The sequence below is a fragment of the Corynebacterium sp. HMSC064H12 genome, from assembly GCF_001809925.1.
Lineage (GTDB): Bacteria > Actinomycetota > Actinomycetes > Mycobacteriales > Mycobacteriaceae > Corynebacterium > Corynebacterium jeikeium_D.
Map to the genome: position 1 here is coordinate 1 of NZ_KV799346.1, position 43159 is coordinate 43159.

The following is a 43159-nucleotide window of genomic DNA, read 5'->3' on the forward strand; positions in this document are numbered from 1 at the left end:
GGCATGCGGACACACTTTTCTTTACTTAACCCTCTAGGGCGGGCTTACGCTTCACCAGAAGTAGTTTGCTGCACAGTAACCGGCTGCTGGCGAAGCGCAAGCCGTCCTAATGGCCCTAATGACTCTAATGCCCTGGTGGCCCTGTCGATTTTGGTGGCTCTGGCGGTCTTTACTGCCGTTGACAGCCTATCTTTCTGCCCATATGATTGGTGACATGACAACAAAGGACGAAGCCAAGCAGGTAGATAACGCTAACCAGGTAGAGGATTCCTCCCGCTCCACCGGTGGTGTGTACTCGCAGGAGGGTAAGGACTTTAACCGCGACACCCGCTATATCAACGACCGCATTGTTAAGAACGGTCGCGAGGTAGGCGACGGAATTAAGACGTGGCCCGTTGAAGCCGGTCACTACCGCCTCATCGCGGCTCGCGCGTGCCCATGGGCACACCGCACGCTTATTGTTCGCAGGTTGCTCGGCTTGGAAGATGCAATTTCAGTCGGAATTCCAGGGCCAGTGCACGATGCCCGCTCCTGGACATTCGACAAAGGCCCAGGTGGCCGCGATGAAGTACTCGGCTACGAGCGCCTGCAGGAGGCATTCCTCAAGCGTTTCCCGGACTACCAGCGTGGCATTACTGTTCCGGCCATCGTCGAGATCGAGTCGGGCGAGGTCGTGACCAATGACTTTCCCTGGATCACCTTGGACTTCATTACCGAGTGGACCGAGTTCCACCGCGAAGGCGCCCCGGATCTTTACCCGGTGGAGATGCGCGAGGAAATGGATGAGCTTATGCAGTTCATCTACACCGAGATCAACAACGGCGTCTACCGCTGTGGTTTCGCAGGCTCGCAGGACTCCTACGACAAGGCTTACGACCGGCTGTTCGATGCCCTAGACAAGGTTTCTGAGCGCTTAGAGACCCGCCGTTACCTCATGGGCGACCACATCACTGAGGCCGACATTCGCCTTTACACGACCCTGATCCGCTTCGATGCCGTCTACCACGGCCACTTCAAGTGCAACCGGAGCAAGATTTCCGAGATGCCGGTTCTATACAACTACCTGCGTGATCTCTTCCAGACTCCGGGCTTCGGCGACACCACTGACCTCGTCGATATCAAGCGCCATTACTACGAGGTCCACCGCGACCTCAATCCTTTAGGGATTGTCCCGAAGGGGCCGGAGCTCTCTGACCTGCTCCAGCCGCACGGCCGTGAGGCCCTTGGTGGCAGCCCATTCGGTAACGGCACCGCCCCGGCCCCAGTCAACCCAGATCCCGTTGAAGAGGGTCACCGCATCGAGGATCTCGTCGTAAAGCACTAACGTGCGGGGGCGTGTCCACGTACCCTTAGAGACATGCTCAAAGTAGGACTAACCGGCGGCATGGGCAGTGGGAAATCTACGGTCGCCCGTAGGTTTGCCGAGCTCGGTGCCGTCATCATCGACGCTGATCAGATCGCTCGCGACGTCGTCGAACCCGGGGAACCGACGCTTGCCGAACTCGCCGAAGCTTTCGGCGAGGGCATTTTGCTTGACGACGGCTCCCTCAACCGCGGCGAGCTTGCGAAGCGCGCCTTCGTATCCGCGGAGAAGACGGAGCTGCTGAACTCCATCACCCATCCGCGTATTGAGCAGCGCACCGAAGAGCAGTTCAACGCGGCAGGTGACGCCATCATTGTTTTTGACTCTCCGCTGTTGATTGAAATGGGGCAGTCGGAAGCACAGGACCTCGTCGTAGTTGTGCATACCCCGGTGGAGGTCCGTCTCGACCGTCTGGTGGAAAGCCGCGGTGTAGACCGAGAGGATGCGAAGCAGCGCATCGCTAAGCAAATCAGCGATGATAAGCGCCTGCAGTTCGCCGACGTAGTTCTGGAAAACTCAGGCACCGAGGAGGACCTCGTGCGCCAGGTCGACCGGATTTGGGAGCGGATTATTCAGCCGCTGAATCAGATTCGTCAGCTGCAGGCCGGGCAGCAAGATAATCCCGCAGCCGGATGATAGCCTCCTCAATCACCTCGGCGCGCTTGCAGAAAGCGAACCGCACCAGGTAGCGGTACTTTTCTGACTCTGGGTCATCCACAAAAGCGGTGACGGGGATGGCTGCGACGCGGCATTCCTTGACCAGGCGGGTGCAGGTCTCCAGGGCGTCGCCAAGCCCCCAGCTCGAGACATCGGCGACGACAAAATACCCTGCCTGCGGCGTGAAGACGTCGGCGCCAAGGCCCTCCAACCCATCGGCGAGGAGCCGCATGTTGCCCTCGAGCTGACCCGCCAGCTCGTCCACCCATGGGGCACATTCCTGCAGGCCACGGGCGACTGCGGGCTGAAGGGGAGTGGCGCCGACATAGCTCAAGAACTGCTTGGCCTTGACGACGCCATCGAGTAGTTCGGTCGGGGCCAGCGCCCAGCCGATCTTCCATCCGGTGACGTTGAAGGTTTTTGCGGCGCTGGACACGACAATGGTTCGCTCGCGCATGCCGGGCAGAGCGCTGATGGAAGAGTGTGACAATCCGTTGAAGTACAGGCGTTCGTAGACTTCGTCGGCAAGCACGAGTAGATTGTTTTGCGATGGCGACATCGGCGATGGCCTGCAAGTCCTCCTCCGTGAGGACGGTGCCGGTGGGGTTGTGCGGCGAATTGATGATAATCATGGCCGTTTTAGCGGTGACGGCATCGGCAAGCGCGCTGCGGTCGAGCGACCAGGAGCGTGCCGTGCCGGAAGCTGCGGGGATGAGCGGCACCGCGGTATATGTGCAGTTAGCCAGTGCGATGGCGGCTTTGTACGAGTCGTAGTACGGCTCGATGACGATGACGTGGCTGCCGGGTTCGAGATGCCCCAAGGCGGTGGCGGCAATCGCCTCCGTGGCGCCGACCGTGACGAGGCATTCGGTGTCGGCGTCGTAGACCTGCCCCGTGCGGCGGGCGCGATCGGCGACGATAGCCTCGCGGAGCACCTTCATGCCGCGGCCGGGGCCGTACTGGTTGTTTCCTCCAGCTATCTGATGTCGCGCCTCCGCGAGCACCTCCGCCGGCCCATCCCAATCGGGGAAGCCCTGCCCAAGATTGATTGCCTCGTGCTCGGTAGCGAGGCGGGACATGGTGGCGAAGATGGTCTCGCCGAAGGGGCGCAAGCGGGAAACTGTCATGGTTTCACTGTAGGCGGGAGTTTGCGGGCTTGTTGCGATTCCCCATCGGCGAATCGCGGCTGGCGGCCAGCAGTTGCACCGACTGCCGACCGCCACCTGGTGCGCTAGTACATGTAAATCTTCGCGTTGTTGCCGCCGGTGCACACGACAACGTCGTCTTGTGTGCTGCAGCTGAGGTCGTAGGTCTTCCCGGTCGCGGGGCTCTTGGCCTTGATGTTTGGCTGCAGGTGGTCGCGGATATTGTCCTCCGAGGCGTTAAGCCCCTCGGTCTGCTGGTTGAAAACGGCCTTCGCAAAGTCGCAGCTGGTATTCGGGCCCGCCGCGATGAGGTTGAGGCCGTACCCATCGCCGTAGATGCAGGTGGTTGCCTGTTCGCCGGCCGCCATGAAGGTAGATCCCGGCGAGGGGTTGTTGTAGATTTCAGCGGTCATGTCCTGACGAAGCCGGCTCCCGTCGCCGTTGTCGCCTCTTTCGCTTGACGACGTCGACGCGCCACCAGTCTCCGCCGTCGATGTATCGCCTCCCTGGTCCGGTGCAGAACCGGTTGGGTTTGGCGTGTTGCCCGAACTCTTGTCAGACACGCCATCCTCGGTCTGAGTAACGGTAGTGGTTTCAACCGGAGCAGCAGATTCGGGCGCTGCTTCAGTTTCCTGTGTTGAGCAGGCGGTGAAAGCCAATGCGGTGGTAGCGAGGATGCCGGCCACAAGGGCTCGGTGTGAGGTTGCTTTTCGAGTGGTGGAACCTGGGCGAGTCGTAGCGGGCGTGTGGACTGGTGTGCGGCGCGAAGTGTTCATAGGCGCCAGGCTAGTTGCTGTTCGGTCAGTTTTCATTACAAAATAAATAACAATTTGGCAAGTGGATGGCTGTTTATCTCGCGATATCGGCTGTTTATCGCTGCTTATTGGCGTAGCCAACCGTTGGATTCCATTCCCAAACTTTCTGACAGGCAGGCCATCCTGGTTTATAGTCCACGCGGGGACGGCGCTTTTGCACCCATCGAATTGCCTGCTCGATCTCGTCGAGGACGCTGTCGAGATTCCAATTGATGCATGAGTCTGTGAACCGCAGGACTATCCAGCCGTGCAGCGTGCCGGAGTTGGCCTTCCAGCGATCTGCGATGAACGAGTCCTCGTTAGCGTGGTACGTCTCTGAGTCGACTTCGATAGCTATTTTCCACTGGTCAAGCAGGATGTCGAAGCAGTAGGGGCCGATGTACTGGTTCATTCGGATGCGGTACCCGCGCTTGATTAGTGGACGGGCCAGCTTGCGCTCGAGTTCGCTGCATGAGCCGATTGGCGTGGTGGCGATGGTTTCACGCAGCCAGGCGGGAACTTTCCGCATCCGGCTGAGGTCGTGGTTGAGTCGCTTCTCGCCGTCCCGGCCGGCGTAGTGTGTTTCCAGGATTCTGCGTGCATAGTCTTTTGAAGCTCGTGCTGCCCAGAGTGCTTCGACAACTGGGAGGCCATTGATGCTGGTGTAGGACGGTAGGCGGCTGTGCCTAATGGAGAAGGTCTCGGCCTGAACTGATCCCGCGCCTTCTGCCTGGATAGGAAGTGTCAGGGGAAGTCTCAAGTGGATTTGAGCTGCGCTTTTACCGGTTAGCGCAATGCTTTTGTAATGCCCCGTGATTGCTCGGGCGACTGAGGCGGGAGAGTGGTCGTCAATGTAGAGGCCACGTACCAATTTAATTAGCCTGCCTTGTTGTAGGAGGGCTCTGGTCTTTTTCTCTCCGATGCCGAGTGCACGCAACTCGGCCGTGGTGAAACTTCCCATGGTCGGGACTCTAAGCTTTTTCGGCCCAGGGGATTTTCTGTGAGAGAGGCTCCACGTCCAATCTGTGGACAACTTTCAGGGTGTGGATAACCCAGGCCTCCCGCAGCCTTGCAGCCTTGCAGCCTCGCAGCCGCAGCCGCGGACCATCGATAAGACGGCTTGCGCTTCACCAGGAGTCAGTCCATGCGCACTAAGGGCCAGCTGGTGAAGCGGAACCCGCCTTTGCTGGCCTGGCAGCGACTTTATGCCAGCCTTGTCCAAATCTGTGCCGATTTTAATGTTGGTCCGGAACTCGACAGCCGCTCCTAAGCCCCTGGGCCCCAGCCCTGGACAGCCCAAAGCCCCAGGAAGTAACGTAACCAGCCGCTTTCAAGACAGCCTTCGCTACGCTGGGAACTATGGCATTTGCAGCAGAGCAACCCGTCCTCGCGCACTCGGAGTTCCGTCCCGTCGGTGAAGTCGAGCGCGCTGAGGGAAACTTCGAGGTCATCAGCGAGTTCGAGCCCTCGGGCGACCAGCCGCAGGCAATCGCGGAACTGTCGGAGCGCCTAGATAGAGGCGAGCGCGAGGTAGTCCTGATGGGTGCCACGGGCACCGGTAAGTCAGCCACCGCAGCGTGGTTGATCGAAAAGGTGCAGCGGCCAACCCTCGTCATGGCACCGAACAAGACGCTTGCGGCCCAGCTGGCCAATGAGCTCCGCAGCCTGCTGCCAAACAACGCGGTCGAGTACTTCGTTTCGTACTACGACTACTACCAACCCGAGGCCTACATCGCGCAGACCGATACCTATATTGAAAAGGATTCCTCCATCAACGAGGACGTGGAGCGCCTGCGCCACTCGGCTACTTCAGCGCTGCTGTCGCGTCGCGACGTAGTCGTCGTCAGCTCTGTTTCTTGCATCTATGGCCTGGGTACCCCGCAGTCATACCTCGACCGTTCGGTGTGGCTGAAGGAGGGCGAGGAAGTCGACCGCGACCAGTTCCTGCGCCTTTTGGTGGACATTCAGTACGCCCGCAATGACATTGCCTTTACCCGCGGCACCTTCCGAGTAAAAGGTGACGTGGTCGATATCATCCCGGCCTACGAAGAAAAGGCCGTGCGGGTGGAGTTCTTCGGCGACGAGATTGATTCGCTGTACTACCTCAATCCAGTCACAGGCGACGTCATCGACCAAGTCCCTGAGCTGCGCATCTTCCCAGCTACGCACTACGTCGCAGGCCCGGAGCGGATGGAACGGGCCGTCGCGGACATCAAGGCCGAACTCGCCGAACGCCTGGCGGATCTGGAAAACCGGGGCAAGTTGCTGGAAGCACAGCGTCTGCGCATGCGCACGGAGTACGACCTCGAAATGATTGAACAGGTCGGCTTCTGCTCCGGCATTGAGAACTACTCGCGCCACATCGATGGTCGCGCGCCGGGCTCGGCCCCCGCGACGCTCATTGACTATTTCCCGGAGGACTTCCTCACCATCATCGATGAGTCGCACGTCACCGTGCCGCAGATTGGCGGCATGTTCGAGGGCGATGCCTCCCGTAAGCGCAACCTCGTCGACTTCGGTTTCCGCCTCCCATCGGCGTTGGATAACCGCCCGCTGACGTTCGACGAATTCGATGCCCGCGTGGGCCAGGTCGTGTTCATGTCCGCAACGCCGGGTGACTATGAGCTCGAAAAGACCGGTGGCGAGTATGTGGAGCAGGTTATTCGTCCGACTGGGCTGGTGGACCCCAAGATCGTCGTTAAGCCTACTGAGGGGCAGATCGATGATTTGATCGGCGAGATCCGAAAGCGCACCGAGCGTGACGAGCGCGTTCTCGTCACAACCCTGACGAAGAAGATGGCGGAGGATCTGACCGACTACCTGCTCGAAAATGGCGTGCAGGTGCGGTACATGCATTCGGATGTGGATACGCTCAAACGCGTTGAGCTGCTGCGGCAGTTGCGTCTCGGCGAGTACGACGTGCTGGTCGGTATTAACCTGCTGCGCGAGGGGCTGGACTTGCCCGAGGTTTCGCTGGTGGCAATCCTCGACGCCGACAAGGAGGGGTTCCTGCGTTCGGAGCGCTCGTTGATTCAGACGATTGGTCGTGCCGCGCGAAACGTCTCCGGCGAGGTGCACATGTACGCCGACAAGATCACCGATTCCATGCGGTTCGCCATCGACGAGACGGAGCGCCGCCGCGAAAAGCAGATTGCTTACAACACTGAGCATGGCATCGATCCGCAGCCGCTGCGCAAGAAGATCGCGGACATTCTGGATCAGGTCTACGACAACGCTGACACCGATTACGAAGGCAAGACCGGTGCGGCCGCTGATGCGCTGCTCTCGCGTGCCGACGGCTCGGGCGCGGCCGATGGTGCTAGCGGTAAGCAGATGCCGAGGGCGGAGCTCGAGGCGCTTATCGCGGACCTGTCGGAGCAGATGGCCGCGGCTGCGCGAGAGTTGAAGTTCGAGCTCGCGGGGCGCTTGCGCGATGAGATTTTCGACCTCAAGAAGGAACTTAAGGGGATGATTGAGGCCGGTGTCGAGTAGTTTTTTGCTACTGTTGTGGGAAGTAAAACAGTGTATTCGCGAAAGTGGCTCTGGCCAGTGGGTTCGGGGCAACGACGGCGTTACGCACGATGAACTGTTTTAATGCAACTTCCACAGTGAGGGATAGTTTTCATGAGTGATTACAAGACCATTGTTGTCGGCACGGATGGTTCTAAGTCGTCGCTGCTCGCAGTAGAGCGCGCTGCCTCGATTGCCGCGGCTTTCGATGCCACCCTGGTTATCGGCTGCGCTTACTACGAGACTGCAGAGGATGCGTCCAAGACCCTGCGCCAGGATTCGGTTCAGGTCCTCGGTGATGACCCGGCTCAGAAGAACCTGGCTGCTGCTAAGGAGGCCGCAGAAGCCGTCGGCGCTACCAAGGTTGAGACCGAGGTTCGTTCCGGCTCCCCGGTTGAGGCTCTGATGTCTCTGGTCACTGACCGTCGCGCTGACCTGCTGGTGGTTGGCAACCGCGGTATTAACTCGCTGACTGGTCGTCTGCTGGGCTCCGTGCCGGCTGATGTTGCTCGTCAGTCGGACTGTGACGTCATGATTGTTCACACTGTGAGCTAACAAAACGGTGAGCTAGTAGTTTAGCTTTCGCTTTAAACCGGCATCTCTTAGTTGAGGTGCCGGTTTTTCTATTGCCGGCCGGTGATAATCCCTTCTTCAACTACAAAAGGCCAGCTAATTCCGTTTCTGGTTAAGACCTGGTTGCGAAGGGATTCAGGAAGAATTTCGGTGCGGCTGCCGTAGCCCATGAGGTACTCGTCAAAAGCGGGCAGTCGAAGCGTCAGTGAAAGCGCGGCTTCAAGCTCGGCTTCAGTTACGTTCTGCTGCCATGTCGGCATGAAGTACTCATTTTGCGCGAGATTTTCGCCGATGAATTCTGTGCCAGTTGGCGCGTCCGGAGAGGCAGAGGAATCGAGGGAGAAAGGAGCTATTAAGTGGTCGATAAGCTTAAAGGCCTTTTTCGCTTGAGTTTTCGTCAGCCCCAGCCACCACGCGAAGTCAGCTACACAGATAGGTCCGCGGGAATTAACATAGCGCCAGGCAATGTCGGCCAGCGTGGATTCAGCTGAGTGTTCTGTGCTGGAGCCCTCTGTGGTATTTGCTGAGAGGCCGTCTTTGGACGTTACGTCGGCAAGCAGGACGAAGGTATCTTCGGATCCTCTTCGTGGCCCTTGGACGACAGCGCCTTCGCCGCCGAATGTGCGCAGTATGTGAGGACCTCTTTGTTCCGTGGGGTCTATTCCATGATCTGCGAAAACCTCATAGGCTTCAGTCCGAGTCAGCGGGTCGGACAGGCCACGTGAGCGCAATTCGGAATGAAATGCTGCCCTTGCGGTCTGCACATCATCTTGAGAAAGCCCGAGTGTCGTACGACGTCTTGCTGCTGCCTTTTCGATGCGCGGATTCGTCAACCTCATAATTGCTCCCGCGTCTTGCGCTGAAACAAAGTGCAGGGTGCCTCGTTGCGACCAACAGCGAACGATGTCGTAAGAAGAAATGGCTGCTAAAACATCGTCGGTGGTGCTGCCACTGCGCAAGGCGATGGCATCAACACCGTTCGAATAATTCTGTCCTTGCAGAGCAACCATGCCATGCGTTGCTGATAATGCAGGCGACTTGAGGTTTGTATTCCAATCGCTGCGTGCTTGACTTGCAGCTAACCCCTGGGCAATGAGACGGCGTGCGCGAAGTTCAGCTAGCTGAGGTAGATAGTTTTGGGACATTATGTCTCACTCATTCTGTACGGCACTATCCTCGTCATTCTAACCATTGCAGCTCCGGCAAAACGCCCGACTGCTGAGGCGCCACAACAATTAGCCCCTGGGTCGCACGAGTCAGTGCAACGTACAGGTCCTGTAGCCCCTGTGGGGATTGCGCCACAATCTGGTCGGGCGCAACGACGATGACCTCGTCGAATTCCAGGCCTTTTGAGGTCGTGATGTCGTAGACCGCGCAGTTGGTGAGTTTGCTGGGGCGAGTAGCAGGTGCGTCATCGGCGGCACTAGCCCCGCCAGCACCATCAGGGTCACCATCTCCATCAGCTCCACCACCGAGAAAATCCCGCACCTCCGCGCGCGTGGCTTCGAGCAACTCGGCGGGCGCGATCACAGCGACCAGGCGGTCCGGCTGCGCAACCTGCTCCACATGCGCCAGAGCCTCCGTCACGGTGCGAGCCTGGACAGGCTTGCGGCCGGTCGCGCGGATCGACTGCGGTGCCTCCAGCTCCGGATCAATCTCGGCCAGGACGCTGGCGGCGACCTCCATCACCTCAGCTGGGGTGCGGTAGTTGACGGTCAGCTCGTGGAGATGCCACCTCGAGCCGATGATGGGTTCCAGCACATCATCCCAGGTCGCGGCACCTGCGGGGGAGCCCGTCTGGGCCACGTCGCCGACGAGGGTCATCCAGCCGTTGGGGCTGCGGCGGCGCAGCATTCGCCAGGCCATCGCGGAGAGTTCCTGAGCCTCGTCGACGATGACATGGCCGTAGGCCCACAGACGATCCGCCGCCGCCCGCTCGGCGGTGGATCGCAGGTCGCGCTCACGGTGGCGTTCGGCCAGTGCCTCGGCATCGATGACGTCATACGCTGACAAAATCTCGGCCTCGAAGCCGTCGTCAAGATCCTGGGATGCAGAACTGGACAGGGTATCCAACGCGCCCTGCGCTTCCTCGACGCGGGCCTGCCAATCCTCTTCATCGGCCTCCGCGTCACCAACTGGGCCGAGGAGTTCCGCCAGCTCGTCGAGAAGCGGGGCGTCGGAAGGCATCCAGTCGGTGCCTTCCGGCCGGTAGAGAGCCTCGCGCGTCAGCTCGTCGTAATCGGTGGCGGCGTAGTCGATGGCCTCGCGAGAGCTCAGCAGTTCCGACAGCACCCGCTCGGGTGTGAGTGCGGGCCACAGCTCATCGAGGATGTCGGCAACTGCTCCGGATTCGTCGATTTCGTCGCGTAGATCGGCAATGTCGGTCACGGACAGCAGGTTTTCGCCGCCCAGCGGATCGGCACCGATGACCTCGGCCATCTGTGCGGCCAGGAGCTCCACCACGTGATCGCGGAAAATCGGGCGAGCCAGATTGTGGGGTTTACGAGTCCTCCGCGCACGCGTGCGTGCAGCTTTCACCATGTCAGGTGTGATCGTCAGGGTGATGTTGTCGTTCCGGACTTCAAGAGGTTCCGCGGGCAGCTCCTGGTAGGCCCGCACGGCCTCACGCAGGATCGTGAGCATCTCAATCGAGCCCTTAACTTCCTGCGCAACCAGGGGTTCGGGGTTGTGCCCGTCGATAAGCGCGTTGGAACCGCGCACGCCGGGGTAGAGATCGGCAATGGTGGTCAGTACCACGCCCGTTTCGCCGAGGCTCGGCAGCACGCGCGAGATGTAGTCGAGGAAGGTTGTGTTCGGGCCGATGATGAGGACACCGGTTTTCGCCAGTTGATTGCGGTAGGTGTAGAGAAGCCACGCGACGCGATGCAGCGCCACCGCCGTCTTGCCCGTGCCGGGACCGCCCTGGACGACCAGGGTGCCGCGGGTGGAGTCGCGGATGATGAGGTCCTGCTCGCGCTGAATGGTCTCCACAATGCCGCGCATATGGCCGGTGCGCGCTTGATTCATGACCTCCCGCAGCACCGATTCGCCACCGACGCCCGCTTCAACTTCGGTCTCGTGTGCGCTGTCGGCTTCCTCGCCGGAGAGCCATTCGTCGTCAATGCTGCGGACCTTCCGGCCGTGAGTGCGCAGGTGTCGACGCAGACTGACTCCCTCGGGATGCGCGGTCGTGGCCAGGTAAAACGGGCGCGCGCCGTCGGCACGCCAATCCATGATGACCGTGCGGTAGTCGTCGTCTTCATCGGACAGGCCGATTCGCCCGATGTATCGCTTATCGACGTTCGCCCCCGGCCCTTCCTCTGACAAAGGATTGTCGGGGTCTGTGTCATCGATATCGATTCGACCAAAGACCAGGCCAATCTCGGCTGAGCGGTAGCGGTCCAGATTAGCCTGTAGTCGGTGGTATTCCACCTCGCGTTCAACGCGGGCTTGCGGGTCTGGGTCGTCGATGAGCATGACCTGGCGCAGGTACTCTTGGTCGCGCTCGCGTGCCCGGTCGAGGAAGCTGAACGCACGGTCGACGTAGGCTTGTTCGGCAGCGAGGGTACTCTCTTCTTCTCGCTGTGGTGCTGAACTTGCCTGGTCCGGCAGACCTGCCTGGCCAGTGTGGCCAATGCGGCCTGTCTGGTCCTGCCCGGGCTCGGATGCGCGCGACGCCAACCTGGTCTCCTCAACGAATCGCAAAATTAGTGCTAACTGATGTGCTGAATGAATATAAAAATATGAAAACGCTCCCGCACGCGTAGTGGCGTGGGGAGCGTTTAAGTATACCGCTTTAACTGCGGCAGCAAACTTACTGCAGGCGCTTCTGCGCCTTCTTTGCGGACTTCTTGGCCTCCTTGGAAGCCTTGGCTGCGCGCTTGCGCAGTTCCTTGCGCTGCTTGCGAGTGTCCTTCTTGAGATCCTTGCCCAGGTCCTCGGCATAGTCGCGCGCGTCCTCAGCGAGCTCGGTGGCCTTGGCAATCCAGTCGTCCTTGTTGTCCTCGACGTAGCTCTTAGCGGTGTCGAAGGCGTCGGTGAGCTGCTCGCGCCAGCCGTCCTTGTTGTCCTCGACGTATTCACGAGCGCCATCGGTGGCCTCAGAAGCGCGGTCGCGGAGCAGACCGGCCTTTTCGCGGACGTTCTCGCCGGCGGAAGCGAAGGCTGCGCTGATTTCCTCAGTGCGCTGCTCGGTTTCAGACTTGGTCGGCAGGGCAGCCTGAACCTTCTTGTTCAGCTGCTTGCCAGCCTTCTCAGCGCGCCAAGCGACACCCGGCTTGCCGTCGGTGTCAGCAGTAGCCAGGAAGAGGCCGCCCAGCAAACCGATGTCGGTCAGGAAACCAGTGCGGCGAGCTGCCTTCTCCTTCGAATCCTGGGTCTCCCAGAATGCGTGGCGAGCCAGCATCGTCGGAACTTGTGCAGCGACCAGAGCGGTGGCGGACAGGCGTGGGGCCTTACCCAGAGCGTAGAGGGAACCCGCAGCAACCTTGGTGCCAGCGACGACCTGGACAACCAGCTTCTCGCTATTTGGCACGTACTTGTTGTACTGGTTCGGGGTTACGGAGCGGACGCGGGCAATTAGGTCGCGTGCGCCCTCTTCATGATCCTTTTGGTTCATCAGCGTGTCGACACCGTCGGCAACGAAAACCGAGGCCAGCATTGGTCGGGCAAACTTGCGAATCATCTAAATTCCATCTCCTTTGTCGTCCAGGTGAAACCGTATTTTTGGCCATCTGGTCGCTGTAATTCACTATTAATCCTACGCAGCCCGGCCTATTTATGTCGCGGGAATGACAAGTTTTTCAGAAGCTGCGGCACCATCCAGCACTACCGACCACGCTCATCCAGCGCTACCAACCACGCTGGCGCCAGTTCTCGACCTCGGGGCTCTCGACACCAACTGTGGTGTCTTTGCCGTGGCCGGGGTGAATCACCGAGTCGGCGGGGTAGACGCGGAAGACACGGCTCTCGACATCGTCGATAAGCTGCGTGAAATCCTCGGGCGAGTACGTTTTGCCGACACCGCCTGGGAAGATGCTGTCACCGACGAAGAGGTGGTGTGACGGGGTGTCGTCGGAAAGCGCGCCGGCTTCCTTGGCGGACAGGTCGAGGCAGAGGCCGCCCTTGGTGTGTCCGCGAAGGATGAACGTGGGCAGCGTGATGTCCTCGCCGAACGTGATGGTCTCGCCGCCGTCGAGCTGCTGGTCGGCGGGCTCGGGAATGTCGGCAGCGTCGAGGCTGGACGTGATGTGGCGGGCCGGGAATGACTGCAGGAGCTCGCCGAGCGCCTGAACGTGATCGCCGTGGGAGTGCGTGGTGACAATCGTGCGGACCTGCGCGCCGACGTGCTCAACCAGGCGGATTAGATGGTCGGCGTCGGTGGCGGCGTCGATAAGTAGGGAATTGTCGGGCTCGCGGGAGTCGACCAAAAGGTAGACGTTGTTGTCCATCGATCCGACGGAGGTCTTATAAATAGTGACATTGCCGTAGTCAATGCGCTCAACGCCGCGCGTTCTCGGCGAGTTGGAGTAAGGGCTGATTGTAATGTCGTCGTTCATGCGCCCCAGGGTAATGAGGTGTCTGTCGGCGCGCTAGGAGCGCAACGTAACCACGAGTCTCTGAACACATGTGCGAAAAATTGGTTATGGACTGTAGACTAGTCGGCAGTGAATCGTCGACGAATTGAGGTTTCCCACTGTGGCTGAACGTCTAGTGGTCAGAGGCGCCCGCGAGCATAACCTGCAGGGTGTTGACATCGATTTGCCCAGAGACAAGATGGTGGTTTTCACAGGTCTGTCGGGGTCGGGTAAATCGTCACTGGCATTTGACACAATTTTCGCCGAGGGCCAGCGCCGTTACGTGGAGTCGCTGAGCTCCTATGCGCGCATGTTCCTGGGGCAGATGGAAAAGCCCGATGTAGAGATGATTGAGGGGCTCTCGCCGGCGGTGTCGATCGACCAGAAGTCGACGAACCGCAACCCGCGCTCGACCGTCGGAACCATCACTGAAGTGTATGACTACCTGCGTCTTCTCTACGCGCGCACCGGTACTCCGCACTGTCCGACCTGTGGGGAAGTAATCTCCTCACAGACTCCACAGCAGATCGTCGATCAGGTCATGGAAATGCCGGAGGGCACCAAATTCCAGGTCCTCGCACCCGTCGTGCGCACGCGCAAGGGTGAATTCGTCGACCTGTTTGAACGCCTCGCATCCGAGGGCTACGCGCGTGTCATCGTCGATGGTGAAATGCACCGTCTAACGGATCCGCCGAAGCTGAAGAAGCAGGTCAAGCATGACATTGACGTGGTCATTGACCGTCTCCAGGTGAAGGAGTCGCAGCAGCGCAGGCTCACCGATTCCGTCGAAACGGCGCTTCTGCTTGCCGACGGCGTCGTGGTCATCGACGCCGTCGGGCTAGAGGCGGACGACCCGCGTCGAACCCAGCGGTTCTCGGAGAAGATGGCCTGCCCGAATGGGCACCGTATTGCTATCGATGAGTTGGAGCCACGGTCGTTTTCCTTTAACTCGCCGTATGGTGCGTGCCCGGAGTGTGACGGTATCGGTACCAAGCTGGAGGTGGACACGGACCTGGTGATTCCAGATCCGTCGCTGCCGACGATTGAGGCGATTGCGCCGTGGCGGCAGACGCTGAACAAGAAGTACTTTGAAAAGCTGGTTGAAGGCCTCGCCACCGAGATGAGCTTCGACCCGACCACGCCTTTCGAAGACCTCACAGCGCCGCAGCGCAAGGCCCTGCTGCATGGTTCCAGCCACAAGGTCACGGTGCGTTACCGCAATCGCTACGGCCGTACTCGCCAGTACACCGCACCTTTCGAAGGCGTGATGCCGTACCTGCACCGCAAGCTGTCACAGGCGGAGAGCGACTCTCAGAAGGAGCGTTTCCAGGGGTACATGCGTGAGGTGCCGTGCCCGGCATGTAGCGGTACTCGTTTGCGTCCGGAGATTCTTTCGGTGACGTTGGATTCGGCGGAGTTCGGGCAGAAGAATATTGCCGAGCTGACAGAGCTATCGGTTCACGATGGCTCGGCATTCCTGAATTCGCTGACTCTGGGCAAGCGCGAGGAAATGATTGCCGGGCGTGTTCTGCGTGAGGTGCAGGCTCGTCTGAAATTCCTGCTTGACGTTGGCCTGGATTATCTGTCCCTGTCTCGTTCGGCAGGCACGCTGTCCGGTGGTGAAGCGCAGCGAATTCGTCTGGCCACACAGATTGGTTCGGGGCTCGCTGGCGTGCTCTACGTCTTGGATGAGCCCTCGATTGGTCTTCACCAGCGTGATAACAACCGTCTAATCAAGACTCTGAAGAACCTGCGCGACCTGGGCAATACGCTGATTGTGGTCGAGCATGATGAGGAGACGATTCGCGAGGCCGATTGGCTGGTCGACATTGGGCCAAAGGCCGGTGAATACGGTGGACAAATCGTCTACCAGGGTGAACCGTCTGGCATCGTTGACTGCGAGGAATCACTGACAGGTGCGTATCTCTCGGGTCGTCGGGTATTGGCGGTGCCGGAGAACCGTCGTGCGATTGATAAGTCGCGCATGGTGACGGTCAAGGGCGCTCGCGAAAACAACCTGAAGAAGATTGACGTGAAGTTCCCCCTCGGCGTGTTGACCTGCGTTACGGGTGTTTCCGGGTCCGGCAAGTCCACCTTGGTCAACGAAATCCTGGCCAAGGTGATGAGCAACGAGCTCAACGGTGCTCGTCAGGTGCCGGGTCGACACAGCCGCGTGGAGGGGTTGGATCAGCTGGACAAGCTGGTGCAAGTTGATCAGTCGCCGATTGGTCGCACCCCGCGTTCCAACCCAGCGACGTACACCGGTGTGTTCGACAAGATCCGCAACCTCTTCGCCGAGACGCAAGAGGCCAAGGTTCGTGGCTATAAGCCCGGTCGATTCAGCTTCAACGTCAAGGGCGGCCGCTGTGAGGCGTGTAAGGGCGACGGCACCATCAAGATTGAGATGAACTTCCTGCCGGACGTCTATGTGCCTTGCGAGGTTTGCCACGGCGCGCGCTACAACCGCGAAACGCTGGAGGTTCGTTACAAGGGCAAGACCATCGCTGAGGTTCTGGACATGCCCATCTCCGAGGCAGCGGAGTTCTTCGAGCCGATTCAGTCGATTGCGCGTTATCTCAATACGCTTGTCGACGTCGGCCTGGGCTATGTCCGTCTCGGGCAGGCGGCAACCACGCTCTCGGGTGGTGAGGCTCAGCGCGTGAAGTTGGCCAGTGAGCTGCAGAAGCGCTCCAATGGCCGGACGGTCTACATCTTGGATGAGCCGACCACGGGGCTGCATTTTGAGGACATCCGCAAGCTCATGTTGGTGTTGCAGGGCCTGGTGGACAAGGGCAACACCGTCATTGTCATTGAGCACAATTTGGATGTCATCAAGTCTGCGGATTGGATCATCGACATGGGGCCGGAAGGCGGCTCCGGCGGTGGCACCGTGGTTGTAGAGGGCACGCCGGAGGATGTCGCGAACTGTTCCGGCTCCCACACCGGGCAGTACCTGAAGCCGCTGCTTAAGTAGCTTAGGTAGTCGGCTCGTTTCCGTCGGAAATTCCAGGACCGTCGGTGCGGGTGATGCCTTCCATTCTGTCAGCAGCGGGGTCGGCATCTGCTGCGCCGCTCGCACCGGCAGCGTCGGCAGCAGCGCCGGCAGCGTCAGTATCGCTGGCGGTGCCGTCACGGTCCGCTGCCGCTGGTCCCTCGGCATTCTTCTGCTTCGCCCCGGAGACCGCCATGGCCAGCAGGATCAGACCACAGCCGAGGAACGCCAAGGCGCGGATAACGCCATCGAGCGTTGCCATGTCGTAGAAGATCAGCTTGACGATAGACAGCGCCGCAATGGTCAAACCCGCTGCCAGTCGCGCCGGAATGTGGTGGAACCTCTTCGATAGCACCAGCATGCCGGCAATCGTGGCCCAGAAGATACTCAGCAACATGTGTGCGGCGTTGAAGCTCACGCCAATAGTTGTAAGCAGCACGATAAATGGCATACCCAGTGCAGCCAGGCCAATCAGTGCAAAAGCTGGCGGTAGCTGCGACCTCGCTGCCGTCACGGCCAGGCCGACATCGGCGCACAGCAGGAACAACAGCGAAAGCGTTTCTGCCCACGTTGCCGAGTAATCAGCTGCGGCACCGGCATTCAACGCTGCGGGCAGGATGTAGAGGTGTACTACCGTTGCGCCGAGCAGCCAGGTCAGTGCCGCAATCTTTGTATATGGTGCCACGGCATCCTGGGTTGGTTCAGGAGCCTGTAGTCGTGCGCCAATCGCGCCGTGCTTCGGTGCTGTGGCCAGCGCCCAGACAAAGAGCGCGGCACCGATGGAGATTGGGATGAGACCCCAAGTGTGGGTTCCAGTATCGGCTCCTGAGCTCCTTTCCGGGCCTGCCACCGCGAGCGCTAGCCAGGGCAGAATTGCCGTGGCCAAGGCCATTGGGGCGAGATAGCGGAAGATGGCACGGTTCCAAAGGAATACTGCAGCAATTGCGATGAACAGCACGAATCCGCCGTAGAACAGCAGCCAGAGGCTGGAGGCGGACTGTGTGGCGTTGACCATTGGGACTGCAGCTACAACCGGAGTCGAGAAGGCAACTACTGACGTGATGGTGACCAGATCGTCTTCCCAGGTGCTGGTTTCCGAAGGCTCGTCGTCAAGCTCGGGAGTGAGTTGGCGAGCCATCGCCAGCGGGCCGAACTGGGCAAACACGAAAAGGGCAATGGTGAGTGCGGCGATTGCGGGCATCACCAGTGCATTGTTGGTCGTGATTACGCCGATGAGAACGTTTGCGCCGAGCAGGAATGCGACTACGTACTTCCGGAAGGGGACGTTCAGGAGGCAGACGATAGCGGCGATGACCATCAGTTGAAGGGTGATTTGCGCGAGCGAGGAGCTCAGCGGGCGGGCGTGGAAGTCGAGGCCGATCGTCGCCCACAGCATTAATCCGGTGTTGATTGTGATGGCCCACGCGGCGGTTGCACTCGACTTTGTCCACCGCGCGCCGTATAGGCCGACGGCGGCGAAAGGCAGCATGATGACCAGCGTCGCCGCCACCGGAATCCAGTCGAGGAGGTAGGACATCGACATCGTTGTCAGGTGCGCAGCGGCTAGCGACGTCGCAATCAATGCCGTTACGCCAGCAAGTGGTGCTTGACGACGGTGCGCTCGCACAGCCGCGACCGCGAGCACGGTGGCCAACAAGTAAGCCAGAACCACACGACCGGCCGGTCCAATCAGACCGGATTGGATTGCAACCGCGACGAAGAACGCGATACCGGCAGCGGTAATGAGACCACCGAAGATGGCAATAATCTTGATGATCGCCTTCTCGTTGCGCCACCAGGGTTCGCGGGGCTCGCGAGGTTCACGCGGTGCCTCCGGCAGCTTCGGCGGCGGGGCCGAGCCGGTTGGGGAAGACTGTGGCGAGGGGGAAGACTGCGGCAAGGGAGAAGACTGCGGCGACTTCGAATCCCGCCGCCACTGGTGGGCAGAGGGGAAGCCGAACATCGGCTGCGCAGTTGCGCCGCTCTGTGGCAGGGGAGCTGGTTGATTCCGCCAGTCCGCTTGTGCTGGCGGCGGTTGCGGATTGTGTTGAGGTGTCCCTTGAGGTGCAGCATGGGGCGGCGCTTGAGGTGCTGGCGCAGATTCCGCTCCCGTAGTGTGAGGCGCGTGCGGTACGGCCGGGGCCTGCTCGCTTGCCTGCGAGAGGCGTACCTGCCAAGTATGAGTCAGCTGAGCCAGACGAAGCGAGCTAGCTTCGAGATCTGCCAGAGCATGGGAAAGCTCTGAGACGGAGTCGCCGGTCAGGACAAAATCGCCGGTCGGAGGCTTGTCGTATCGGGCGGAATGCTGATTAGGATCGGTGTTCTCGGCTTTAGGGCCAAAGCCGTTGGAGCCAGTATTCATGGTGACGACTTTAATCGTGTTTGGCCTAAAAACTATGGAGAGAATCTACCAATCTGATTACAATTCGGATTGCACTTTTAAGTGCTCGGTAGGGTGCCGGGGAGCTGGTAGTGAATAACCTGGCGCAAAAGCCGGTTTTGGTATGCGAGAACAGCTGTGTTAACATCTCGTCTACGACCGCCAGAATGCGATGCTTGCTGCCTTCGGGGAGCATTTAGTTGCATTCGGCAGCGAAGAGGATTTAAGTCCCACCCTAGGTGCGCCAAAGAACTACGGTAGCGCCGGGGTCCACCCTAATCGGTGATGTCACATCGCACGATTGGAAGGCGTCCTTATACAGTGTGTAGTAATCCGCTGTAGACGCGTGGCTTTTCTTCCTTTCCCGCTTGCTATCGCGGTTTGAAACGAAGATTGTTCAGGTTCAACCTAGGAGGCCACATCAGCGCTGAAGCTCGTATTAACGAGGATATTCGAGTACCGGAAGTCCGCCTTGTAGGACCGAATGGTGAGCAGGTGGGCGTTGTCCGCACCGGTGACGCACTCAAGCTCGCTTACGAAGCAGACCTTGATCTGGTTGAGGTTGCTCCGCGAGCAAAGCCGCCGGTCGCCAAGATTATGGACTACGGCAAGTTCAAGTACGAACAAGCCCAGAAGGCACGCGAGGCTCGAAAGAACCAGCAGCAGACTGTGGTCAAGGAGCAGAAGTTCCGTCCGAAGATTGATGACCACGACTACGAAACCAAGAAGAACAACGTTGTTCGTTTCTTGGAGAAGGGTTCGAAGGTCAAGGTCACGATTATGTTCCGTGGCCGTGAACAGTCTCGTCCAGAACTGGGATTCCGCCTGTTGGAGCGTCTGGCCGCCGATGTCGAAGAGTACGGCACCGTCGAGTCTCGCCCGAAGCAGGACGGTCGCAACATGACTATGGTCCTGGGGCCGGTTCGGAATAAGGGTAAGAAGTAACCGACCTGACCAGAAATGGTTGTAAACGAGATTTTTGCGCCACGAGCGTCAAAGATCGGTAGGGGAGAGTTTTAACATGAAGCAGAAGACCCACAAGGGCACCGCAAAGCGCATCAAGGTTACCGGTTCCGGCAAACTGCGCCGCGAGCAGGCTAACCGCCGCCACCTCCTGGAGGGCAAGCCGTCCACTCGTACCCGTCGCCTGAAGGGCACCACGGACGTTGCTAAGTCGGACGTCAAGCGCGTCAAGCGTCTGCTGGGCAAGGCTTAATTTTTCAAGTCTCGTCCCAGGGCAATCGCCCTCTTAATTTCACTAGTTCTTAAAGACAACGAAAAGGAAGTATCACCGTGGCACGTGTGAAGCGGTCTGTTAACGCTAAGAAGAAGCGTCGCGAAGTTCTCGATTCCGCAAAGGGCTACCGTGGTCAGCGCTCCCGCCTGTACCGCAAGGCCAAGGAGCAGATGCTCCACTCCAAGACCTACGAGTTCCGCGATCGCCGCCACCGTAAGGGTCAGTTCCGTCGTCTGTGGATTCAGCGTATCAACGCTGCTGCCCGCGCTAACGACATCACCTACAACCGCTTCGTCCAGGGCCTGAACCTGGCTGGCGTTGAGGTTGACCGTAAGAACCTGGCTGAGATGGCTGTCAACGACCCGCAGGCATTCGCTGCTCTGGTCAAGGTCGCTAAGGACGCTCTGCCGGAGGACGTCAACGCTCCTGCTGCTAAGTAAAGCAGCTACGAGGTAACTCGTACGTAGCGTCGGCAAGCGTCTGCTTACTGGCAGTGCGCCTGCCAACATCTTTGAAAAACCACCGTCGATTGGGTTAACGAATAACCTCGGCGGTGGTTTTTCGTATCCGCACTGGCTTGCTGGCGGTTATGAATCCCGAGCCGCATCACTAGGATTAATCACTATGAACTCTGCGCTGTACTTCAACGACGAGCCGTTTACTCCTCGCACTCCGCGAGTCTCGGCGGCTATTCAGCTCCACCGTGCGGCCAAGCGGAAGAAGACCGGTCGCTTCCTCATCGAAGGCTTCAATTCCGTCGATGCAGCTATCCGCGCAGAGGCTGTCGTGGAAATCTTCGTCACCGCTGCCGCCGCCGAGCAGTTCCGCGAGCTGCTCACGGGGTATCTCGAATCGGGGACGCAGCGCAAGTCTGTTTCGCTTATCGACGACTCCGCCGCCCGCTCTTTGAGCGAAACTGTCACCACCACCGGACTCTTCGCCGTCTGCGACACCAATGCGGTGTCCACTTCGTTGGAAGAGGCGATTGAGGTTGGAAAGCAGTCCGGCTGTTTGGTGATTCCGGTGGAGTGCAATGACCCGGGTAATGTCGGCACGATTGTGCGTATGACTGATGCTCTCGGCGCTGGCGCGGTTATCCTTGCTGGCGATTCGGTTGACCCGTTGAATTCTAAGGCCGTGCGTTCCTCGGCAGGTTCTGTTTTTCATACCCCTGTCGCACGCGAGCGCGATATTGACGTCGTTATGGAGAAAGTTAGGGAAGCGGGCTTTACCACCCTCGCCACGGCGATGGATGGCGCTCTCACGCTCGGCGTTGATGCGCTTCCCGACGGTCCCGTCGCCTGGCTTTTCGGCAACGAAGCACATGGCCTGTCGGAGGAGATTACGGCCTCGGCGGGGGCAAGTGTGTCCATCCCTATTAAGGGCGAGGCGGAGTCGTTGAACCTCGCCACCGCAGCGGCCATGTGCCTGTGGGAGACGGTCCGGGGTAAGTAGGAAACCTCGATGGTGAGGTGCGTGCACGTGTGCAGTTATCCTCGACTATGATTGTTCCATCACAAGAACTGATAGTCCTATATAGAAGTGGTTGACACGTGAGCGATTCGCCAAATCCTATCGATCTTTCCGAGGACGCCCTCCAGGCGGCTGCGCAGAAGGCCACGGATGCCTTTGATGCTGCCGGCAATCTGGATGAGCTTTCTGCCGCCCGCCGTGAGCACTTGGGGGATGAAGGGTACATTCCACAGGCTCGCCGCGCGCTGGGCTCCATTCCGAAGGCTGAGCGCAAGGATGCTGGTCGTCGCGTAAATGTTGTTCGCGGAGCCGTCGAAAAGCACTATGCTGAGCGACTTGCGGTGCTGGAGGAAGAGGAAAACGCGCGTCGTCTGGTTGCGGAGCGTATCGACGTGTCGGTGGACACCACGCGGGGTCAGCGTGGCGGTATGCACCCAATTACCATTCTGTCCGAGCAGATCGGTGACATCTTTGTGGGCATGGGCTGGGAAGTTGCCGAGGGGCCAGAGGTCGAAGCCGAGTACTTCAACTTTGACGCGCTGAATTTCCTGCCGGATCACCCGGCTCGTACTCTGCAGGATACTTTCCACATTGCGCCGGAAGGATCCAAGCAAGTGCTACGTACGCACACCTCGCCGGTCCAGGTTCGCACTCTGCAGTCACGTGACCTGCCGATTTACGTTATCTGCCCGGGCCGTACCTTCCGCACCGATGAGCTCGACGCCACCCACACCCCGGTCTTCCACCAGGTGGAGGGACTCGCTGTGGACAAGGGGCTGACCATGGGGCACCTGCGCGGCACGCTGGACCACATGGCCAAGGCGCTGTTCGGTCCGGAGACCAAGACCCGCATGCGCACCAACTACTTCCCGTTCACTGAGCCGTCCGCTGAGGTTGACGTCTGGTTCCCGAATAAGAAGGGCGGCGCAGGCTGGATCGAGTGGGGTGGCTGCGGCATGGTCAACCCGAACGTGCTGCGGGCCTCTGGCATTGACCCGGAGGTGTACTCGGGCTTCGCGTTCGGCATGGGTCTGGAGCGCACCCTGCAGTTCCGCAATGGCCTGACCGACATGCGCGACATGGTCGAAGGCGACGTCCGCTTCACGCAGCCGTTCGGTATCCGCGGCTAATTCACTGACCTACAGATTAGGAGTTTTACTTACATGTTCATTCCACAGTCGTGGGTCACTGAAATCGTTCGCGGCCCAGAGAACACCATCAACCTAGACTGGTCCGTCACTCCGGACGAGCTGGATGAGGGCTTCGTCCGCGTTGGTTTTGAAACCGAGGGGCACGAGCCGCTGGAGAAGGTCGAGGGGCCGCTGGTTTTCGGTCGCGTCGACCACATTGAGGAGCTCGAGGGCTTTAAGAAGCCAATTCGCTTCTGTCAGGTCAATGTCGGTGATGCCAATGGCACCGGCGAGCTGCAGGAGATCATCTGTGGTGCCCGCAACTTCGAAGAGGGCTCCATTGTTATCGTCGCACTGCCGGGCTGCGTGCTGCCGGGTGGGTTCGAGATTTCCGCACGGAAGACTTACGGCAAGGTTTCCAACGGGATGCTGTGCTCCGAAGCTGAGCTGGGCATGACCGATTCCTCCGCCGGTATTCTCACGCTGCCGTCGGCCCCAGCTGAGCTGGGTTCGTGCGCCAAGGAGTTCATCGGTCTCGATGACGAGAAGTTCGAGGTCAACATCACTCCGGACCGCGGTTACGCGCTATCGGCCCGCGGTTTGGGCCGCGAGATCTGCTCCGCCTTCAACCTCGACTTCGCCGATCCGGCCAAAGTCAAGGAGCTGCCGGTCGAAGGTGAGGTCCTGAACGTCACCATCGACGAGGACACCGACACCCGCCGCTTTGGTTTGCGCCGTGTCACCGGCATCGACCCGAACGCCGAGACCCCGTGGTGGATGCGCCGCCGCCTGCTGCTGGCTGGTCAGCGTCCGGTCAACGTGGCCACGGACGTCACCAACTACGTGATGCTGCTGCTCGGTCAACCGATGCACGCTTTCGATGGTTCCAAGATCGCTGGTGGCCTGCACATCCGCAACGCTAAGGCCGGCGAGACTCTGACCACTCTCGACCACGTGGACCGCAAGCTCGACCCGGCGGACGTTGTCATCTGCGATGACAATGGTATTCAGTCGCTGGCCGGCATCATGGGTGGTCTTACCTCCGAGATCGCCGACGACACCACCGATGTGGTCTTCGAGGCCGCCAACTGGTCGCCGCTGCATGTCTTCCGCAGTGGTCGCCGCCACAAGCTGAGCTCCGAGGCTTCACGACGTTTCGAGCGCGGCGTGGACACCGCTCTGGTCGAGCCGGCTCTGGATCTGGCCTGCCAGCTGCTCGCTGACATCGCCGGCGGCACTATCGACACTGGTCGCACCCTGCTCGGTGAGGTTGCCACCATGCCGACTATTGACTTTGCCGTCAACCGCGCCAGCGAAGTTGCGGGCGTTGATTACCCGCGTGAGACCGTCATTGGACGCCTGCGCGAGGTCGGTTGCGAGGTCGTCGACAACGGTGACCGCCTGGCTGTCACTCCGCCGACCTGGCGCTCCGACCTGACCATGTCCGCTGACCTGGTTGAGGAAATCCTGCGTCTGGAAGGTCTGGAAGACATTCCGGTTATCCTCCCAATCGCCCCGGCCGGTCGCGGTCTGACTGAGCGTCAGCTGCGCCGCCGCTTCGTCGGTCACGCGCTGGCCCACAATGGCTACCTGGAGATTCTGCCGACACCGTTCATTGCCAACGATGTCTTCGACGTCTGGGGCCTGGACGCTGATGACCCGCGTCGTAACACCGTCAAGGTCATCAACCCGTTGGAGTCCGACCATGCTCAGCTGGGCACGACTCTGCTGCCGTCCATGCTTGAATCGCTGAAGCGCAATGTTGCTCGCGGCCAGGTCGACCTGTCGCTCTACGGTGTGGAGCAGGTATCCATCGAGCGCGGTAACGGTGTCTCGCCGATGCCGTCTACCGCGGGTCTGCCGAGCGAGGCCGAGCGCGCCGAGCTGCTGGAGTCGCTGCCGGAGCAGCCGCTGCACGTCGCCACTGTCGCCTGCGGTCGTATCCGCCTGGATAGCCCGTGGGGTGACGAGGCCGCGTACACCGTCGCGGACGCCATCGAAGCCGCGCGCATTGTTGCCCGCGCTGCCAACGTCGAGCTGGAGATCCGCAACGCTGAGGTGCTGCCGTGGCACCCGGGCCGCTGCGCTGAGCTGCTTGTCGACGGCGAGGTCGTCGGCCACGCCGGTGAGCTGCACCCGAAGGTATGCAAGGACGCTGGTCTGCCGGAGCGTACCTGCGCTATGGAGATCAATCTCGATGCGTTGCCAGTGACTGAGCACCTGCCGGCGCCGGTACTCAGCCCGTTCCCGGCTGTCCACCAGGACGTCGCGCTTGTTGTCAGCGATGAGGTCTCCGCCGCAGAGGTGGAGAAGACTCTGGTGGAGGGTGCTGGTGAGCTCCTCGAATCCATTCGTATCTTCGATGTTTACCGTTCCGAGCAGATGGGCGAAGGCGTTCGCTCACTGGCGTACTCCCTGCGTTTCCGCGCGCCGGACCGTACGCTGAAGGAAGAGGAAGCTTCCGCAGCTCGCGAGGCGGCCATTGAGCTGGCCACTACCCGTCACGGCGCTCAGCGGCGCGGCTAAAAGGGGAGACCCCGGGGAGAGATACCCATGATTGGCAACTTGCGGCACCGCGACAACAGGCTGGATAGCGCAGAGGCGCGAGAGCAGCGCGTTGGGGCGTGCGCGGTGAGCAGCGCGAAGCCTGCGACGACTGTGGCGGCAGCTGCTGTCACGGCAGGTCTGTTGCTCACCGGCGTGCCGAGTGCGGCTGCGCTGGTTGGCGGGGAGGCTGCTGCGCCGAGTGTGGCGGCGGACTCCGTGGTGTCAATCATGGTCCAGACCAGTCCCCATACCGGAAACTTTTGCACGGGAACTGCAATCGCCCCGCAGTGGGTAATGACCGCAGCCCACTGCGTGCGTGATGTCCCGCAGCAGGTTGGGGAAGTCGAGGTCGGATTCGGCTCGGATGCCCGGCGTGTACCGATTGATCGCTGGGAGATTGCGCCCAGCGGTGACGTAGTGCTTATTCACCTTGCGGGCGATGCAGCTCTTCGGGAGTATCCCGCAATGGAACGTCGTCAAGCGTTTTCGGAGCAAGAAACGGCAGGCACGGTCTATGGGCGATCGCTGCTCGGCGATGTTGCGGATGGCGCGCTGCCGATGGCGACCGTCACCGCGTCGATGTGCCCGGTGAAGTATCAGCAGTGCGTGCGGGAAGACTCAGTGTTGGCGCACATGGAGCGACCCGCGGCGTTGCAGGTGGGCGATTCGGGCGGACCACTCTTTATCGACGGCCAGCTGGCCGCGGTGTTCTCGGGTGCGGTGGCTTTTGATGGCAGCGTCGCACCGGAGGAGTCGGGTTACTATCTCTACACCACGACGTCATCGGTGGCGCAGTGGGCAGATGGTGTGATGAGCCAGGAGTCAAGCGTCGTAGTTGAATAGTCCGGCGTTGAGTAATCCGGCGCGCTGATTGAATGGCCGGCTCGGCGAACCAGATGTATGTACCGACGACGGCGTTATATTCATAATTCACTCACGTCACATCGATAGAATTCCAGCACTTTGGCAACGAATTCTATGAATATCTTGCAACGCAGTGAATAAAAGTGTTGAATGTTTGGCATGAGTATTTCCGTTGCCATTGCTGGTGCGACCGGTTACGCAGGAGGAGAGATCCTCCGCCTCCTGTTGTCGCACCCGGCGTATCTTTCCGGCGAACTGACCATCGGCGCACTAACGGGAGCATCCAACGCGGGTGCCCGTGTGGGCGACATTATGCCTCATGTGGCACCTTTGGCTGATCGTCGTATTGAGCCGACTAATGGTGACACACTTGCCGGGCATGACGTGGTGTTCCTCGGCCTGCCCCACGGTCATTCGGCTGCGATTGCAGAGCAGTTGGGCGATGACACGGTGATTATTGACTGCGGCGCGGATTTCCGCCTGCAGGATGCCGATGAGTGGGAGCACTACTACGGCTCGGAGCACGCCGGTACCTGGACTTACGGTATTCCGGAGCTGCCGGGCAACAGGGAAGTAGTGGCTGCTTCCAAGCGTATTGCTGTGCCGGGTTGTTTCCCCACTGGCGGTACCATTACGGCACTGCCGGCAGTTGCAAAGGGTCTGGTCAAGCCGGATCTGTCCGTTGTTTCCGTCACCGGTACCTCCGGTGCGGGCAAGAAGGCAGCTGTGCCCCTGCTCGGGTCCGAGGTTATGGGCAATCTCCGCGCCTACAACACTGCGGGCAAGCACCGCCACACCGCAGAGTTCCTACAAAACCTCAAGCCGTACGCAGAGGCTCTCACCGTCAGCTTCACGCCGGTGCTCGCTCCGACGTCGCGCGGCATTCTCACCACCATCACCGCTCCGCTTGTCGACGGGGTGACGGAGGCAACCGCACGGGAGGCCTACCTCGAGTTCTACAAGGGTGAGCCGTTTGTGCAGGTGTTGGCCGAAGGGCTGCAGCCGCAGACGCAGTCGGTAATTGGCTCTAACTTGGTTCAGATTCAGGTTGAGGTAGATGAACGCGCCAAGCGTCTGGTGCTGACCTCGGCGATTGACAATCTGACAAAGGGCACCGGTGGTGCCGCAGTTCAGTGCATGAATTTGGTTACTGGACAGAATGAAACTGCAGGACTTCCATTGGTAGGAGTTGCCCCATGATGAAGGAAGAAAAAGAAGGTCTCGTCAACGTCGCTGGTGACGAAGGCGGCGTATGTGCACCTCAGGGGTTCGTGGCCAGTGGTGTCATTGCAGGCATCAAGGTCAGCGGAAACCCGGACATGGCGCTCATCGTAAACCAGGGGCCGGAGAAGACTGCTGCGGCTGTCTTTACTACCAACCGTGTCCAGGCTGCGCCGGTGACGGTATCCAAGAAGCACATCGCTGACGGCAAGCTGTCCGCTGTGGTGCTGAACTCGGGCAATGCCAACGCCTGCAATGGTCAGCCGGGTATTTCCGACGCCCTCGAAGTCTGTCAGAAGGTCGCAGATGAGCTCGGCGTCGATGTTACCGAGATTGGTACCTGCTCCACCGGCTTGATTGGTGACCGGCTGCCGATGGACATTGTTCTGGCAGGTGTGCCGAAGCTTTGTGAGAATCTGGGCAGCGATGCCGCCGCAGGTACGGCTGCAGCAGAAGCCATCTTGACCACTGACTTGGTGGCAAAGCAGGCCGTTGCGCATGGTGACGGATTCACTGTCGGCGCTATGGGCAAGGGTGTTGGCATGATTAGCCCGTCGATGGCCACGATGCTCGGTGTGATTACGACGGATGCGTCGGTAAGCGCAGAAATGGCGCACGAGGCTATTGCCAAGGCGAGCGAGGTTACGTTTAACCGCCTAGATATTGATGGCTCCACATCCACCAATGACACCGTCATCATTTTGGCCAACGGTGCCTCTGGTGTGAAGCCCTCGCAGGAGGAGCTCGACCAGGCAGTGCTCAGTGTGTGTGATTCCATCGCGCGCCAGATGCAGTCGGACGCCGAAGGCGTGACCAAGCGTGTGTCCGTGACCGTGCGTGGCACCGGTGGTGCTGAAGATGCTCTGGTAGCTGCTCGAATCATCGGCCGCGACAACCTCTTCAAGTGTGCGATGTTCGGTTCGGACCCGAACTGGGGTCGTGTGCTGGCGGCTGTCGGCACTGCACCGGTGGATATGGATCCGGAGCACATCACTGTTTCCTTCAACGGTCATGTAGTCTGTCGCGATACCGGTGGCACGCCTGATGCTCGTGAAGTGGATCTCTCCGGCAAGGACATTGCCGTGGAGGTTGACCTCGGTACTGGTAATCCGGAAGAGGCCACGATTCGTACGACTGACCTTTCCCACGACTACGTTCACATCAACTCGGCATATTCGTCGTAAAGGTTTTGAGGAGACTCTGCAATGGTTCACCAGTTGACCGAAGGGCTGTCCTTCGAACAGCGGGCACATGTGCTGGCGGAAGCACTGCCGTGGCTGCAGCACCACCGCGACAAGATTGTGGTGGTCAAGTACGGCGGTAACGCGATGACCGACCTGAAACTGAAGAAGGCCTTCGCGCAGGACATGGTTTTTCTGCGCACCGTGGGGGTGAAGCCGGTGGTTGTCCACGGTGGCGGCCCTCAGATTTCGTCGATGCTCAAGCGCCTGGGGCTGGAGGGAGAGTTCCGAGGCGGTTTCCGTGTCACGACTCCGGAGGTCATGGAAATTGTCCGCATGGTGCTCTTCGGGCAGGTCGGCCGCGAACTGGTGAACCTCATCAACGCCTACGGCCCCTATGCAGTGGGTACCTCTGGTGAGGACGGTGGCCTGTTCACTGGTACTCGACGAACGGTAAACGTCGGCGGCAAGGAAACAGATATCGGGCTGGTCGGCAATATCACCGAGGTGCACTCGGAAACGCTATTGGACCTGATTGATGCCGGACGTATTCCGGTGGTCTCTACGATTGCGCCGTCCGCTGATGGCAAAGAGGTCTACAACATCAACGCCGACACGGCAGCAGGTGCACTGGCATCGGCAATTAACGCGAACCGTTTGGTGATTCTGACTAATGTCGAGGGTCTCTACACGGATTGGCCGAACCGCGATTCGCTGGTGTCAAGGATTTCCACTTCGCATCTGCGAGAAATCCTCCCGACGCTGGATTCCGGAATGATTCCGAAGATGGAGTCCTGCCTGAACGCAGTGGATCAGGGAGTGCCTGCGGCCCACGTTATCGACGGCCGCCAGCCACACTCGGTGCTGCTGGAGCTGATGACTTCCGGCGGTATCGGCACAATGGTAGAGCCCGGATAAGGCAGAAAAGACGGACAAGAATTTACCGACATACATGTTAGGCAGGTCGAAAGACGACATGAGCGACTTCAAGCAGCAGTGGCAACACACGATGATGAACAATTACGGCACGCCGCGCATTGAGCTTGTGCAGGGTAAGGGCGCTATTGTCACGGATTCCGAGGGCAAGGAATACCTGGACCTGCTCGCCGGTATTGCAGTCAACGCGTTGGGTCACGCACATCCGGCCATCGTGGAAGCTGTGTCCAAGCAGATTTCCACGATGGGGCACGTGTCCAACATCTTCGCCTCTGAGCCACCGTTGGCACTGGGCGAGAAGCTCATTGAGCTCACTGGCTGGGACACTGATGACACCCGAGTTATGTTCTGCAACTCCGGCACTGAGGCCAATGAAGCCGCGTTCAAGCTGGCGCGGTTGACGGGGCGCAATCGCATTATCGCTACCCACCACGGGTTCCACGGCCGTACCATGGGCGCACTTGCCATGACCGGTCAGCCCGACAAGCGCACCCCGTTCGAACCGATGCCGGGTGGAGTCGAGTTCGTGCCGTACGGTGACATTGACTTCCTCACCAAGACCATCGAATCCGATCCGTTGGGTGTCGCTGCGGTGATTCTGGAACCAATTCAGGGTGAGACCGGTGTGGTCGCACCGCCAGAGGGATACCTCGCTGCCGTCCGCGAACTGACCAAGCGCTTCGACGTTCTCATGATTGTCGACGAAGTACAGACCGGCATCGGCCGTACCGGCCAGTGGTTTGCCCACCAGCACGATGGCATCGTGCCGGATGTTATGACCCTGGCGAAGGGGCTCGGCGGCGGCCTGCCGCTGGGTGCTGTCATCGCCAACGGCCGCGCAGCGGAACTGTTTACTCCTGGTGCGCACGGCACCACCTTTGGTGGCAATCCGGTCTGTGCCGCTGCCGGCCTGGCCGTCATCGAGACGCTGGAAGAAGAAAAGCTGCTCAATCGAGTCACCGAGAAGGGCAAGGTCCTGGCTCGCAAGCTCGCGTCGTTAAGCCATGTCGATCACGTGCGTGGTCGCGGCTTCATGCTTGGACTGGTGCTGCGCGAGAACCTGGCGAAGGAAGCGGTTAACGCCGGTTATGAACGTGGTGTCATTCTGAACGCTCCGCAGGCGAATGTGCTGCGTATTGTGCCGCCGTTGAACCTCAGCGATGAGGAAGTCAACCGCGCCGTCGAGTTGATTGATGCCTGCCTGAACGACGCCGTTGAGGCTGTCGCCAACAAAGGAAGGAATTAGAAACTGATGCTCCGTCATTTTCTCGCCGATGATGACCTGACTCCACAGGAGCAGGCTGAGGTGCTGCAGTTGGCTGCAGAGCTGAAGGTAGCGCCGTACTCCCGACGTCCGTTTGAGGGGCCACAGTCGGTTGCGGTGCTGTTCGACAAGACGTCGACTCGTACCCGTTTCTCCTTCGACGCTGGTATCGCAGCTCTGGGCGGCAACGCGATTGTGGTCGAAACCGGAAACTCCCAGATGGGCAAGGGCGAAACCTACCAGGACACCGCTGCTGTGCTCAGCCGCTTTGTCTCGGCAATTGTCTGGCGCACCTACGCGCAGTCAGGGCTGGAGGCCATGTCTGAGACCGCGACGGTGCCGATTGTCAATGCGCTTTCCGACGAGTTCCACCCGTGCCAGATTCTCGCTGACCTGCAGACCATCATCGAGCACAAGTGCCCGGAGGAAGGCCAGACGGGACTGCGTGGCAAGAAGGCTGTGTACTTCGGCGATGGTGCCAACAACATGGCCAACTCCTACCTCGTGGGCTTCGCCACCGCAGGTCTGGACGTCACCATCTGTGCACCGGAGGACTTCCAGCCGGAGCAGGTCTACGTCGACCGTGCCAAGAAGGTCGCGGAACAGACCGGTGCGGCCGTGTCCGTGACCGCGGACGTCGATGAGGCCATTGCCGGTGCCGACGTTGTCATCACCGATACCTGGGTCAGCATGGGGCAGGAGAACGACGGCCTGGATCGTCGTACTCCGTTCCTGCCGTACCAGGTCAACGCTGAGCTGATGGCCAAGGCAAATGAGGATGCCATCTTCCTGCACTGCCTGCCGGCATACCGCGGCAACGAAGTTACCGCCGAGGTCATCGATGGCCCGCAGTCGGTAGTCTTCGACGAGGCGGAAAACCGCATGCACGCTCAGAAGGCGTTGCTGACCTGGCTGGTGGAGAGGCAGTAAGGTCATGACCGCAGCACAACCAGGTTCTCGCACAGCTAGGCAGACGCGCATCGCTGACCTGCTGGCGCAGCATCACGTGTCCAGTCAGGTTCAGCTCGTCGAGCTGCTTGCCGACGAAGGCATTGAGATTGCGCAGGCGACGTTGTCCAGAGACCTCGATGAGCTGGGAGCCCGAAAGATTCGCGATGGAGCCAACGGTTCGCGGTATTCCATCGTCGAAGATGCACTCGCTGTCTCCAGCGGGGCAGTGGCCAGGATGCGGCGCGTTTTAGACGAGCTGCTGGTCTCCATTGATCATTCGGGCACCATCGCGGTTGTGCGTACACCACCGGGAGCCGCACAGTATCTAGCCAGTGTGATTGACCGTGCGGGACTCAAAGAAATCGTTGGCACAATTGCGGGAGATGACACCGTAATGTGCCTGGCTAGAGAACCACTTTCCGGCGCTGACCTAGCCCAGCGTCTAGCCGCCGGAACGAACCAGTAAACTATTCCACGAAATGCTTTAAAGCACCGATTAAAGGAGCGCTTACCCTATGACCAACCGGGTTATTCTTGCTTACTCTGGTGGCCTCGACACCACCGTTGCTATTCCGTACCTCAAGGAAATGACCGACGGCGAGGTCGTCGCAGTTTCCATCGATGTCGGACAGGGCGGCGAGGACATGGAGTCCGTGCGTCAGCGCGCTCTGGACGCCGGCGCTGTCGAAGCTGTCGTTGTCGACGCTAAGGACGAGTTCGCCGAGGAGTACTGCCTGCCGACCATTAAGGCCAATGGTCTCTACATGAAGCAGTACCCGCTGGTTTCTGCACTGTCTCGCCCGCTGATTGTTAAGCACATGGCGAAGGCCGCAGAGGAGTTCGGTGGCACTCACGTCGCACACGGCTGCACCGGTAAGGGCAATGACCAGGTCCGTTTCGAGGTTGGTTTCGCCAACACCGCCCCGGATCTGAAGATTATTGCACCGGCTCGTGACTTCGCTTGGACCCGCGACAAGGCTATTGCCTTCGCTGAGGAGAAGGGTCTGCCAATTGAGCAGTCCAAGTCCTCTCCGTTCTCCATTGACCAGAACCTCTTCGGTCGCGCCATTGAGACCGGCTACCTGGAGGACCTGTGGAACGCACCAACCAAGGATGTCTACGCGTACACCGAGGATCCGACCCTGAACTTCAGCTCCCCGGACGAGGTCATCATCTCCTTCGAGGACGGTAAGCCGACTGCCATCGACGGCAAGAAGGTTTCCGTGCTTGAGGCCATCGAAGAGATGAACCGCCGCGCTGGTGCTCAGGGCATCGGTCGTCTGGACATGGTTGAAGACCGCCTGGTCGGCATTAAGTCCCGCGAGATTTACGAGGCTCCGGGCGCAATTGCCATCATGACCGCACACGCAGCGCTCGAGGACGTCACCGTTGAGCGTGAGCTGGCTCGTTACAAGCGTCAGGTCGAGGGCGAGTGGGCCAACCTGGTCTACGACGGCCTGTGGTTCTCGCCGCTGAAGCGCGCGCTGGATGCCTTCATCGAGGAGTCCCAGAAGGGCGTTTCCGGTGACATCCGCATGGTCATGCACGCAGGTCACTGCAACGTCAACGGTCGTCGTTCGAACACCTCGCTGTACGACTTCAACCTGGCTACCTACGACGAGGGCGACACCTTCGACCAGACCCTGGCTCGCGGTTTTGTCGAGCTGCACGGCCTGTCCTCGAAGATGGCCGCAAAGCGCGACTTCAAACTGTAAAGCTTCTCCAGAGCGACTAGAGCGAAAGGCCTATTGGAAAAGACAATGGTCGAAAAGCACGGTACCAACGAAGGCTCCCTGTGGGGCGGCCGCTTTGCCGGTGGCCCGTCCGAGGCGATGGCCGCATTGAGCAAGTCCACCCATTTTGACTGGGTGCTCGCGCCTTACGACGTTCTTGCGTCCAAGGCCCACGCCCGAGTGCTGCATGCCCGTGGGCTGCTCAGCGATGCCGACTTTGACACCATGATCGAAGGCCTTGATCAGCTCGGTCGCGACGTTGCCTCCGGCGAATTTGGTCCAGAGCCGACAGATGAGGACGTCCACGGTGCCATGGAGCGCGGTCTGATTGATCGCGTCGGCCCGGAGGTCGGCGGTCGCCTGCGCGCTGGTCGTTCCCGCAATGACCAGGTGGCAACTCTGTTCCGCATGTGGCTGCGCGATGCCGTGCGCGGCGTTGCACTGGATGTCACTGACCTGGTTGCCGCCCTGGTGGCTCAGTCCAAGGCACATCCGGATGCCATCATGCCGGGCAAGACCCACTCCCAGGCAGCGCAGCCGGTATTGCTGGCCCACCAGTTGCTGGCTCACGCGCATCCGCTGCTGCGCGATCTGGACCGCATCCGCGATCTCGACCGTCGACTGGCTGTGTCCCCGTACGGTTCCGGTGCGCTCGCGGGATCTTCGCTGCACCTGGATCCGGAGGCCATCGCGGAGGAGCTCGGCTTCGACTCTGCCACGGACAACTCCATTGACGGCACTTCTTCGCGTGACTTCGCCTCTGAGGCGGCTTTTGTCTTCGCCCAGATTGCTGTGGACATGTCTCGCCTGGCAGAGGAAATCATCTACTGGGCCACCCCGGAGTACGGCTACGTCACTCTGGCTGATGCCTGGTCGACTGGATCCTCCATCATGCCGCAGAAGAAGAACCCGGACGTGGCAGAGCTGACCCGCGGTAAGACCGGTCGCCTGATCGGTAACCTCGCTGGTCTTATGGCCACGCTGAAAGCGCAGCCGCTGGCCTACAACCGTGACCTCCAGGAGGACAAGGAGCCTTTGGTGGACTCGGTTGAGCAGCTAACCTTGCTGCTGCCGGCCCTGACCGGCCTGGTGGCAACGCTGACCTTCCACGAAGACCGTCTGCGCGAGCTCGCTCCGGCGGGCTACACCCTGGCCACGGACTTGGCTGAGTGGCTGGTCCGCGAGGGCGTACCGTTCCGCGACGCTCACGAGGCATCCGGCCAGTGTGTCCGCATCGCAGAGTCCAAGGGCGGTATCGGTCTGGACGAGCTTTCCGACGAGGACCTCGCCGGTATCCACCCGGCACTGACTCCGAAGGTCCGTGAAGTGCTGACTATTGACGGTGCTGTCGCTTCCCGCGATACTCGCGGCGGCACCGCGGGTGTCCGTGTTGCAGAGCAGCTCGCTCGCGTTGACGAGAAGAATACCGAGCTGAAGCAGTGGGCTGAAAAGCCGGTTCGCGGCTAAAGCTGCTAGAGCTAGCAAACCTGCTAGCCCAGCTAACGCAGCTAATTAATCGGTGTGCGGTCAATCGACCGCACGCCGATTTTTTACAGCCCGGGGAGAAAGTAGAAAAACCAGCAACCCGACAACTGATGACCCGACAACTGGCAACCTCGGTAACTGGCAACCCGAAAAATTACGGGCTCCACGTGCGAATACGGGCTGCAAATGTGAAACTGTGTAAGTTTATGACACTTTCAAGCCATTTTTCGGGCCATTTTTGTCATAAACGTAGTCAGTAACTCGGCTCGACCCGCCGCCGCCAGTCATAAACGTAGTCAGTAACTCGGATTGACCCGCCGCCGTCAGTAACCCAGTAATGCCAGGGTGCCCCTGAAGTGACGCAGATTACTGATTATTTCTATATCTGTTGCCAGGTATGGCCGGGTCTCTTACCATAATTTCATGGCGGAAAGTACGCGGTCGAGCGGTGGAAATCGCAGCTCACGAGATAAAAATAGAAATCAGAGTGGTAGCAAGAAAGGGTGCATGGGCCCGGGGGCAATTCTTGCAGTCATTTTGATTGTCATCGCGGCTGTTGCAGTCTATGTCGGTCGCGGCGGTAGTATCCCAGGTTTTTCTGGTGGCAGCTCCGGAGGAAACCGTGATTTCTTCGGTGGTGAAAAGACCGTCGTCAAGGCGATTGTTGGCTCTGAGAAGAAGCCCTTCTTCGAAGACAAAGAGGTCCAGAAGGCTCTTGCCTCTCACGGCTATGTGGTGGAAGTAAAGACGGCGGGTTCGCGTCGGATGGCCACGGATGTGGATCTGGATTCCTTCGACTTGGCGTTTCCGTCGTCGGCACCGGCAGCGGAGAAAATTGCCGAGAAGATGAGTGGCGCTGAGCGGTATGACGTCTTCTACACACCGATGGCGATTGCTACTTTCGACAACATCTTGCAGGCATTGGCGCGGGAAAATGTTGCTCGTCAACAGGGCACTGCGTGGCAGGTAGATATGGCAGCGCTGGCCACGATGCAGCACGACAATGTCCGCTGGCGTGACTTCGCGGAGAACGATTATCCGTCGCCGCGCACGGTGCAGATGTCCACGACGGACATTCGTTCGTCGAACTCGGCCGCGATGTACTTGTCGCTCATGTCTTGGATTACCAATGAAGGCCGGATTGTGTCTGACAGTGGGCAGGTCAATGCGGTCTTGCCGGAGCTCACCCCTCTGTTCACCGGCCAGGGGTACACGGAATCCTCGTCGGCTGGTCCATTTTCGGACTACCTCTCGCAGGGTGTCGGTTCGAAGCCAATGGTGATGGTTTACGAGTCGCAGTTCCTGGGGGAGAACAGTGCCCCGAACAGCCGGTTGAAGCCGGAAATGCGCCTGGCGTATCCATCGCCGACGATTCTGAGTACTCACGTGGCGCTGGGTTTTAACGACAATGGAGCTGCGGTCGCACGGCTCCTCGCCGAAGACCCTGAGCTTCAGAAGCTGGCGGCCAAGCACGGTTACCGCTCCAGCCAGCCTGAGGCGATGGAGGAATTCCAGACGCAGTTGAAGACGGGCCAGGAGGTTTCCACCGATTTTGTGGACTCCATTGATCCGCCGAGTTTCGACATCCTCGAGCAGCTTATTGAGGGTGTTTCCCGTGGATACCAGAGCCCGCCGAGGCCGGAAACGGAAGAGGGGTAAAGCCGAATGAACATGTATAAGGCACTAACTGCCCTCCGCAAAATGCTTCTTGGCCTCGTCGGTGTGCTCGGCATCTTCGCTGTCGCGGCCTGCTCCGACGGTGGCCTGAACCTGCCGCTGGGCTCCGACGAGGAGAAGACCAACAAAGTCGACGTCGATTCTGACCTCAAGGGCTCGACCATGCGTATCGCCGGGGCCACGGAGCTTGCAGAGCTCCAGCCACTGATGCAAAAGGCCTCCGACGACCTCGGTTTTACGATTAACCTCGAGCTTGTCGACGGCACCGTGAAGAACAGCCACGCCCTTGTCGCAGACGAATTCGACAACCAATTTGATGCCACTTGGTTTGCTACCAACCGGTACGTTGATCTGCTCGGTGGGGCTGACAAGCTGGGCGAAGCCAAGAAAGTCGCCACCTCGCCGGTAGCCTTTGGTATCCATTCGGCGAAGGCTCGGGAGCTCGGTTGGGATACCAAGCAGCCGACGTGGGCTGAGATCGCGGAGGCTGCGTCGTCAGGCAAATTGACCTACGGCATGACCAACCCCGCGGAATCGAACTCGGGCTTTTCCGGTGTGGTGTCGGTTGCGACCGCGTTCGCCGACACCGGATCGGCGCTGACTACGGGGGATATCAACCGCACCACGCCTGAACTGCAGAAGTTCTTCGAGGGGCAGAAGATGACCTCGGGTTCGTCGGGGTGGCTGCGTGACAAGTTCCTGGATGAGCCGGACTCCGTCGACGCGCTCATCAACTATGAAGCTGTGTTGCAGCAGATGAATAAAGAGGGCGCTGACCTGGAAGTTGTTGTTCCGAGCGACGGTGTCATCAGTGCGGATTACCCGCTGACGCCACTAGCTCAGCCGGCTAACGACCTTGCCGCGCGGCAGACGGAGGCTCTCGGGCAGTGGCTGGAAGCGAACTCGCAGGTTCTCGCCGATCACTTCCTGCGCCCGGTCTCCGATGACGCCAACCTGCCGGAAAGCATGACCAACAGCGTCATTATCGAGCTGCCGTTCCCGGGCGATCGCGCCGTCACGGACCGCCTTATTGAGGCTTACGACAATGACCTGCGCGTGCCCGGAGAGTCGGTCTTCGTTCTCGACACCTCCGGTTCAATGTTCGGTGAGCGCATCGCCGATCTACAGGCGACGATGCGCGCAATCGTCGACGGCAGTGCACGCACCGAAACGGGAAGCGTGGGATTGCGAAACCGTGAGATCGCGACGATCCTGCCGTTCAGCACGACCGTCGGCGAGCCCACGACCACAACAATTGACGGCCCGGAATCGCGCGCGCAGCTCACCGCCGCCGTCGATGGTCTGTACGCAGAGGGCGAGACGGCGCTTTACGACGCACTGATTCAAGCCTTCGACCTTCTCGGCAGCTCGGATAAAAACTCCATCCCGTCTATCGTGGTGTTGACCGATGGTCAGGTGACGTCGGGCAAGAGCTTTGCGGAATTCCGTGATTTCTACCAGTCCAAGGGCGGGAATCTGCCGCCGGTATTCGTCATCCGCTATGGCGAGGCAGATCCGGGAGAAATGCAGGAACTTGCGAATCTGACCGGTGGTAAGGTCTTTGAATCCCGTGAGACCGAGCTTGCTGATGTGTTCAAGGAGATTCGTGGCTACCAGTAAATCCTCCGGCACTTCCTCTGGCGGTGGCTTTCTCAACAGTCCCGCCAACATTGTCGGGCTCATCCTTGCCATCGCCGTCGTGCTGCTGCACCTGACCGTGGGGCTTGGTTTCCTGTGGCCGGTTGTTGCGATTGCCGCGTGGGGCGCGTCGGTTGCTTTGTTGCCGAGGCAGAGCAAAGTGGCGCAGAAGTCCGTTAGTTCGGCGCCGAAGCCTGAGATCCCACAGCGTCGCCCGCTCAATCCATCTGAGCTGCGTAGGAATCTTCACCGGACATTGGGCAGGCTTTTCGATGCCCAGCCTGGCGAAGCTCTTGGCAACGCCGCAAATGACCTGGGTGCGACGCTGGAATCCGTCCTGAGCGAGTGGAAGTATCTCAAAGATTATCCCGAGCAGAAGGTGGTCATCGGCGGCATTATCCAGGAGTACTTGCCGCAGACAGTCAACTCCTACCTCGCGGTCCCGGAGCGTCTGCGTCACAAAGCCGAGAATCCGGCTCGGGAATCCATCGACCTGCTGCATTCCGCGGTTCAGAAGATCCAGGATGCAATCGGTCAGGACAACCTGATTGCTTTGGAAGGTCAGCGTGACACCCTGGCAATTCAGTTCGGTAAGGTAGTGGACTATGAGCCTTGATCCGAAACTCCTTGATATCCTCGCTTGCCCGCGTGACAAGGGGCCGCTTGAATACCTCGAAGATGAGCAGGTGCTGGTCAATCCTCGCCTGAAGATCGCCTACCGCATCGACGAAGGCATTCCGGTCATGCTTTCCGACGAAGCTATCGCCTGGGACAAGTAATTGCCTTTCCCGCTTCCCGACGGCTACAGCGCCCTCGACCGCACTGTGCTGTCGGGAGCTCCCATTGAGGCTGCGAAGACACTGCTCAGCTGCGTAATTGTCATCCCCGCTGAGCATGTTATCGCCACCATCACGGAGGTCGAGGCCTATGGTGGCCCAGTTGACCAGCGCTATCCCGACCCGGCCGCGCACTGCTTCATGGGGCCAACCGCACGCAATCGCGCCATGTTTGGCCCGGCGGGACATTGGTATATCTACCGCTCCTACGGCATCCACTTTTGTGCCAATATCACCAGCGCTACGGACGGCACGGGCGGGGGAGTATTGGTCCGTTCCGTACGCATTGAGCAGGGCCTGGATGCGGTGCGCCGTCGCCGCGGTGAAAAACCTGCTGTTGCGGGTCTCGGACGTGGTCCGGGCAATGTTGGTCAGGCGCTTGGCCTTGACTTAAATGACTATGGGGTAGATGCGCTGGATCCGTCGTCACGCGTGTTCGTGGCGCAGCCAGAGAGCATCAACCCGGATAAAGACATCCACGCGGGCCCGCGTGTGGGCGTTCGGCGAGCGGCGAATCGGCCTTGGCGGCTGTGGCTTCCGGACGATTCCGTCTCAGCCTATCGGCGCCACAAGAAGGCCGTTGAGGAGTTCTAGGTCACCCTCGCGGTGAACGTCGGCAAGCGAGACGTTACGATAGGGGACGTGACTGAACAGAACATTATCGACGAACTACAGTGGCGTGGCCTGATTAATCAGTCCACCGATGTTGACGCGCTGCGCGAGGCGTGCGAAAACCCCATTACTCTGTATTGCGGTTTTGACCCAACTGGCGATTCGCTGCACGCGGGCCACCTGGTTCCGATGATTATGCTGCGTCGTTTCCAGCTGGCCGGTCACCACCCAATTGCGCTGGCCGGTGGCGCCACGGGCTTCATCGGCGATCCGCGTGATGTCGGTGAGCGTTCGATGCTCAGCCAAGACGCCATTGAGCACAACCTGGAGGCCATCAAGGGCCAGCTGCGTCGTTTTATTGACTTTGAGGGCGATGCCCCGGCGACAATGGTCAATAATGCGGACTGGACTATGAACATGTCCGTCATTGACTTCCTTCGCGATGTCGGCAAGAACTTCTCCCTCAACACCATGCTCGATCGCGACACTGTGAAGCGTCGCCTCGAGTCTGACGGTATCTCCTACACCGAGTTTTCCTACATGCTGCTGCAGTCCAACGACTACGTGCAGCTGCGCCGCAACTACGATTGCGTGCTGCAGATTGGCGGCGGTGATCAGTGGGGCAACATCGTCTCTGGTGTCGATTTGAACAGGCGTATCGACGGCGCCAAGGTGCACGGCCTGACCGTGCCGCTGGTGACCGATGCGCAGGGTCAGAAGTTCGGTAAGTCTACCGGTGGCGGCAAACTGTGGCTGGATGCTGAAAAGACCTCGCCGTACTCCTGGTACCAGTACTTCCTCAACGCTGGTGACTCGGTTGTTATTGACTACCTGCGTTGGTTCACCTTCCTGTCTCAGGAAGAGATTGCTGAGTACGAGGTCGCTGTTGCGGAGCGTCCGTTCAAGCGTGAGGCGCAGCGTCGTCTGGCTCAGGAGATGACCAACCTGGTTCACGGCGAAGAGGCCACCAAGGCAGTTGAGCTGGCAGCGCAGGCCCTGTTTGGGCGTGCTGAGCTGACCGAGCTGGACGAGGCCACCCTGGCAGGTGCCGTCTCGGAGACTGAGGTTGCGGAGATTGCTGAGGGCGAGCCGCGTACTGTTGTCGACCTTCTCGTCGCCGCGGGTCTTGCCAAGTCGAAGGGCGAGGCACGCCGCACCATTAAGGAAGGTGGCGCGTACGCCAATAACCAGCGCATCGAGGACGAAGCGTGGGAGCCGGCTGCCGAGGACCTGCTGCACGGCAAGTGGATTGTGCTGCGCCGCGGTAAGAAGAACTTCGCCGGTGTGAAGTTCGTGTAGGCGCTGGTTGGTAGCAATGAGCCTGGTCTTGATTATTGAAATCAAGAAGTGTGTCTGGTGCTCGAAGCGTTGTTGATACCATCCGCATAGGCAAAAACAGTTGATTCCCCGTGCCACTTTTGTGTTTCGGGGTTTCTTTTACTCAACCGCACGCCGGGTTGTTGATTGGTCGGGGTGAACTTGTCCCGTGAATCCAATGTAGGAACTTTCGTTTCTCGGCATCACTTGAGTGGGGGATTGCCCCAAGAATTAAGGCTTCCGAGCCTGAGGCTTTCGTACTCATCGACCCAGGTCATGTGGAACTCACTCTTGAGAGATCTAGGGAAAGCAGTTGCAGAGTCGCTGGAAGAGGAAATATGAGGATGAGTGAAGCGGTAAAGCGCGTAATTGAGTCGTCCTCGGTTCCTGTTCGATACGATCCCGACAGGCTGCAGGAGTTCGCAGAGGAGGATTTGCTGGCCCAGCTTGTTGCCGGCAATGCTGTTGTCTTCGATGTTGAGGCCAAACGTGAGTTTCTGTCTTGGTGGGACGATGATGAAGAATGGCTGAATCCCGACTGGGATGACCTAATGGTCGAACGAATAATGAAGGATCTGCATGCTTTCGCCAGCCTGGAGCCGAAGGTAGTAATCAAGATCCCAACACCACCGGTTTGGGAAGCGCACTAGCGCAAACAATTGTGTTTCTCACCAGGATGGGTAATGTCGATGCGGGGTTGCAGCATGGGCGGAATCAGGGGGGGGGCTGTGAGGCTCGAGTGGAATCAGGCTGTTTATGGAGTGTTTCTGACTGAGCCCAGTCCGGACCGGGATCGATTACTGGGGCGATTGCGGCGAATTCGAGTATCAGTAGGCGTGTGATGCCATTACGCTCTTCGGGACTGGCGAATATGATGTCCCCGTCCGTGCTCCAAATTTGGAGGAACCACCGCTTCAAATCTGGTGGTACCCATGCATGAGCATCGACTAAATCATTGAGAAAAAGTCCAGGTGAGACTCCTTCGGTAGTCGGGGCGGTTCCATTTCATCGTTAGCCAAAACAGTTATTAAGCACGCGAAATATATTGGTATGCTTTGCTTGACAATAATGGAAAGGAATTCGTCATGGCGACACCGGACGCAGCAACGATCCAAACCCTTCTAGACGAAGGTATGACTCAGACCGAGATTGCCCGCGCAGCAGGTGTATCGAGGCAGCGTATTCACCAGATCATCAAAGAAGCGGGCTACGAGTCTCTAATCACCGAGGTTTCTGAGAATCTACCGTGGGAGGTAGAGCGTGAATTTCTCACAAATACCATCTACAAAGCTATAAGGCTTCACGGCCACTGGATGTTGGACAACGAAGCGCTAACGAAAGGTTCGATAGGTAAGCTACGTGCGTTTCACCGCAAGCTTATCGCTTTCAATCAGGTTGTCGATTACGACCCCGCATTCCAGGCAATCCCCGGTATATCGAACACTCCAGGCTTCGCTTACCTTCCCCGCCGGCCGGAGGATGGCAACTACGTTATTCGTCTCCGGCAAGGCGTAAGACTTACGCCGACTGGTGAAAGGATTTGGCAGCTGCCGTCAGAGCTTCCGTAAGAAGTCGATAAGCCTGCGCCCAGCAGTGCCTCCTGTGGGCGTGATGTATGGCGGGGCGTTCCTGTATGTATGCGAGGTCGACCTACGATATCCAGCAGATCTAGATTAAGCGGTGTCGTTGTAGTCACCTCCGATACGGGCCTGCGAGTTTAGAAACGCCGCATGTTTGCGATGGAGCCCCGTCACTGTGACAGTTCATAATCAGGCTTGCCGTTGTCCACGCAGATGACTCATTAAGCCGACGAAACGCTCACTCTGTCTCAGTGGTGGCGTCAATCAATCCTGTTGAAGACCTGAAAACGGAGGTGGCCTTGCTCGGGTCATTGGCGCCGGGATTCAGCGCCATGGTTGATTCGTGTGGCTTGGTCGTGAACTTGCGTTACGTTGTGGAACTGTTCCTGCAAACAACATTTTTACGTCGAAGTTGTCAATACTTGTGTTGCTTAACTGCCAGGTTTAAACATCTTTACCTGGGGTTTTGTGTCTTTGGGTGGGGTGT

35 protein-coding genes and 1 pseudogene are annotated in these 43159 nt (G+C 59.5%); 28 read left to right on the forward strand and 8 right to left on the reverse strand.

Going from position 1 to position 43159, the window contains the following annotated elements; genetic code table 11:
* Positions 1–214: 214 nt before the first annotated feature.
* Positions 215–1324, forward strand: coding sequence for a glutathione S-transferase family protein (locus tag HMPREF2681_RS06945; protein ID WP_371259423.1), 1110 nt, complete (start codon positions 215–217; stop codon positions 1322–1324).
* Positions 1325–1357: 33 nt separating this feature from the next.
* Entirely contained in the window at positions 1358–1999 is a 642-nt protein-coding gene (gene coaE, locus HMPREF2681_RS06950) for a dephospho-CoA kinase (RefSeq protein WP_049190004.1), read from the forward strand.
* On the opposite strand, the pseudogene HMPREF2681_RS06955 reads toward coaE, so the two are convergent.
* The 3 genes and pseudogenes from HMPREF2681_RS06955 to HMPREF2681_RS06965 form a co-directional block, all read right to left on the reverse strand.
* Positions 1932–3147 (reverse strand): annotated as a pseudogene (locus HMPREF2681_RS06955) (aminotransferase class I/II-fold pyridoxal phosphate-dependent enzyme). The gene coaE and the pseudogene HMPREF2681_RS06955 overlap by 68 nt on opposite strands.
* A 104-nt stretch (positions 3148–3251) precedes the next feature.
* The gene (locus tag HMPREF2681_RS06960; protein ID WP_240593373.1) at positions 3252–3941 is read right to left on the reverse strand and encodes a hypothetical protein; all 690 of its coding nucleotides are present in this window, start codon (positions 3939–3941) and stop codon (positions 3252–3254) included.
* A gap of 94 nt (positions 3942–4035) precedes the next feature.
* Complete coding sequence (locus HMPREF2681_RS06965) at positions 4036–4920, reverse strand: DUF559 domain-containing protein (protein WP_049193954.1); 885 nt, start codon at positions 4918–4920, stop codon at positions 4036–4038.
* 398 nt (positions 4921–5318) lie between these two features.
* On the opposite strand from HMPREF2681_RS06965, the gene uvrB reads away from it, so the two are divergent.
* Together uvrB and HMPREF2681_RS06975 are read left to right on the forward strand one after the other, a co-directional pair.
* Positions 5319–7451, forward strand: a complete 2133-nt coding sequence (uvrB, locus tag HMPREF2681_RS06970; RefSeq protein ID WP_016422912.1) for an excinuclease ABC subunit UvrB — start codon at positions 5319–5321, stop codon at positions 7449–7451.
* A 132-nt stretch (positions 7452–7583) separates the two neighbouring features.
* Positions 7584–8024, forward strand: a complete 441-nt coding sequence (locus HMPREF2681_RS06975) for a universal stress protein (RefSeq protein WP_005511992.1) — start codon at positions 7584–7586, stop codon at positions 8022–8024.
* Between the two features lie 68 nt (positions 8025–8092).
* On the opposite strand, the gene HMPREF2681_RS06980 is transcribed toward HMPREF2681_RS06975, so the two are convergent.
* The 4 genes from HMPREF2681_RS06980 to HMPREF2681_RS06995 form a co-directional block, all read right to left on the reverse strand.
* Entirely contained in the window at positions 8093–9187 is a 1095-nt protein-coding gene (locus tag HMPREF2681_RS06980) for a DNA glycosylase AlkZ-like family protein (RefSeq protein WP_070546566.1), read from the reverse strand.
* A 34-nt stretch (positions 9188–9221) separates the two neighbouring features.
* Positions 9222–11723 (reverse strand): HelD family protein, encoded by a 2502-nt coding sequence (locus HMPREF2681_RS06985; RefSeq protein WP_070546568.1) that lies wholly within the window; start codon positions 11721–11723, stop codon positions 9222–9224.
* A 133-nt stretch (positions 11724–11856) separates the two neighbouring features.
* Positions 11857–12726 (reverse strand): DoxX family protein, encoded by an 870-nt coding sequence (locus HMPREF2681_RS06990; protein ID WP_016422909.1) that lies wholly within the window; start codon positions 12724–12726, stop codon positions 11857–11859.
* Positions 12727–12892: 166 nt separating this feature from the next.
* Complete coding sequence (locus HMPREF2681_RS06995; RefSeq protein WP_070437629.1) at positions 12893–13600, reverse strand: MBL fold metallo-hydrolase; 708 nt, start codon at positions 13598–13600, stop codon at positions 12893–12895.
* A gap of 139 nt (positions 13601–13739) precedes the next feature.
* Here HMPREF2681_RS06995 and uvrA point away from each other — a divergent pair, with 139 nt between their 5' ends.
* The gene (uvrA, locus tag HMPREF2681_RS07000) at positions 13740–16592 is read left to right on the forward strand and encodes an excinuclease ABC subunit UvrA (RefSeq protein ID WP_070546570.1); all 2853 of its coding nucleotides are present in this window, start codon (positions 13740–13742) and stop codon (positions 16590–16592) included.
* Between the two features lies 1 nt (position 16593).
* Here uvrA and HMPREF2681_RS07005 read toward each other — a convergent pair whose 3' ends face one another.
* Positions 16594–18972 carry a DUF2339 domain-containing protein gene (locus HMPREF2681_RS07005; protein WP_070546572.1) on the reverse strand — a complete coding sequence of 793 codons (2379 nt, stop codon included), beginning with the start codon at positions 18970–18972 and terminating at the stop codon, positions 16594–16596.
* Between the two features lie 411 nt (positions 18973–19383).
* Here HMPREF2681_RS07005 and infC point away from each other — a divergent pair, with 411 nt between their 5' ends.
* The 23 genes from infC to HMPREF2681_RS07120 all read left to right on the forward strand — a co-directional run bounded on the left by infC (position 19384) and on the right by HMPREF2681_RS07120 (position 42660).
* Entirely contained in the window at positions 19384–19935 is a 552-nt protein-coding gene (gene infC / locus HMPREF2681_RS07010; protein WP_005511730.1) for a translation initiation factor IF-3, read from the forward strand.
* Between the two features lie 76 nt (positions 19936–20011).
* Positions 20012–20206: a 50S ribosomal protein L35 gene (gene rpmI, locus HMPREF2681_RS07015; RefSeq protein ID WP_005511726.1), complete on the forward strand. Its 195-nt coding sequence runs from the start codon at positions 20012–20014 to the stop codon at positions 20204–20206.
* Positions 20207–20283: 77 nt separating this feature from the next.
* Positions 20284–20667, forward strand: a complete 384-nt coding sequence (gene rplT / locus HMPREF2681_RS07020; RefSeq protein ID WP_016422904.1) for a 50S ribosomal protein L20 — start codon at positions 20284–20286, stop codon at positions 20665–20667.
* A gap of 184 nt (positions 20668–20851) precedes the next feature.
* The gene (locus tag HMPREF2681_RS07025) at positions 20852–21682 is read left to right on the forward strand and encodes a TrmH family RNA methyltransferase (protein ID WP_070546574.1); all 831 of its coding nucleotides are present in this window, start codon (positions 20852–20854) and stop codon (positions 21680–21682) included.
* Positions 21683–21780: 98 nt separating this feature from the next.
* Entirely contained in the window at positions 21781–22830 is a 1050-nt protein-coding gene (gene pheS, locus HMPREF2681_RS07030) for a phenylalanine--tRNA ligase subunit alpha (RefSeq protein ID WP_070429629.1), read from the forward strand.
* Positions 22831–22863: 33 nt separating this feature from the next.
* Positions 22864–25356, forward strand: coding sequence for a phenylalanine--tRNA ligase subunit beta (pheT, locus tag HMPREF2681_RS07035; protein WP_070546576.1), 2493 nt, complete (start codon positions 22864–22866; stop codon positions 25354–25356).
* A gap of 27 nt (positions 25357–25383) precedes the next feature.
* The gene (locus tag HMPREF2681_RS07040; RefSeq protein WP_070546578.1) at positions 25384–26220 is read left to right on the forward strand and encodes a trypsin-like serine protease; all 837 of its coding nucleotides are present in this window, start codon (positions 25384–25386) and stop codon (positions 26218–26220) included.
* 180 nt (positions 26221–26400) lie between these two features.
* Positions 26401–27441: an N-acetyl-gamma-glutamyl-phosphate reductase gene (argC, locus tag HMPREF2681_RS07045; RefSeq protein ID WP_172620236.1), complete on the forward strand. Its 1041-nt coding sequence runs from the start codon at positions 26401–26403 to the stop codon at positions 27439–27441.
* A complete protein-coding gene (gene argJ, locus HMPREF2681_RS07050; RefSeq protein WP_016422898.1) occupies positions 27438–28646 on the forward strand; it encodes a bifunctional glutamate N-acetyltransferase/amino-acid acetyltransferase ArgJ in 1209 nt (402 codons plus the stop codon). The genes argC and argJ overlap by 4 nt, the downstream gene beginning before the upstream one ends.
* Before the next feature lie 21 nt (positions 28647–28667).
* Positions 28668–29561 carry an acetylglutamate kinase gene (argB, locus tag HMPREF2681_RS07055; protein ID WP_016422897.1) on the forward strand — a complete coding sequence of 298 codons (894 nt, stop codon included), beginning with the start codon at positions 28668–28670 and terminating at the stop codon, positions 29559–29561.
* Positions 29562–29619: 58 nt separating this feature from the next.
* A complete protein-coding gene (locus HMPREF2681_RS07060) occupies positions 29620–30825 on the forward strand; it encodes an acetylornithine transaminase (protein ID WP_049170375.1) in 1206 nt (401 codons plus the stop codon).
* Between the two features lie 6 nt (positions 30826–30831).
* Positions 30832–31773: an ornithine carbamoyltransferase gene (gene argF, locus HMPREF2681_RS07065; protein WP_049189988.1), complete on the forward strand. Its 942-nt coding sequence runs from the start codon at positions 30832–30834 to the stop codon at positions 31771–31773.
* A 4-nt stretch (positions 31774–31777) separates the two neighbouring features.
* Positions 31778–32260, forward strand: a complete 483-nt coding sequence (locus HMPREF2681_RS07070) for an arginine repressor (RefSeq protein WP_005511719.1) — start codon at positions 31778–31780, stop codon at positions 32258–32260.
* A 49-nt stretch (positions 32261–32309) separates the two neighbouring features.
* The gene (locus HMPREF2681_RS07075; protein ID WP_016422894.1) at positions 32310–33509 is read left to right on the forward strand and encodes an argininosuccinate synthase; all 1200 of its coding nucleotides are present in this window, start codon (positions 32310–32312) and stop codon (positions 33507–33509) included.
* A gap of 45 nt (positions 33510–33554) precedes the next feature.
* The gene (gene argH, locus HMPREF2681_RS07080) at positions 33555–34994 is read left to right on the forward strand and encodes an argininosuccinate lyase (RefSeq protein ID WP_049170381.1); all 1440 of its coding nucleotides are present in this window, start codon (positions 33555–33557) and stop codon (positions 34992–34994) included.
* Between the two features lie 525 nt (positions 34995–35519).
* On the forward strand, positions 35520–36671 hold the full coding sequence (locus tag HMPREF2681_RS07085; RefSeq protein ID WP_049193938.1) for a hypothetical protein: 1152 nt from the start codon (positions 35520–35522) through the stop codon (positions 36669–36671).
* A gap of 6 nt (positions 36672–36677) precedes the next feature.
* Positions 36678–38309, forward strand: coding sequence for a VWA domain-containing protein (locus HMPREF2681_RS07090; protein WP_070546579.1), 1632 nt, complete (start codon positions 36678–36680; stop codon positions 38307–38309).
* On the forward strand, positions 38296–38943 hold the full coding sequence (locus tag HMPREF2681_RS07095) for a hypothetical protein (RefSeq protein WP_070546581.1): 648 nt from the start codon (positions 38296–38298) through the stop codon (positions 38941–38943). The genes HMPREF2681_RS07090 and HMPREF2681_RS07095 overlap by 14 nt, the downstream gene beginning before the upstream one ends.
* On the forward strand, positions 38933–39106 hold the full coding sequence (locus HMPREF2681_RS07100; protein WP_005511714.1) for a Trm112 family protein: 174 nt from the start codon (positions 38933–38935) through the stop codon (positions 39104–39106). The genes HMPREF2681_RS07095 and HMPREF2681_RS07100 overlap by 11 nt, the downstream gene beginning before the upstream one ends.
* Positions 39107–39757 carry a DNA-3-methyladenine glycosylase gene (locus tag HMPREF2681_RS07105; protein WP_070546582.1) on the forward strand — a complete coding sequence of 217 codons (651 nt, stop codon included), beginning with the start codon at positions 39107–39109 and terminating at the stop codon, positions 39755–39757.
* 48 nt (positions 39758–39805) lie between these two features.
* Positions 39806–41074, forward strand: coding sequence for a tyrosine--tRNA ligase (gene tyrS, locus HMPREF2681_RS07110; RefSeq protein ID WP_126108063.1), 1269 nt, complete (start codon positions 39806–39808; stop codon positions 41072–41074).
* A gap of 362 nt (positions 41075–41436) precedes the next feature.
* A complete protein-coding gene (locus HMPREF2681_RS07115) occupies positions 41437–41742 on the forward strand; it encodes a hypothetical protein (RefSeq protein ID WP_070439365.1) in 306 nt (101 codons plus the stop codon).
* A gap of 435 nt (positions 41743–42177) precedes the next feature.
* Entirely contained in the window at positions 42178–42660 is a 483-nt protein-coding gene (locus tag HMPREF2681_RS07120) for a sigma factor-like helix-turn-helix DNA-binding protein (protein WP_070439368.1), read from the forward strand.
* Positions 42661–43159 lie beyond the last annotated feature (499 nt).

Bases quoted from the DNA above. Each gene is read 5' to 3' on its own strand.
- HMPREF2681_RS07075 (WP_016422894.1), top strand. From the start codon at position 32,310: ATGACCAACCGGGTTATTCTTGCTTACTCTGGTGGCCTCGACACCACC.
- argF (WP_049189988.1), top strand. From the start codon at position 30,832: ATGCTCCGTCATTTTCTCGCCGATGATGACCTGACTCCACAGGAGCAG.
- HMPREF2681_RS06965 (WP_049193954.1), bottom strand. From the start codon at position 4,920: ATGGGAAGTTTCACCACGGCCGAGTTGCGTGCACTCGGCATCGGAGAG.
- HMPREF2681_RS06975 (WP_005511992.1), top strand. From the start codon at position 7,584: ATGAGTGATTACAAGACCATTGTTGTCGGCACGGATGGTTCTAAGTCG.
- HMPREF2681_RS06990 (WP_016422909.1), bottom strand. From the start codon at position 12,726: ATGATTCGCAAGTTTGCCCGACCAATGCTGGCCTCGGTTTTCGTTGCC.
- HMPREF2681_RS07025 (WP_070546574.1), top strand. From the start codon at position 20,852: ATGAACTCTGCGCTGTACTTCAACGACGAGCCGTTTACTCCTCGCACT.
- argH (WP_049170381.1), top strand. From the start codon at position 33,555: ATGGTCGAAAAGCACGGTACCAACGAAGGCTCCCTGTGGGGCGGCCGC.
- rpmI (WP_005511726.1), top strand. From the start codon at position 20,012: ATGAAGCAGAAGACCCACAAGGGCACCGCAAAGCGCATCAAGGTTACC.
- HMPREF2681_RS07005 (WP_070546572.1), bottom strand. From the start codon at position 18,972: ATGAATACTGGCTCCAACGGCTTTGGCCCTAAAGCCGAGAACACCGAT.
- argC (WP_172620236.1), top strand. From the start codon at position 26,401: ATGAGTATTTCCGTTGCCATTGCTGGTGCGACCGGTTACGCAGGAGGA.
- coaE (WP_049190004.1), top strand. From the start codon at position 1,358: ATGCTCAAAGTAGGACTAACCGGCGGCATGGGCAGTGGGAAATCTACG.
- HMPREF2681_RS07100 (WP_005511714.1), top strand. From the start codon at position 38,933: ATGAGCCTTGATCCGAAACTCCTTGATATCCTCGCTTGCCCGCGTGAC.
- HMPREF2681_RS07120 (WP_070439368.1), top strand. From the start codon at position 42,178: ATGGCGACACCGGACGCAGCAACGATCCAAACCCTTCTAGACGAAGGT.
- pheT (WP_070546576.1), top strand. From the start codon at position 22,864: ATGTTCATTCCACAGTCGTGGGTCACTGAAATCGTTCGCGGCCCAGAG.
- uvrB (WP_016422912.1), top strand. From the start codon at position 5,319: ATGGCATTTGCAGCAGAGCAACCCGTCCTCGCGCACTCGGAGTTCCGT.
- HMPREF2681_RS07070 (WP_005511719.1), top strand. From the start codon at position 31,778: ATGACCGCAGCACAACCAGGTTCTCGCACAGCTAGGCAGACGCGCATC.
- HMPREF2681_RS07040 (WP_070546578.1), top strand. From the start codon at position 25,384: ATGATTGGCAACTTGCGGCACCGCGACAACAGGCTGGATAGCGCAGAG.
- HMPREF2681_RS06995 (WP_070437629.1), bottom strand. From the start codon at position 13,600: ATGAACGACGACATTACAATCAGCCCTTACTCCAACTCGCCGAGAACG.
- argJ (WP_016422898.1), top strand. From the start codon at position 27,438: ATGATGAAGGAAGAAAAAGAAGGTCTCGTCAACGTCGCTGGTGACGAA.
- HMPREF2681_RS07090 (WP_070546579.1), top strand. From the start codon at position 36,678: ATGAACATGTATAAGGCACTAACTGCCCTCCGCAAAATGCTTCTTGGC.
- HMPREF2681_RS07115 (WP_070439365.1), top strand. From the start codon at position 41,437: ATGAGTGAAGCGGTAAAGCGCGTAATTGAGTCGTCCTCGGTTCCTGTT.
- HMPREF2681_RS06960 (WP_240593373.1), bottom strand. From the start codon at position 3,941: ATGAACACTTCGCGCCGCACACCAGTCCACACGCCCGCTACGACTCGC.
- HMPREF2681_RS07060 (WP_049170375.1), top strand. From the start codon at position 29,620: ATGAGCGACTTCAAGCAGCAGTGGCAACACACGATGATGAACAATTAC.
- HMPREF2681_RS06980 (WP_070546566.1), bottom strand. From the start codon at position 9,187: ATGTCCCAAAACTATCTACCTCAGCTAGCTGAACTTCGCGCACGCCGT.
- HMPREF2681_RS06945 (WP_371259423.1), top strand. From the start codon at position 215: ATGACAACAAAGGACGAAGCCAAGCAGGTAGATAACGCTAACCAGGTA.
- argB (WP_016422897.1), top strand. From the start codon at position 28,668: ATGGTTCACCAGTTGACCGAAGGGCTGTCCTTCGAACAGCGGGCACAT.
- HMPREF2681_RS07085 (WP_049193938.1), top strand. From the start codon at position 35,520: ATGGGCCCGGGGGCAATTCTTGCAGTCATTTTGATTGTCATCGCGGCT.